The sequence below is a fragment of the Amycolatopsis sp. NPDC049253 genome, assembly GCF_040678995.1.
In the GTDB taxonomy this organism is placed as follows: domain Bacteria; phylum Actinomycetota; class Actinomycetes; order Mycobacteriales; family Pseudonocardiaceae; genus Amycolatopsis.
In genome coordinates this window covers 1-57,671 of the sequence record NZ_JBFAQX010000027.1, presented here as the reverse complement: position 1 = coordinate 57,671, position 57,671 = coordinate 1, and the positions used below count along the sequence as shown (strand labels likewise).

Annotated in this window: 43 protein-coding genes (1 of these 43 running past the window's edge); 31 read left to right on the top strand and 12 right to left on the bottom strand. The window is 73.8% G+C overall.

Annotation, left to right across the window (positions count from 1 at the left end; translation table 11 throughout):
• The 3 genes in view from AB0K15_RS38000 to AB0K15_RS37990 are tightly spaced (each overlapping or abutting the next) and all read left to right on the top strand, a layout consistent with a single transcriptional unit that may run on beyond the window.
• On the top strand, nt 1-31 hold the 3' end of the coding sequence (locus tag AB0K15_RS38000; protein ID WP_364062156.1) for an alpha/beta fold hydrolase. The gene continues 2,108 nt to the left of window position 1, outside the view; 31 of the gene's 2,139 nt are visible here — the last part of the coding sequence; its start codon lies off the left edge, out of view; the stop codon is at nt 29-31.
• On the top strand, nt 28-264 hold the full coding sequence (locus AB0K15_RS37995; protein WP_364062153.1) for a DUF417 family protein: 237 nt from the start codon (nt 28-30) through the stop codon (nt 262-264). The genes AB0K15_RS38000 and AB0K15_RS37995 overlap by 4 nt, the downstream gene beginning before the upstream one ends.
• Nucleotides 261-452, top strand: a complete 192-nt coding sequence (locus AB0K15_RS37990) for a DUF417 family protein (RefSeq protein WP_364062150.1) — start codon at nt 261-263, stop codon at nt 450-452. The genes AB0K15_RS37995 and AB0K15_RS37990 overlap by 4 nt, the downstream gene beginning before the upstream one ends.
• Before the next feature lie 2 nt (nt 453-454).
• Here the strand turns inward: AB0K15_RS37990 and AB0K15_RS37985 are convergent, their stop codons facing one another.
• The 3 genes from AB0K15_RS37985 to AB0K15_RS37975 all read right to left on the bottom strand — a co-directional run bounded on the left by AB0K15_RS37985 (nt 455) and on the right by AB0K15_RS37975 (nt 3,029).
• Entirely contained in the window at nt 455-1,288 is an 834-nt protein-coding gene (locus tag AB0K15_RS37985; RefSeq protein ID WP_364062147.1) for an alpha/beta hydrolase, read from the bottom strand.
• 152 nt (nt 1,289-1,440) lie between these two features.
• Nucleotides 1,441-1,974, bottom strand: coding sequence for a GNAT family N-acetyltransferase (locus tag AB0K15_RS37980; RefSeq protein ID WP_364062144.1), 534 nt, complete (start codon nt 1,972-1,974; stop codon nt 1,441-1,443).
• The gene (locus AB0K15_RS37975; protein ID WP_364062141.1) at nt 1,971-3,029 is read right to left on the bottom strand and encodes a nucleotide kinase domain-containing protein; all 1,059 of its coding nucleotides are present in this window, start codon (nt 3,027-3,029) and stop codon (nt 1,971-1,973) included. Before AB0K15_RS37975 ends, AB0K15_RS37980 begins: the two co-directional genes overlap by 4 nt.
• A gap of 105 nt (nt 3,030-3,134) precedes the next feature.
• Between AB0K15_RS37975 and AB0K15_RS37970 the strand changes: the two genes are divergently transcribed.
• On the top strand, nt 3,135-8,273 hold the full coding sequence (locus AB0K15_RS37970; protein WP_364062138.1) for a MupA/Atu3671 family FMN-dependent luciferase-like monooxygenase: 5,139 nt from the start codon (nt 3,135-3,137) through the stop codon (nt 8,271-8,273).
• 228 nt (nt 8,274-8,501) lie between these two features.
• Here AB0K15_RS37970 and AB0K15_RS37965 read toward each other — a convergent pair whose 3' ends face one another.
• The 5 genes from AB0K15_RS37965 to AB0K15_RS37945 form a co-directional block, all read right to left on the bottom strand.
• Nucleotides 8,502-11,006, bottom strand: a complete 2,505-nt coding sequence (locus tag AB0K15_RS37965) for a LuxR C-terminal-related transcriptional regulator (protein WP_364062135.1) — start codon at nt 11,004-11,006, stop codon at nt 8,502-8,504.
• Nucleotides 11,007-11,070: 64 nt separating this feature from the next.
• Nucleotides 11,071-11,289 (bottom strand): MbtH family protein, encoded by a 219-nt coding sequence (locus tag AB0K15_RS37960; protein WP_364062132.1) that lies wholly within the window; start codon nt 11,287-11,289, stop codon nt 11,071-11,073.
• 70 nt (nt 11,290-11,359) lie between these two features.
• Nucleotides 11,360-12,583: a hypothetical protein gene (locus AB0K15_RS37955; protein WP_364062129.1), complete on the bottom strand. Its 1,224-nt coding sequence runs from the start codon at nt 12,581-12,583 to the stop codon at nt 11,360-11,362.
• Nucleotides 12,584-12,664: 81 nt separating this feature from the next.
• Entirely contained in the window at nt 12,665-12,853 is a 189-nt protein-coding gene (locus AB0K15_RS37950; protein WP_364062126.1) for a hypothetical protein, read from the bottom strand.
• 156 nt (nt 12,854-13,009) lie between these two features.
• Nucleotides 13,010-14,035, bottom strand: coding sequence for a hypothetical protein (locus tag AB0K15_RS37945; RefSeq protein WP_364062123.1), 1,026 nt, complete (start codon nt 14,033-14,035; stop codon nt 13,010-13,012).
• Nucleotides 14,036-14,333: 298 nt separating this feature from the next.
• On the opposite strand from AB0K15_RS37945, the gene AB0K15_RS37940 reads away from it, so the two are divergent.
• From AB0K15_RS37940 to AB0K15_RS37915, 6 genes are read left to right on the top strand one after another with little or no spacing between them, the layout of a single operon-like run.
• Nucleotides 14,334-15,428: a [LysW]-lysine hydrolase gene (locus tag AB0K15_RS37940; RefSeq protein WP_364062120.1), complete on the top strand. Its 1,095-nt coding sequence runs from the start codon at nt 14,334-14,336 to the stop codon at nt 15,426-15,428.
• Nucleotides 15,425-16,294: a RimK family alpha-L-glutamate ligase gene (locus AB0K15_RS37935; RefSeq protein ID WP_364062117.1), complete on the top strand. Its 870-nt coding sequence runs from the start codon at nt 15,425-15,427 to the stop codon at nt 16,292-16,294. Before AB0K15_RS37940 ends, AB0K15_RS37935 begins: the two co-directional genes overlap by 4 nt.
• Complete coding sequence (locus AB0K15_RS37930) at nt 16,294-16,683, top strand: hypothetical protein (RefSeq protein WP_364062114.1); 390 nt, start codon at nt 16,294-16,296, stop codon at nt 16,681-16,683. Before AB0K15_RS37935 ends, AB0K15_RS37930 begins: the two co-directional genes overlap by 1 nt.
• A complete protein-coding gene (locus AB0K15_RS37925) occupies nt 16,680-18,029 on the top strand; it encodes a DegT/DnrJ/EryC1/StrS family aminotransferase (RefSeq protein ID WP_364062111.1) in 1,350 nt (449 codons plus the stop codon). Before AB0K15_RS37930 ends, AB0K15_RS37925 begins: the two co-directional genes overlap by 4 nt.
• Nucleotides 18,026-18,850, top strand: a complete 825-nt coding sequence (locus AB0K15_RS37920) for a transketolase (protein WP_364062108.1) — start codon at nt 18,026-18,028, stop codon at nt 18,848-18,850. The genes AB0K15_RS37925 and AB0K15_RS37920 overlap by 4 nt, the downstream gene beginning before the upstream one ends.
• On the top strand, nt 18,847-19,812 hold the full coding sequence (locus AB0K15_RS37915; RefSeq protein ID WP_364062105.1) for a transketolase C-terminal domain-containing protein: 966 nt from the start codon (nt 18,847-18,849) through the stop codon (nt 19,810-19,812). Before AB0K15_RS37920 ends, AB0K15_RS37915 begins: the two co-directional genes overlap by 4 nt.
• Here the strand turns inward: AB0K15_RS37915 and AB0K15_RS37910 are convergent.
• Nucleotides 19,799-20,659: a GNAT family N-acetyltransferase gene (locus tag AB0K15_RS37910; RefSeq protein WP_364062102.1), complete on the bottom strand. Its 861-nt coding sequence runs from the start codon at nt 20,657-20,659 to the stop codon at nt 19,799-19,801. The two genes, AB0K15_RS37915 and AB0K15_RS37910, sit on opposite strands and share 14 nt — an antisense overlap.
• A gap of 39 nt (nt 20,660-20,698) precedes the next feature.
• Here AB0K15_RS37910 and AB0K15_RS37905 point away from each other — a divergent pair, with 39 nt between their 5' ends.
• The 12 genes from AB0K15_RS37905 to AB0K15_RS37850 all read left to right on the top strand — a co-directional run bounded on the left by AB0K15_RS37905 (nt 20,699) and on the right by AB0K15_RS37850 (nt 37,101).
• Nucleotides 20,699-21,262: a hypothetical protein gene (locus AB0K15_RS37905; RefSeq protein WP_364062099.1), complete on the top strand. Its 564-nt coding sequence runs from the start codon at nt 20,699-20,701 to the stop codon at nt 21,260-21,262.
• Complete coding sequence (locus AB0K15_RS37900) at nt 21,252-22,289, top strand: BtrH N-terminal domain-containing protein (RefSeq protein WP_364062096.1); 1,038 nt, start codon at nt 21,252-21,254, stop codon at nt 22,287-22,289. The genes AB0K15_RS37905 and AB0K15_RS37900 overlap by 11 nt, the downstream gene beginning before the upstream one ends.
• A gap of 93 nt (nt 22,290-22,382) precedes the next feature.
• Nucleotides 22,383-22,553, top strand: coding sequence for a lysine biosynthesis protein LysW (lysW, locus tag AB0K15_RS37895; protein ID WP_364062279.1), 171 nt, complete (start codon nt 22,383-22,385; stop codon nt 22,551-22,553).
• Nucleotides 22,554-22,583: 30 nt separating this feature from the next.
• Nucleotides 22,584-23,609 carry an N-acetyl-gamma-glutamyl-phosphate reductase gene (argC, locus tag AB0K15_RS37890; protein WP_364062093.1) on the top strand — a complete coding sequence of 342 codons (1,026 nt, stop codon included), beginning with the start codon at nt 22,584-22,586 and terminating at the stop codon, nt 23,607-23,609.
• A gap of 10 nt (nt 23,610-23,619) precedes the next feature.
• Complete coding sequence (locus AB0K15_RS37885; protein WP_364062090.1) at nt 23,620-24,492, top strand: [LysW]-aminoadipate kinase; 873 nt, start codon at nt 23,620-23,622, stop codon at nt 24,490-24,492.
• 2 nt (nt 24,493-24,494) lie between these two features.
• Entirely contained in the window at nt 24,495-27,794 is a 3,300-nt protein-coding gene (locus AB0K15_RS37880) for an amino acid adenylation domain-containing protein (RefSeq protein WP_364062087.1), read from the top strand.
• On the top strand, nt 27,791-28,927 hold the full coding sequence (locus tag AB0K15_RS37875) for an acyl-CoA dehydrogenase family protein (RefSeq protein ID WP_364062084.1): 1,137 nt from the start codon (nt 27,791-27,793) through the stop codon (nt 28,925-28,927). The genes AB0K15_RS37880 and AB0K15_RS37875 overlap by 4 nt, the downstream gene beginning before the upstream one ends.
• A complete protein-coding gene (locus tag AB0K15_RS37870) occupies nt 28,924-29,997 on the top strand; it encodes an acyl-CoA dehydrogenase family protein (RefSeq protein WP_364062081.1) in 1,074 nt (357 codons plus the stop codon). Before AB0K15_RS37875 ends, AB0K15_RS37870 begins: the two co-directional genes overlap by 4 nt.
• Before the next feature lie 20 nt (nt 29,998-30,017).
• Nucleotides 30,018-31,343 carry a M20/M25/M40 family metallo-hydrolase gene (locus AB0K15_RS37865; protein WP_364062078.1) on the top strand — a complete coding sequence of 442 codons (1,326 nt, stop codon included), beginning with the start codon at nt 30,018-30,020 and terminating at the stop codon, nt 31,341-31,343.
• A gap of 11 nt (nt 31,344-31,354) precedes the next feature.
• Complete coding sequence (locus tag AB0K15_RS37860) at nt 31,355-34,696, top strand: amino acid adenylation domain-containing protein (protein WP_364062075.1); 3,342 nt, start codon at nt 31,355-31,357, stop codon at nt 34,694-34,696.
• Complete coding sequence (locus AB0K15_RS37855) at nt 34,693-36,294, top strand: condensation domain-containing protein (protein ID WP_364062072.1); 1,602 nt, start codon at nt 34,693-34,695, stop codon at nt 36,292-36,294. Before AB0K15_RS37860 ends, AB0K15_RS37855 begins: the two co-directional genes overlap by 4 nt.
• Nucleotides 36,295-36,303: 9 nt before the next feature.
• On the top strand, nt 36,304-37,101 hold the full coding sequence (locus AB0K15_RS37850; protein WP_364062069.1) for an alpha/beta fold hydrolase: 798 nt from the start codon (nt 36,304-36,306) through the stop codon (nt 37,099-37,101).
• A 355-nt stretch (nt 37,102-37,456) separates the two neighbouring features.
• Here AB0K15_RS37850 and AB0K15_RS37845 read toward each other — a convergent pair whose 3' ends face one another.
• Together AB0K15_RS37845 and AB0K15_RS37840 are read right to left on the bottom strand one after the other, a co-directional pair.
• The gene (locus AB0K15_RS37845; RefSeq protein ID WP_364062066.1) at nt 37,457-38,662 is read right to left on the bottom strand and encodes a cytochrome P450; all 1,206 of its coding nucleotides are present in this window, start codon (nt 38,660-38,662) and stop codon (nt 37,457-37,459) included.
• Nucleotides 38,659-39,885, bottom strand: a complete 1,227-nt coding sequence (locus AB0K15_RS37840; protein WP_364062063.1) for an MFS transporter — start codon at nt 39,883-39,885, stop codon at nt 38,659-38,661. The genes AB0K15_RS37845 and AB0K15_RS37840 overlap by 4 nt, the downstream gene beginning before the upstream one ends.
• 181 nt (nt 39,886-40,066) lie before the next feature.
• Here AB0K15_RS37840 and AB0K15_RS37835 point away from each other — a divergent pair, with 181 nt between their 5' ends.
• From AB0K15_RS37835 to AB0K15_RS37820, 4 genes are read left to right on the top strand one after another with little or no spacing between them, the layout of a single operon-like run.
• A complete protein-coding gene (locus tag AB0K15_RS37835; RefSeq protein WP_364062060.1) occupies nt 40,067-45,298 on the top strand; it encodes an amino acid adenylation domain-containing protein in 5,232 nt (1,743 codons plus the stop codon).
• On the top strand, nt 45,295-48,579 hold the full coding sequence (locus tag AB0K15_RS37830) for an amino acid adenylation domain-containing protein (protein WP_364062057.1): 3,285 nt from the start codon (nt 45,295-45,297) through the stop codon (nt 48,577-48,579). Before AB0K15_RS37835 ends, AB0K15_RS37830 begins: the two co-directional genes overlap by 4 nt.
• Nucleotides 48,561-49,937: a serine hydroxymethyltransferase gene (gene glyA / locus AB0K15_RS37825; RefSeq protein ID WP_364062054.1), complete on the top strand. Its 1,377-nt coding sequence runs from the start codon at nt 48,561-48,563 to the stop codon at nt 49,935-49,937. Before AB0K15_RS37830 ends, glyA begins: the two co-directional genes overlap by 19 nt.
• 10 nt (nt 49,938-49,947) lie before the next feature.
• On the top strand, nt 49,948-51,474 hold the full coding sequence (locus AB0K15_RS37820; RefSeq protein WP_364062051.1) for an amino acid adenylation domain-containing protein: 1,527 nt from the start codon (nt 49,948-49,950) through the stop codon (nt 51,472-51,474).
• Nucleotides 51,475-51,553: 79 nt separating this feature from the next.
• On the opposite strand, the gene AB0K15_RS37815 is transcribed toward AB0K15_RS37820, so the two are convergent.
• On the bottom strand, nt 51,554-52,285 hold the full coding sequence (locus AB0K15_RS37815) for a sulfotransferase family protein (RefSeq protein WP_364062048.1): 732 nt from the start codon (nt 52,283-52,285) through the stop codon (nt 51,554-51,556).
• A gap of 155 nt (nt 52,286-52,440) precedes the next feature.
• Here AB0K15_RS37815 and AB0K15_RS37810 point away from each other — a divergent pair, with 155 nt between their 5' ends.
• The 5 genes from AB0K15_RS37810 to AB0K15_RS37790 form a co-directional block, all read left to right on the top strand.
• Nucleotides 52,441-54,993: a penicillin acylase family protein gene (locus tag AB0K15_RS37810; RefSeq protein WP_364062045.1), complete on the top strand. Its 2,553-nt coding sequence runs from the start codon at nt 52,441-52,443 to the stop codon at nt 54,991-54,993.
• Nucleotides 54,990-55,379: a hypothetical protein gene (locus AB0K15_RS37805; protein WP_364062042.1), complete on the top strand. Its 390-nt coding sequence runs from the start codon at nt 54,990-54,992 to the stop codon at nt 55,377-55,379. The genes AB0K15_RS37810 and AB0K15_RS37805 overlap by 4 nt, the downstream gene beginning before the upstream one ends.
• Nucleotides 55,376-56,686, top strand: a complete 1,311-nt coding sequence (locus tag AB0K15_RS37800; protein WP_364062039.1) for an FAD/NAD(P)-binding protein — start codon at nt 55,376-55,378, stop codon at nt 56,684-56,686. The genes AB0K15_RS37805 and AB0K15_RS37800 overlap by 4 nt, the downstream gene beginning before the upstream one ends.
• Nucleotides 56,683-57,228, top strand: coding sequence for an adenylyl-sulfate kinase (gene cysC, locus AB0K15_RS37795; protein ID WP_364062036.1), 546 nt, complete (start codon nt 56,683-56,685; stop codon nt 57,226-57,228). Before AB0K15_RS37800 ends, cysC begins: the two co-directional genes overlap by 4 nt.
• A partial coding sequence (locus tag AB0K15_RS37790) for a phosphoadenosine phosphosulfate reductase family protein (RefSeq protein WP_364062033.1) occupies nt 57,225-57,671 on the top strand: 447 nt, incomplete at its 3' end. The genes cysC and AB0K15_RS37790, both read left to right, overlap by 4 nt.

Sequence of the window (57,671 nt, the reverse complement as noted above, 5' to 3'; positions counted from 1 at the left end):
CATCGCGAGCGCGGTGCAGGCCGTGCGGTGACGAGCGTCCCGGGCGCCCTGGCCGCCGCCGCGCTGCCGGTGATGCGGTACGGGCTGACGACGTGCTTCGTGTGGGTGGGGGTGCTGAAGTTCCAGGACTACGAGGTCGAGAACGCGGAGCCCCTGGTCACCGCCAGCCCGCTCACCTCGTGGCCGCGCAGGAAATGGGGCGCCCGCACCCTCGGCCGCGTCATCGGGACCACGCAGATCCTGCTGGCTCCCTCATCGCGGTGAAGCCGCTCGCGCCCCGGGCGTCGGCCGCCGGCCCCCTCGGCGCCGCGGCGATGATGGTCGGCACGCTCAGCTTTCTCGTCACCACACCGGAAGCGTGGCGCGAGGGACACCGGATGTCCCAGCTGTCGGTGCTCGGCGCGTCCCTCCTGACCGCCGCCGACTCGCTGAGCGCCGCCGACCGTTCGTAGGGTCAGGCCCGGTACACCGCCTCGAGGATGACGCGGGTGACCGTGTCGGGATGCGTGATGAAGGACAGGTGGCCCGAATCGATCACCGTCGTGCGCGCCTTCATCCGCGCCGCCACGAAACGCTGCAGCTCGGGTGCCGTCGTGCGGTCGGCGGTGGTGATCACGTAGCTGCTCGGCTTGGTTTCCCAGGCGGCGACGGTGGTTTTGGTCGAGAAGAGATCCTGCGCGACGCGGCCCTGGGCGGCGTAGAGCGCCCGCGCCCTGGCCGTGGGGACGCCGTTGGCGAAGTCGTTGAGGAAGGCGTCTTCGGTGAGGTGGCCGAAACCGTTCTGGTACACCAGGCCCGCGCCGGCCGGGGCGGCCGGGAACCGCGCGGTGAGCGCGGGATAGTCCTCGCCGGCCATCGGCGCCCGCGCGGACAGGTAGACGAGCGAGTCGACGGCGGGGTGGTCACCGGCCTGGCTGATCACCGAACCGCCGTAGGAGTGGCCCACCAGGACGGTCCGCCCACTCTGCAGGTCGAGCTCGCGCCGGGTCGCCGCGACGTCGTCGGCCAGTGAGGTCAACGGGTTCTGCACCGACGTGACGGTGATGCCGGCGGCTTGCAGCCGTGGGATCACCTCGGCCCAGCACGACCCGTCGGCGTAGGCGCCGTGGACGAGCACGACGGATCGCCGCGGCGCGGGCCGTGTCGCGGCGCTCGCGGAACCCGGTGCGGCGAGCGCGAGCCCGGTGGCGCTCAGCGCGGCGATGCCCGCGAAGGACCGGCGGGTCAGCCGGGCCGGGGATTTCGTGGTGTCCGGATTCTCGCGATGGTGCGGATCTGTTCGCTTCATGACTGAGAGCTCCCCTTGTCGGCAGTCGACACCGTCTGTCCACAGTGGCCGCGCGCGGCGCCCGGCCATGATCACGTTACGCCGCTGCCCGGACCCGAAAGGGCAGCCTTCGGGTACGAACGGTCACGTGGCCGGCCGGCCCGACCAGCGGCTCAACCGGACTCGGCGGTCGAAGGCCACACGCCGAACCACTGCTCGGCGCCGAACTCCTCGAACTTCTCCACCTCGGTGAACCCCAGCTTCGCCGCGAGCCGCATCGAGCGCTGGTTGGCGGTCTGCGTGCACAGCGCCACTGGTTCGCCGGGCCGCGCCCCGGCGAACCAGCCGAGCACCGCCGCGCACGCCTCGGCGGCGTAGCCGAAACCCCATGCCCGCGGCAGGAACAGATAGCCGATCTCGGTCGTCTCGGCGCCCGGCCGGAGCCGGCTCGGACGCGCCGCGGCGCGCCGGTCGAGCGTGATCATGCCGATCATCGCCGCGTCGAGTTCGACGACGAAAAAACCGAAGCGCCGCCCGGGCACCTCGGGCGCGGTGCGCTCCAGCTCGTCGCGCGGTTGCGGGCCCCCGAGGTAGGTCCCGACCTGCGGAGAGGCCAGCAACTCGATGATCACCGCGCGGTCCCGCGCCTCGGACTGGCGCAGTACCAGCCGTTCGGTCCTGATCGGGGCGGGCGGCCAGACGGTCATGCCGGGGACCCCATCGCCGGCACGACCACGGCCGCGGCCTGCGCCCGCACGGCCTCGGTGATGCCCCACTTCGGCGGAAACCACGGCGCCGGCATCGGTTCACCGCTTCGGTGGTACCGCTGCTTGATCCGGGTCCGCCCGGAGACGCCGGCGACGTCCGGGTGCGCGACGCGGGCATACTTGTCGACTTCGCAGAACAGGTTCTGGCAGTCGACCAGGTGCAGGGGCCGGCCGCCCAGGGTGTCGAAGCGCAGTCCGAGCCGGGCGAAGTGGGCTTCCTGGGTGTCGGTCGTGTACGCGATCACCGCGTCCTCGATGCCGCGGGCGGCGGGGCCGAAGCACTTGCGGATGCCGTCCCGCGCGCCCGGGCCGGCGACGACGAAGTCGTTCTCCGAGAAGTCCAGCACGGACGTGTACCCGAGATCGGTGGCGAACTGGAAGGCCAGGAAGTCCCCGAGGCCCGGATAGGCCCGCAGCAGCGCGAACACGTGCGCCAGGCCGCGGGCGTCCTGGACCTTCTCGGCCAGGCCGTCGCGGATCATGGTCTCGGCGAGCAGCAGGTGGTCGTGGTGCTTGCGGGCGCCGCCCAGCCGGGGCGGTGGGATGACGTAGGCGGGGGAGTAGAGCCTGCGCCCGGCGCGCCACGCCGTGTCGAGGACCGCCCGCGCCGCCGCAGGCCGCCACGAGGCCCAGGTGACGGGTCCCAGCTCGGCCTCCAGCAGGCGCCACGTGTCGATCTTGTTGAAGAACTTGAACAGCACCATCCGGAAGACCACGTCGCGCGGCTCCTGCGGGCCGCCGTAACCCACGTCGTGGATGGCGAACTGGCTCACCCGGTCCGCCGCGCGGTAGCAGTTCGTGAACCGGTGGGCGGCGAGGATCGGATCGCCCGACGGAGCCGCACCATCGCGCAACCGCGCGAAGTAGGCCTCCTGACGAACGACGGCGAAACGCCAGTATGTGTCGAACACCGGGCCGGGCCGCAGCCGCCGGCCCGCGACGGTGATGTCCGGCACGGCTTCGCTCACCGTCACGGCGGGAGCGTCCTTCTGCATGGGCAGAACGTACCGCGGCCGGGTAGGGCAAACGCCCGACTGCCGCCGGCCCGGCGGGTGCCACAAGCTGCTCGGTGCCCGTGTGCCGAGTTAAGGAGCTTGAAGGTGCAGCCACATGTCGAAGACCGGTTGGCCGGTCTGTCCGGACGGGAGAGGGCGCAGCTGCTCGCCGAGCTTCGTGCGGTGCGGCGGCGCCGGGCGGAGGAGGAGCGGATCGCGCCGGTGCCGCGGGACGAGCCGTTGCCGCTGTCCTACGCGCAGCAGCGGCTGTGGTTCCTCGAGGAGTGGGGGGAGGGGCAGGCGGGGTACAACAGCCCGCTGGCCCTGCGGCTGCGCGGCCCGCTCGACGCGGAGCTGCTGAGGTCCGCGCTGGCCGCCGTGGTCGCGCGACACGAGACGTTGCGCACGCGCTACGTGGCGACCGCCGACGGCCCGCGGCAGGTCGTCGAGCCGGCGCGGGAGCCGAAGCTGCGGCACGTGGACCTCACGGCCGTGCCGGAGGCCCGGCGGGACGAGGAGATCCAGGCGCTGGCCGACGCCGAGGCGCGACGGCCGTTCGACCTGGCCGCGGGCACGATGCTGCGGGCGACGCTCGCGCGCGTGGCGGTGGACGACCACGCGCTCGTGCTCGCCATGCACCACATCGCGACCGACGGCTGGTCGACGGAGCGCCTCATCGAGGAGCTGGCCGAGTGCTACCTCGCCGGCGCCGCCGGGCGTGAGCCGGTGCTGCGGGAGCTGCCGGTGCAGTACGCGGACTACGCCGTGTGGCAGCGCGGCCGGGTCGAGAACGACGCGGCCGGCCTGCTGGCCTACTGGCGGGAGCGGCTCGCCGGCCTCCCCACGCTCGAGTTCCCGACGGACCGTCCCCGCCCGGCCAACCCGACGTGGGCCGGCGACGTCGTGATGGGCGTGCTGCCCGCGCCCCTGCACCGCGACCTCGAAGCGTTCGCCGAAGCCGAGCGCACCCGCCTGCTGCCGGTCCTGGTCGCGGGCCTGAGCGCGTTGATGACCCGCTACACCGGGCAGGAGGACGTGCCGCTCGGGTCGGTGTTCTCCGGCCGCAGCCGCACCGAGGTCGACCCGTTGATCGGGTACTTCGCCAACACGGTCGTCCTGCGGACCTCGACCGCGGGCGAGCCCACGTTCCGCGAGCTCGTCGCCCGCGCCAGCGAAGCCGTGTTCGACGCCCACCGCCACCAGGATCTCCCGTTCGAGCAGGTGGTCTCGGCGCTGAGCCCGGACCGCGACCCGAGCCGCAACCCGCTGTTCCAGTTCGCGATCTACCCGATCGGCAAGAAGCTCGACACGATGCGCATGGGCGACATCGAGCTCACCGGCGTGCCGCTGCATATGGGGGCGTCCAAGTTCGACTGCACGGTCGGCATCTCCGAACGCCCGGACGGCGGTGGCATCGAGCTGATGACCGAGTACGCGACGGAACTGTTCGACCGCGCCACGATCGAACGACTGCTGGGGCACCTGCGCCGGCTGCTCGAAGCGGCGCTCGCCCGCCCGGACGCGCCCGTCGGCGAGCTCGACGTGCTGACCGCCGAGGAACGGCACGAGCTGGTGGTGCGCGCCAACGACACGGCGGTCGACCTCCCGCCGAGTGCCGGGGTGCACGCGGAGTTCGCGGAGTGGGCGCGCCGGACCCCCGACGCGATCGCCCTGGTGCACAACGGCGTCGAGATCGGCTACGCCGACCTGGACCGCCGCGCCAACGGGGTCGCGCAGCGGCTGCGCGCACTGGGTGTCGGCCCGGGTTCGCTCGTGGGCGTGTGCCTGAGCCGGTCGCCGCGGCTCGTCGCCGGGCTGCTCGGCGTGCTCAAGGCCGGCGCCGCGTACGTGCCGCTGGATCCGGCCTACCCGGCCGCGCGGCTCGGGCACGTGCTCGCCGACGCGGACCTCTCGGTCGTGCTCGTCGACGAGGCCGGCCGTGAGGTGATCGACCGGGCCGGGGTGAGCCTGGCGACCGCGCCGCGGCTGCTGGAACTGGGCGGCTCCGACGAACCGGCCGACGAACCGCCGCCCGCCGGCACCGACGAGCACAGCCTCGCCTACCTGATCTACACCTCGGGCTCCACCGGGCGGCCGAAGGGCGTGATGGTCGAGCACGGACAGCTGCTCAACCTGTTCACCGGCCTCGACGAACGCCTCGGCGCCGACCGCGGCACCTGGCTGGCCACCAGCAGCGTGTCGTTCGACATGTCCGGCGTGGAGCTGTTCTGGACGCTCACCCGCGGGTTCACCGTGGTGCTCGCCGACGGCCGGCCGCACGAGCTGCTGGGCACTGACCGCCGCGCCGGGCGCAAGCCCGTGGACTTCGGCTTGTTCTACTTCGCGAGCGACGACGGCCCGTCCGACGACCACTACCGGCTCCTCATCGAGGGCGCGAAGTTCGCCGACCGCAACGGGTTCTCCGCCGTGTGGACACCCGAGCGGCACTTCCAGGAGTTCGGCGGGCTGTTCCCCAGCCCCTCGGTGACCGCCGCCGCGGTCGCGATGGTGACCGAGCGCGTCTCCGTGCGCGCGGGCAGCGTCGTGCTCCCGCTGCACCACCCGGTGCGCGTCGCCGAGGAGTGGTCGGTCGTCGACAACCTCTCGCACGGGCGCGCCGGCGTCGCCTTCGCGTCGGGCTGGATGCCGGACGACTTCGTGTTCGCCCCGGACGACTACGCCGACCGCAAGCAGGTGATGATCGACGCGATCGCCACCGTGCGGAAGCTGTGGGCCGGGGAGAAGGCGACGTTCCGCGGCGGCCACGGCAAGGACGTCGAGGTCGGTATCCGGCCGCGGCCGGTGCAGGACGAGATCCCGGTGTGGCTGTCCTCGGGCGGTTCCGACAGCACGTTCCGCGCCGCGGGCGAGCTGGGTGTCAACATCCTGACGCACCTGCTCGGGCAGGACCTCGACGAGCTCGAGCGGCTGATCGACGTGTACCGCGCGGCCTACCGCGAGCACCACGGAGAGGGCGGCCGCGTCACGCTGATGCTGCACGCATTCGTGGACCCGGATCGGGAGAAGGTGCTGCGGACGGTGCGCGAGCCGTTCAAGAACTACCTGCGCACCTCGCTGGGCCTGGCGAAGATTCTCGGCCAGCGGATGGGCATGGACTTCGACCCGCGCACCATCACCAAGGACGACCTCGACGCGTTGCTGGACCACGCTTTCGACCGCTACGTCGGCTCCAGTGGCCTGTTCGGCACGCCCGAGGAATGCCTCGCGCTCGTGGACGAGCTGGGCGCCATCGGCGTCGACGAGGTCGCCTGCCTCGTCGACTTCGGCGTGGGCACCGACGACGTGCTCGCGAGCCTGGCGCACCTCAACACCGTGCGCGAGCGCAATCAGCGCCCGCAGGCACCCGGTGACGAGCGCCCGACGTGGGCCGAGCTCGTGCGCCGCCACGGCGTCACGCACTTCCAGTGCACCCCCGCGATGGCGCAGCTGCTCGCCGACGACGAGGACGCGGCCGACGCGATGACGGGGCTGCGCCGGCTGCTGGTCGGCGGCGAGGCGCTGCCGACGGGGCTCGCGCGCCGCCTGCGTGAGCTGACCGGGGACGCCCTGCACAACATGTACGGCCCCACGGAAACCACCGTCTGGTCCACCACGACCCCCGCCGACGGCACGGACGACGACCTCGTCACGGCGTCGCTCGGGCGGCCGATCGCCAACACCGAGGTGTACGTCCTCGACGCGCACCGCCGGCTGGTGCCCGCCGGGGTCCCCGGTGAGCTCTACATCGGCGGGCTCGGCGTGACGCGGGGCTACTACCGGCGCGCCGAGCTCACGGCCGAACGGTTCGTGCCCAACCCCTTCGGACCCAGCCCGCGCCTCTACCGCACCGGCGACGTCGTGCGCCGCCTCGCGGACGGCCGCCTGGAGTTCCTCGGCCGGGCCGACCACCAGGTGAAGGTCCGCGGCTTCCGGGTGGAGCTCGGCGAGGTGGAGAACGTGCTGCGCGAGCACCCGGACGTCGCCGGCGCCGTGGTCGTGGCCAAGGGGGAGATCGGGGCGCAGCACCTCGTGGCCTACGTGGTCGGCGCATCGGCGCCGGACGCCGAAGGGCTGCGCGCGTTCACGGCGGGCCGGCTGCCGGAGTACATGGTGCCGGCCCGGTGGGTCCGGCTCGACGAATTCCCGTTGAACCCCAACGGAAAGGTGGACCGGTCGAAGCTGCCCGACCCGGCTGCGGAGGCGGGTCCGGTCTCGCAACCGCCGCGCACGCCGTTCGAACGCGAGCTGGCGAAGGTGTGGGCGGAGGTCCTCGGCGTGGCCGAGATCGGGATCCACGACAACTTCTTCCACCTCGGCGGCCACTCGATCGCCGTGATCAGGGTGGTCGACCTCGCGACCAGGCGCGGGCTCGCGATCACGGCCCGGCAGCTGTTCGCGCACCAGACCATCGCCCAGCTCGCCGCGTCCGTGGGCACCGACGAACCCGGCTCGGGCACTCTCGTCCGCCTGACCGCGGACGGCAGCGAGCCGCCGCTGTTCCTCGTGCACTCCAGTACGGGCAACACGGTGCCCTACGTGCCGCTGGCCCGGCTGCTCGGCGCGGACCGGGCGTGTTTCGGCGTCGACGCCGACGAGATGGTGCCGGGGGCGCAGGTCGAGAGCATCGACGTGCTGGCGGAGCGGTACGTCGCCGCGGTCCGCGAGGTGCAGCCCTCCGGGCCGTACCACCTCGTGGGCTGGTCGCTCGGCGGTGGGCTCGCGTGGGCGATGGCCGCCCGGCTGCGCGCGGCCGGCGAGGCGGTGGAGCTGCTGGCCCTTCTCGACACGCAGCCCCCGACGGGCCTCGACGAGCCGCTGGGGCACGCCGAAGCGGTGTGCGCGTTCGCGGAGAGCTTCTCGTTGTCGGTCGGGGCCGGGCGGGTCGTCCCGGACGTCACGCGGCTGCGTGGCCTCGGGCACGAAGAGCAGTACTCGGCCGTGCTGGGCGAGCTCGCCGGTGCCGGGCTGATCCGCGCCGAGGAGCGGGACCACGTGCTCGGACGCGCCCGGATGTTCGTCGCGCTGACGATCGCCGCGTCCGTCTGGTCCGCGCCGGAGTACGACGGCGACGTCGACCTCCTCGTCGCCGAGTCCGGCGACGAACACTGGCTGCGCGACGGCTGGCAGCCCTACGCCGGCACCCTGCGCGTGCAGCGGGTTCCGGGTGACCACTTCGGACTGCTGCGGCCCGGGAACGTCGAGGTGCTGGCGGGCAAGCTGCGTGAGGTGCTCACGAAGAGCTGACGCCACCGACGACGAAGCCGCCCCTGGGAAATCCCCGGGGGCGGCTTCGTCGTCGTGTGTGGACAGTGATACGGGGTTGTCGGTGAACCTCGCCGGGGTCGGCCCTCGGGCGGGCTTTGACGTCTTGGCTTCGTCCTCGTGGAGACGGTGGCCCGGCCGTGCCGAACGCGGGCAGGGGAAAGCCGGGCAACCCCGTGGGGTGCCCGGCTTCCTGTTCTTTCCCGGTGCTCAGGCCGGGATGTTTTCCAGCTGCTTCTTCACCGGCCTCGGCCGGGCCTTGACGGCCGAGCCGCCCACGAGGCTGGCGATCTCGCTTCGCGACGAGACCTCCAGCTTCCCGAAAATCCGGCTCAGGTGCGTCTCGACCGTCTTGTGGCTCACCCCGAGCGTGCGGGCGATCTGGCGGTTCGTTCGCCCCTCGCTCACGAGCTTCGCGATCTGGAACTCCCGCTGGCTCAACGTGAACGAGGTCCCGGCCGCCGGGGTCGCGGTCTCGCCGCGGGCGGCGGCCACCGAGGCGGCGAGCGCCGCCGAGGAGCACTGCTCGGCGAGCACCTGGGCGCTGTCCAGGTACGCGGCGGCGCGGTCGGGATCGCCGAGCTCGGCCGACGCCAGGGCGGCCGCGATCTGCGCCCGGCACGTGACGGGGTGGTGGCCGGCCGCCGTGGCCAGGCGGAGTGCTTCGAGGGACCGGACGAGCTTCTCCACGGCGGTGGGCGCGAACCGGGCGGCGAGCAGTTCGGCCCGGGCCAGCTGCCCGGGCAGGCCGAGACCGGTCGCCGCGTCGAGGGCGCGTCGTGCCCCGTCGGCGTCCTGCGGCGCGGCCGCCTCGGCGAGGTCGAGCACGGCCCACGCCGGCAGTTCGTCCGATGAGGACGGTCCGGGGCCGCCCGCCGCGGCGGCGACCGAGCGCAGGTGCGGCGCGAGCGGCGTGTCGGTGCGCAGCGACTCCTGGCACAGCGAAAGCGCTTCCTGCGGATCCGCGGCGGCCAGGGCGACGCGTGCCGCGAGCCAGCACACCAAGGCCCGCGACCCGGCCCGCTCGGCCGGCGCCAGGCGCAGAGCGGTCGCCGCGTGCTCGCGAGCCGTGGCCTGCCGGCCCCGCCGCAGGTAGACGGTCCCCGCCCCGACCAGCAGCGGGACGAGCGCGGGCCATCGGCCCGCCGAGCGCGCGAGCTCGATTCCCCGGTCGAAGTGCCGCAATGCCGCGGAATCGTCCTCGAGGTGGGTTTCGGCCCACCCCACCGCCGCCACCAGGCCCAGCTCGGTGAGCAGCTCGTCGTCGCTGTGGCGGTCCGTGAGCTCCGCGGCCGCGGACGCCGAGCGGCGGGCCGAAGCGGGATCACCGGCGGCGAGGCGGGCGAGCGCGTGCAACGCCAGGGCGTGAGCACGCACGAGTTCGGGCGCCCGGCTCGCCGCGAGCACGGCTTCGGCGGCCCAGTCGTCCGGCACCGAGCCGAACATCGCGGTCTCCGCCAGCGCCACCGCGTGGGAGCTGCGGTCGTCTCCCGGTCCCATCCGGGCGAGCGCGTCCTGCAGCCCACGGCGGGCCTCGGCTTCCCGGCCGGTCACCATGGCGAGCCCGGCCGCGATCAGGGCCGCGTCCGGGTCGCCGGCCGGCAGGGCCGCCAGCGCCCAGGCGGTCTCGGCGGTCCGCCCCGCGGCGAGGCTCGTGCGCGCCAGCGCGGTCAGCAGGCCGCGCCGCCGGGTGTCCTGCGCGGGTGGTTCCGGCAGCAGCCGCAGGGCGGCGGCGTACCAGCCGGCCGCGGTCGCCGGGTCGTGCACCTCGGTGGCCGCGGCCGCTTCGGCGAGCGCCCCGGCGCCGAGGCCGTCACCGGCCCGGCCCGCCCGTTCCACGTGCTCGGCGAACCGCACGGCAGGCTGCCCGTCCTCCCGCAGCGCGTCCGCGGCCCGGCGGTGGGCGCCGATCCGCCAGCCCGCCGGGGCACTGCGGTAGGTGACCTCGCGCAGCGCGGGGCTGCGGAACACGAACGACGCCGGGCCGGGGCCGGGGCGGACGACGTCGGCCGCCAGCAGCTCGTCGAGAGCCGGCAGCACGGTGCTCGCCTCGACATCGGCGACGCGCGCCACCAGTTCCGGCTCGAAGGGATCACCCGCGACGGCGGCCGCCTGGGCGACAAGCCGGATCGCCTCCCGAAGCCGCGCCGTCTCCGCGAGCAGTGCGCTTGCCGCCGGGCCGTCCGGTCCTTCCAGCAGCAGGGCCAGCCGGCCGGGGTTTCCCGCGCACAGGCGGTGGGCGCGCTCGCGTTCCTCACCGTCGAGCCGTCCTTCGCACAGCGGCTCGAAATCCTGTGCTGCCAACGGTTCCAGCGCCAGCTCGACCCGGGCGTACGACGTGAGCGCCGCGGTCAGGGCCGGGCCGGTCTGGCGCGGCCGCCGGGCGAGCACCAGCACGATGCCCCGGCGCGGCCGGCGGGCCAGCGCGGTCACCGCGTCCGCCCACTCGGCGTCGTCGAGGTGCGCGTCGTCGGCGAGCACGACCAGCGGCCCGACCACGTCGGGCACGCCGGCCTCGATCGCGGTCACGACGTGCGCGCCCGCTTCGCGGGCCAGCCGGCCGAACTCGGCCAGCAGCCGGCTCTTGCCGAGCCCGGGATCGCCTCGCACGTCGGCGATCACGGTGCGCCCCACCGCCGATTCGGACAGCAGCCTGGTGAGCACGGCGAGCTCACGAGTGCGGCCGGCGAACCGGCCGTCGGATTGGTGAAGCATCTGCACTCCCGTATCCATCCCCAGTCTGGTGCGGGCGAGCCCGGAACGGACTCGCCCGCGCGGCTCACTGGGCGCGGTCGCCCGCCATCGCGCGGCGCAGGCTCAGCGGCCGCATGTCGGTCCACACCTCGTCGATGTGCGCCAGGCACTCGTCTTTCGTGCCGGTCACGCCGGCCTCGCGCCAGCCGGCGGGGATCTCGCGCGCGGCGGACCAGATGGAGTACTGCTCCTCGTCGTTCACGACCACGCGGTAGGTGGTGGTGTCGTCGTCGTTTTCGAACATGGCGGTGCCCTTCCTGGAATTGCGGGAATCAGGGGAAAAGGAGTTCAGTGCGGGAAGAAATGTTCCGAGGTCAGAACTGCGGTGCGTAACGCAACGCGAGTGCGGTGGCGCGCCGGCGGATCGGGTTCAGGACCGGCTCGTCCGCGAGGCAGCCGCCGCGTCCGTCGGGGCGCAGAGCGGTGAGTGCGTCGTCCAGCAGCCGGGCGCAGGCGTCGAACCCGGTGGCGTCACAGCCGTGCTGGGTGAGTGAAGCGGTGGAGACGAGCAGCCCGCCGGCTGCCTCTTCGACGGCCGGGTCCGCCGGAACCCGGTGCGGTGTCACGGAAATCCCGGCCGTGGCGAGCACCCGCGCCGCGGCGGTGCCGGTGAAACCGCGCGAGGTGAGATCGAGGAGCACGAGGTGGGTGTCGGTGCCGCCCGAGACGAGGTCGTGCCCCTCGGCGCGCAGGCGCGTGGCCACCGTCCGGGCGTGGCGGATCATGTGCTTGGCGATGCGGTGGAACCGGTCCGAGCCGGCCATGGCGAGCGCGCCCGCTTTCGCGGTCAGCTCGTCGAGATCGGCGCTGTCCGGGGGCGAGGTGTACACGAGCTTGCCCAGGCGTTGTGAGAGCGTCCGCCCGTTCCCTCCGAACGGGACGCTCGCATCGCGGCCCGAGAGGATCATCGCGCCGTCCCCGCCGCCGAGGTGCTCGTCGGTGGCGGCCACCGTCACGTGCGCGATGTCGACCGGGTTGGTGTGGACCTGGGCCGCGACCAGTGCCGTCATCGCGGAGATGTCGGCCACCAGAAGGGCTTCGTGCTCGTCGGCGATGCGCCGCAGCCGGGCGAAGTCGAACCGGCGCGGGTGTGCCGACGATCCACACAGGATGACCGAGGGCCGGAACTCCCGGGCCAGGTCCTCGGCCGCGGCGAGGTCGACGTGACCGTCCGGCCCGACGCCGTAGGCGATGTGCCGGAGCCCGTTCGAAGACGGGGGAGCGACGTGGTTTCCGTTGCCCAGCCAGAAGTCGAGGACGGTGTCCCCGTGCTCCGCCAGCCGGGACAGCACGTGGCCGAGCGCGAGGGAGGCGGTGCGCGGGGTGGGGTCCACGTGCCAGGCCCCGAAAACCCTGCGGCCCAGTGCTGCCGCGGTGCGCTGCGCTTCGGCGAGCTTCGCCCGATCGGCGGTGGTGCGCGGGACCCACGGGGCACGGGCGGGCGGTGCCGCGCCGTGCGCGGCGAGGATGAGGGGCGCCGGCCGGCCGGGCGGATCAGCCCGGTGCCGCACCACCTCGGTGGCGTTTGCGAGTGTCATGGGAGTGGACGCTCCTGGTTCCTGCTCGGGGCAACGAATCGGCGTCGCGGCGGTCCGTGGATCACCGCAGCGGCAGGGGAATCACCACTCGATGCCGCCGGCGTCGGAGCCGTTGCCGCCGTCGTTCGGCTTGTCCGAGGAAGCGGACACGACGTGCTGAGCGGCGGGCCGCGGCGCGGCGGTGGCGAGATCGGCGGCGACGGCCTGCATCGTCACGGCGGCGGCGGCGAAAGCGACGAGGGCGACAGCGCGACGGGCGACGTTCGACATGAGAGGCTCCTTGGTTCGGTGTCCGAGGATTCGTTCCCGGTGGTCCCCGGGTTCCTCCGGTGCAACCGAGTTTTCCCGAACCAGGGAGGGGAAAACAGGGGTTACCAACCTCAAGAAGCTGCGTGGCAACAAGTTACGCGGGCGGCGACGACCCGGTCAGTCGAGCAGTCCTCGCTGGTGGGCCAATACTCCGGCCTGGAACCGGCTCTGCGCGCCCAGGGAGTTGGTCAGGTCGGCGATGTACCGCCTACAGGTACGCACCGAGATGCCGAGGCGGCGCGCGATCACTTCGTCCTTCGCGCCGGCGGCCATCTGGACCAGGATCGACTGCGTCACTTCGTCCAGCGTCTCGCCCGCGTCGTCGGCCTCCAGCACGGGGAACGGCCGGGCCGCGTGCCACAGCAGTTCGAACGCGTCGAGCATGTGGCTCACGACCGCCGGTTCGCGCACGATCACCGCGCCACCCTTGGGATCCCCGTCCACGGGCGGCAGCAAAGCCACCTCGCGGTCGAAGACGATGAGTCTTCGGGGCACGATCGGCGTCGTCCGCACGTGGGCGCCGCGCTTCGTCACGGCGGCGACATACCGCTGGGTGGGAACGTGCTGGCGCGCCGAGTGCTGCAGCATCGACCGCATGACGACGCCGCGCTCCAGCACCATGAGGTCGCGGCCCAGGCTCCGGCTGAGCTGGTCTTCCGCCATGCCACTGCCCGGGTGCGCGATGTGCACCTCGCGGCTGCAGCGCCGCGCGAGATCGGCGAGCAGATGCCGGACCATCGCGACGTCCTCCACGACGTCGATCGCCTCGGCCTGGCGCCGGACCTGGCGCGCCTCGAAGTACGTCGGCAGGAGCGCGAGCAGCTCCCGCCGCACCGCCTCCTGCGCGGCTTCGCGCCGGCGCAGCTCGGCTTCCTCCGACGTGAGCAACGCGGAAACGGCCGAGTCGGGCCCGATCGCGTCGTACTGGCGGTTGGGGTCGAGCGACGGCCGCAGCAGCATGAGGTCCTTGAGCGAGCCGATGAGCTCCCGGAGGTAGCTCTCGTCGAATCCGAGCTGCGTGCTCGCTTCCGCGATGGTCCAGGCCGGATGGCCGACCGCGAGCTTGTACAGAAGCACGGCGTCCGGGGTCAGCTGGGCCACCAAATCGGCGAGATCGCCGGCCGCATGCACTTCTCGCGTCACGATCCGCAGTATTCCGGCTGCGCAAGGGTTCGGTCGAACACTGTCCGGCGTTGTGGCTGGTGGCGTCTGACGGTCTTCCCTATCCTGTCCGTATTCTGCAGAAGATCGGGCACATTCTCTGCCCTGGAGTGCGCTGCGGTCGCAGTCGTGCTCCTTCACTGTCTTCGCTCCCGCGGCCCAGGGAAAGTCGGGGCAATGCCCGACGTGTCCCGGCCATCAGCGGTTGACACGCTCGGTGCCGGGTCCCGCCGAGCGAGACCCTCCGATTCCGTTCGAACCCGGGAATTGCGAGGCTGTCATGATCACCGACCCACCGGGCGCGGTGTCCCTTCTGCGTGAAATGGTCGGTTTACGCTCTCTTTCCGGTTCCGAGCGTGAGCTGGCCACGTGGCTCGTGCGCCGGCTCACCGGTGCCGGGTTGACCTCCTGGCTCGACGGGGCCGGCAACGTGCACGCGGTCGCCGGCTCGGCCGACGGCCCGGAGCTGATGCTGCTGGGTCATCTCGACACGGTCCCCGGCGAGGTGCCCGTCCGCGTCGAGGGCGACGTGCTGCACGGCCGCGGCGCCGTCGACGCGAAGGGACCGCTGGCCGCGTTCCTCTGCGCCGCGATCCGGCTCGACGGCCGGATCCCGGCCCGGGTGCACGTGGTCGGCGCGGTCGACGAGGAGCGGACCTCGATCGGCGCCCGCCACCTCGTGCGTTCGGTACCTGCGCCGGACGCCGTGGTGATCGGAGAACCGAGCGGGGCCGACGCGGTCGGGGTCGGCTACAAGGGCATGCTCCGCTACCGCCTCGACGTGAGCCGGCCCTCGGCTCACACGAGCTCGCCGGACGCGACGGCGGCGGAGGTCGCCGCGGCGCACTGGGCGCGCGCGTGCGACTGGCTTGCTCGCGCCCACCCCGGTACGAGCACGCGGTTCGACCAGGCCTCACCCGCGCTCGTGCGGATCGAGGGCGATCTGGAGACGGCCGTGCTGGAGGTTTCGTGCCGCGTGCCGCCCGCGTTCGACGTCGCGGAGTTCACCGCGCTCCTGCGCGAGTGGGCGCCGGGTGACCGCGTGACGGTGCCGGAGAGCGTGCCCGCCGTGCGATCGAGCCGGACCGACCCGGTGGTGCGCGCGCTGAGTGCGGCGATCCGGAGCGGCGGGTCCCGGCCCGGGACGAAGCTCAAGCTCGGTACCTCGGACTGGAACGTCGTCGGCCCGGTGTGGGACGTGCCCGTGGCGGCGTACGGACCGGGTGACTCGAAGCTCTGCCACACACCCGAGGAGCACCTGTCGCTGACCGAATACCTGCGGGCCATCGACGTGCTCACCGAAGCGCTGCCTCGGCTGGCCGGTGCCCTCCGGCCCGTGGTGACCGCCGGGGCGGGGAGAAGGGCGACACCGTGACCAACGATCGACGACCACTCGCGGTCCTGACCTCCCGCATCAGGCTGGAGGAACGGCTGATCCTGCAGGAGCTGCGCCGCCGCAACGTCGAATTCGAGCAGGTGGACACGCGCCGCCTGGTCTTCCGGCTCGACGGCCCGCTCGAGGTCCGATACCGGGGAGCCGTGACCCGGGAGATCTCGCACACCCGCAGTGCCTACGGCGCCCGGCTGCTCGAACACGCCGGGGTGCCGGTGGTGAACGGCTCGCGGCTGATCACCCTGTGCGGGGACAAGCTCCTGACCACGCTCGCGCTGCGCGAAGGCGGGGTCCGCACGCCGCGCACCATGGCCGCGCTCGTGCCCGAGGCCGCGCTCGACGAGCTGGACCGGTTCGGCTACCCGGCCGTCGTCAAGCCGCTCACGGGTTCGTGGGGCCGGCTCGCGGCGCGGCTGGCCGACCACGAGAGCGCCGAGGCGATCCTGGAGCACCGCGCGGCGTTCCCCGGGCCGGTCAACCAGATCACCTACGTGCAGGAGTACGTGGACAAGCCGGGCCGCGACATCCGCGCCTACGTGTTCGGCACGGAGGTCGTCGGCGCCACCTACCGCATGTCCGAGCACTGGCGCACCAACGTCGCACGGGGCGGGCGCTCCGAGGTGTGCGTGCCGAGCGACGAGCTGACCAAGCTGCTCTCCGCGACGGCCGAGGCGATGGGCGAGGGCGTGCTCGGCGTGGACGTGTTCGAAGACCGGGAAGGCAGGCTGTATGTGAACGAGGTCAACCACACTCCCGAGTTCCACGGCGCGGTCGAGGCGCTGGGCGAGGACCTCGTGACGCGGTACGTGGACTACGTGCTCGGCCAGCTCGACCTGTGGGCGGCGTGATGGACCTGGTGCTGACCCCCGTGCCCGAGTCCCGCACCGTGCCGGGGCGCTGCCCCGAGCTCGCGGCGGGACCGCTGACCTGCGCCGGGCAGACGCTGACCGTGCCGCCCGGCCGCTACGACTGGCTGTGGCTCACGGTGAGCAGCCCGGTCGCGCTCACCGCCACCGCCTGGCTCACCTACGCCGGTGGTCTGGACCCCGAACCGCTGGCGGTGCCCGGGGGTTCCGGCCGCACCGTGCGGCTGCCCGTGACGCGGCGCGACGACCTGCGGGCCGTGCGCCTGCCCGACGAACCCCGGCTGCGGCTGCACGAGGTGACCTTCGTGCGCCCGGGCCGTCCCTACCCCGAGCCGTACCCGGGTTCGGAGAAAGTGGTGTCACCCTCATGACGAAGCTCGCGATGTTCGGCGGCACGCGGACCGTCGGCCCGCCGAAGACGCTGAAGGCCGGGATCGGCTGGCCGGTCGTCACGGCCGAGGACGAGGCCGCGGTCGCAGGAGTGCTCTCGGCCGGCCTGTTCACCTCGAACGACGCCGGCCGCGGCGAGGTCTCGTGGCTGCAGCGTGATTGGGCCGAATACGTCGGCACCCGGCACTGCGCGGCGGTGGTCAACGGCACGGCCGCGCTGGAGCTCGCGCTGGCCGCGCTCGACCTGGAGCCCGGTTCGGAGGTGCTGGTGCCGTCGCTGACGTTCATCGGCAGCGCCGTGCCCGTGGTCCAGCGGTTGCTGGTCCCGGTCTTCGTGGACGTCGACCCCGTGACCTTCACCATGAACCCGGACGCCGCGGCCGCGGCGATCACGCCGCGCACGCGGGCGATCATGGCCGTGCACCTGCACGGGGTGCCGTGCGATCTCACGCGCCTGAGCGACCTCGCAGAGCGGCACGACCTGCACCTCATCGAGGACGCCGCGCAAGCCCACGGCGCCACGCACCTCGGCCGGCGCGTGGGGTCGATCGGTGACATCAACGCCTCCAGCCTCAACGTCACGAAGAACCTGCCGACCTGCGGCGAAGGCGGCCTGGTCACCACCGACAGCGACGAGCTGCACGAGCAGGTGGTGCTGCGCCGCCAGTTCGGCGAGTCACTGGAGGCGGGCCGCGAGCGCGACTACCTCTCGCGCGTGCTCGCCGGGAACCTGAAGCTGAGCGCCGTGCAGGCCGCGTTCGCGCGCAGCCAGCTCGAGCGCCTGCCGGAGTACGACGCGGCCCGCGCCCGGAACGTCGAGGCGTTCCTCGCGCGGCTCGCCGAGCTGCCCGGAGTGGTCGTGCCGACGTGCCCGCCCGACCGCACCCACGCGTGGCACATCCTGCGGATGCGGCTGGACCCGGAGGCGGCGGGGATCGGCGACGTCCCGGCGGGACCGTTCCGCGCGGTGGTGCAGCGGGCGTTGCGCGCGGAAGGCGTGCCCGTGCAGCCGTACCAGATCGTGCCGCTGCCGGGGCAGCGCGCGTTCCGCGACTTGATCGGGCTCGGCGGCGGGTACCCGTGGCGCCTGCCGGGTGCGCGCCACGTCGACTACCGCGCCGAAGACCATCCCACGGCGCTGGCCGTGATCGAGGACTCCGTGACCATCCAGCGCTGGCACCTCAACCCCGCGGCGGGGCCGGTGCTCGACGCCTGCGCCGACGCGTTCGCCAAGGTGTGGCGGAACCTGGACACGCTCGCCGGGCTCGCCCGTTCGCTCGACTACCGCGCGCCGTGGCACGCGGCCGAAGCGGAGCTCGCCGCATGAGCGCGCCCGCGGTGGCACCGACGATCGCCGAGCGCGCGTTGCGCGTGCGCGAGGAGATCCTGCAGATGGCGGCGGGGGAGCACGGCGCCCACGTCGGCGGCGGGCTTTCGGCCACCGACGTGCTGTGCGTGCTGTACCTCGAGGTCCTGCGGCTGCGCCCGGACGAGCCCGGCTGGCCCGGCCGCGACCGGTTCGTGCTGAGCAAGGGCCACGCCAGCGCGGCGCTCTACGCCGTGCTCGCCGAGGCGGGTTTCCTCGAACGCGAGGAGCTGGAGACCTACTGCAAGGCGGGGAGCCGGCTGGCCGGGCACCCGCTGCGGCGGCTGCCCGGCGTCGAGTTCCCGACGGGTTCACTGGGACACGGCCTGTCGCTGGCCACCGGGATCGCGCTCGGCCTGCGCCGTGCGCACAGTGAAAGCCGCGCGTTCGCGCTGCTCGGCGACGGCGAGCTGCAGGAAGGGTCGGTGTGGGAGGCCGTGATGCTCGCCGGGCACCTGCGCCTGGGCAACCTCACGGCGATCGTCGACCGCAACCGCCTGCAGATCACCGGGTCCACCGAGGACTGTGTCGCGCTCGAGCCGCTCGCCGACCGCTGGCGAGCCTTCGGCTGGGACGTGGTGGAGGTCGACGGCCACGACCATGCCGCGCTGCGCACGGCCCTCACGACGACGGGCGCGCGCCCGACGATGGTGCTCGCCCACACGGTCAAGGGCGCCGGGGTGCCGATGTTCGAAGGTGACCGGCGTTCGCACGCCGTGAAACTCTCCCCTCGCAACCACCGCCGCGCCCTGGCCGGCCTGCGCGCGGGAGCGGCGTCGTGACGGCCGCGCCGGTGCGGACGTGGGCCGAGCGGTACGCGCCCAGCACCCGCGAGGTCTACCGGCGCACCCTGCTGGAACTCGCGGCGGACGACCCGCGGATCCTGTGCCTCGACTCCGACATGGGCGGGCTCGACGACCTGTTCGGGCCGGTGCTGCCGGAGCAGTACGTGAACGTCGGCATCGCCGAAGCGAACCTGGTTTCGGTGGCCGCCGGGCTCGCCGCGACGGGATTCCTGCCGTACGCCAACACGATGTCGGGCTTCGCGTCGGCGCGCGCGTGCGAGCAGGTGAAGATCGACGTGGCGCACAACAACCTGCCCGTGCGGATCGTCGGCACCCACGGTGGGTTCTCGGCGGGCCACTACGGGCCGACGCACCACGCGCTCGAGGACCTCGCGATCCTTCGGACGCTGCCGAACCTCACCGTGGTCGTGCCCGCGGACTCGGCGGAGACCGAGTACGCCGTGCGTGCCACGGCGGGGCTGCCGGGCCCGCTTTACCTGCGGCTGGGCCGAAACCCGGCGCCGCCGGTGTACGACGGGCCCTACCAGTTCCGCGTCGGCGAAGCCGTGCGGCTGCGTCAGGGCGAGGACGTGACGATCGTGGCGACCGGTCCGCACCCCGTCACGATGGCGCTCGAGGCGGCGCGGGCGCTGGCGGTGCGCGGGATCTCCGCGCGTGTGCTTAATGTGCACACCGTCAAGCCGTTCGACACCGCGGCGATCGCCGCCGCGGCGCGGGAGACCGGCGCGCTCGTGACCGTGGAGGACCACGTGCTCGCCGGCGGCCTCGGCTCGGCGGTGTGCGAGGTCGTCGCGGGGATCTGCCCGGTGCCCGTGCGCCGGATCGGCGTCGCGGACCGCTTCCACGACAGCGTCGGCACCGAGACCGACCTCCTCGACGGCGCCGGCGTGAGCGCCCGCGCCGTCGAGGAGGCGGTGCTGTCCCTCAGGAGTGCCTGACCGCCGGCGCGCGCCACCACGCCAGCAGTCCCTTGTGGACACTCCGGGGCAGCGCGTAGGCCGGGACCAGCGCGGCGGGGCGATCGTGACCGGCGATCGCCCCGCCGTGCGTTTCCCGGACCGCCTCGAGGTCTTCGGCGGTCGCGCCCGGCCAGTGGTCGGCGCCGAGGAACCGGGCGCCGGCGGCGGGGGAGTGGGCCGCCGCGCCCGCCACGGTGCCGTGGGAGACCCGGCAGGTCGTGGTGCCGCCGAAGGACCACCAGGTGACCACGACACCCGCGGTCACCTCCGACGCGTCGCCCGCGAGGGGGTCGGTCCACGGCCGCGGCGCCAGGGCGGGGTCGCGGCGCATCCGGACCTCCGACAGCGGCTTGTCGGCCGCGCCGAAGTGGTACAGCGTGCGGTAACCCGTCTTGCCGTAGAACGCCGGAGTGCCGCGCTCCACCACGGCGTTGAGCTCGACGGCGGCCCCGGCGCGCGCCGCGCCGGACTCCAGGGCGGCCACGAGGGCGCGAGCCAGGCCGGTGCCGCGTGTCCATGGCGCGACGGCCAGCCGCCGGACCTCCCACACGTCCGGCGCGGTGGCCGCGCGGACCGAGCCGGCGCACCGGCCGTCCACTGTGGCCACCCAAAGTCGGGTGCCGGCCGCGAGGTCGGCGAGCACCGCGGCGCCCGTCTCGCGCGCGCCGTCGGCGACGGGCAGCCCGGGCACGGCGTCGCCGGCCGCGTAGGCCACGCGAGTGGTCGCGGCTATTTCTTCGGCAAAAGCCGGGGAAATGCCGGACAACGGCGCGGCGGTGATCGTCGGGGACAATTCCGGGGAACGAGATCTGTCGACAACGGACATGACTCGAAAATAGAGGATGTGAGGCCGGTGGAAAAGACCGTGATCGAGCTCGGTCGGCATTTCGACGGAACGGGGGTGCAACCCGAGGGCACGTCGGGGGACTACGGGTTCAACGTCTGGCGCAACACCTTCCCGGCGGAGGAGTTGCCGCCCGCCGGCTCGGTGCGGGAGGTGGCGGGTGTGACGTTCGCGTTCCCCGCTCCGAACGCCGACGGCGCCGACAACGTCCGCTGCCGAGGGCAGCTCGTCGCGGTGCCCGAGGGCCGCTACGACTGGCTGTACCTGCTCGGCGCGGCCGAGCGGCGCACAGAGGACGAGGTGGAACTGCACCACGCCGGCGGCACCGTCCGGCGCTCCTGGCTGCGGATGTCGGACTTCTGGCCCGAGACCCCGGCCCGCTTCGGCGAGCCGCTCGCCTTCTGCACCACCGGCCTGCGCTACCCGCGCCACACGCAGGCGGGGCACTCGCCCTCGATCTGGCAGCAGCGCGTCGCGATCGCCGAGCCCGACCCGCTGGTCGCGGTCCGGCTGCCGGACAACCCCGCCATGCACGTGTTCGCCCTGACCGCTGTCGCCGACGAGGAGTCCCGCTGTGCGCGTTGACCTGGGTCCCGCCGGCCGCTGGCGCCACGACCTGTCCCACTGCCTGCACACCACGGCCGGGGTGCTGCTCACCTTCCACGGCCTCGACCCCGTGCGTGTGCTCGGCGCCGGCTGGGGCTTCTCGCACCGGCCCGGCGACGTGCGCCGCGAGGAGTACTTCTTCCCCGGTGAAGGCCCGTTGTTCGCCGACCTGGCCCCGCACCACGCCGTGTCCTCGGTGTGGCACGAGCCCGCTGACGCCGACTCCGGCTGGCGCGAGGTCCGCGCGAAGCTCGCCGCCGGCACGCCGGTGGCCGTGGCGGCCGACAACTTCCACCTGCCCTTCCGGCCCGCCTACCGCGACGTGCACACCAACCACCTGCTGACGGTGTTCGGCTTCGACGACGAAGCGGGCGAGGTTCTCGTGGCCGACCCGGTGCCGCCCGCGTTCCAGGGCGCCATCTCGCTCGAGACCTTCACCGCGGCGCGCGACTCGGGCAACCCGATCCGCCACGACCGCGACATGTTCTTCACCGCCAACCCGATCGGGAACCGCTGGCTGGAGCTCGTCGTCGGGCCCGAGCAGCCCGCGTTCGACCTCGGGTTCGTCCGCCACGTGCTCGCGGCCAACGCGGCGGCGCTGGGCGAGGGCCGGGTGACGCCGGGCCTCGTGACGGGCCTGGCCGGCCTGCGGCACACGCTCACCGGCCTGCTGGAGCGCTACGAGGGAGACGAGGTCGCGGTCGACGACCTGTTCATCCTCGGGGGTGCCGTGCTCGCCGTGACCGGTCTGCACGCCGAGTTCCTGGCGTTGGCCGGGCGCCGGTTCGGGATGTCCGGGCTGGGCGAGCTCGCCCGCTCGGTCGACCGGATCGCCCACCACTGGGCCGCGTTCCGGATCGCCGTCGCCACGGGCCGCGCCGACCGGGCCGCGGCGGTGCCGGGGCTGCTGGCGCGGGCGGAGCGGCTGCTCGCCGCGTACGAGGTCGTCGCCGGCGAGATGGCCTGTCTCGGCACGGTCGCGGCCCGCGTGCGGGTGCCGGCGTAGGGGAGATCACCGACTCCTCGACGGCGCCGCCGCGCGCCATTCTTGACCCAGCGCCGCCGGATCGGCGGATCGACGGAAGGAATTCCCGTGACGATGACCCTGCAGGAATGCCCCGAATGCGCGGGGAAGGTGTCGGTTCCCGAGGCACCGGAATTGAGCGAAATCGTCGAATGCGCGGAATGCGCGGGCGAGCTCGAGGTCGTTTCCGTGAGCCCCGTGATGCTGGCGCTCGCGCCGGAACCGGACGAGGACTGGGGCGAATAGTCACCGGCCGAGCGCGAGAAGGGAAATCAGGTGATCGACGTCGGGATCGTCGGCGGCGCCGGCTACATCGGCGGTGAGCTGCTGCGGCTGCTGCTCGGCCACCCCGAGGTCCGGGTGGTCGCGGCCACCTCCGCCAGCGCGCCCGGGCGCCGCGTCGACGGCGGCCACCCGAACCTGCGCGGGCTCACGGACCTCACGTACGTGCCGCCGGCCGAGCTGCCCGAGTGCGACGTGCTGTTCTTCAGCTCGTCGGGCCTGGGCGACCTCGAGAAGCGGGCCGAACTCCAGGACCGCGGCAAGATCGTCTACGACCTCAGCCCCGACCTGCGCTTCGCCGACCCGGCCGACTACGCCCGGTTCTTCGGCGCCGAGCACCCCGCCCCCGAGCTGCTCGGCACGGCGGTGTTCGGCTCGCCCGAGCTCAACCGCGAGGCGCTGCGCACGGCGGACCTCGTCACGGTGCCCGGCTGCATGGCGACGGCGGGCATGCTGGCCCTGCACCCGCTGGCCGCCGAGGGGCTCGTGACCGGGCAGGTCTCGGTCGACGGCCGCATCGGCTCCAGCGGTTCGGGCGCCACGGCGGGCGAGCACAACCTGCACGCCGAGCGCGCGAACATGCTGCGGGTCTTCGCCCCGGCCGACCACCGCCACCAGGTGGAGATCGCGCAGGCGACCGGGCTCGACGTCGTCATGAGCGCCACCGGGATCGACGCCGTGCGCGGAGTCCAGGTGGTGTGCCGGGCCGAGGCGGCGCCCGGGGTCACCGAACGGGCGCTGCGGGCGGCCTACCGGAAGCACTACGCGGACGAGCCGTTCGTGCGCGTGGTCGCCTACAAACGCGGCAACTACCGCTACCCCGAGCCGAAGATCCTGCTCGGGTCCAACCACTGCGACGTCGGGTTCGCGCTGTCCGGCGACGGGAACCGGGTCGTGGCCGTGGCCGCGATCGACAACCTCGTCAAGGGCGGAGCGGGCAACGCCGTGCAGTGCCTCAACATCCGCATGGGCTGGCCCGAGCGCACCGGGCTCGGCTTCACCGGGCTCCACCCGAACTAGGGAACGGGTCATGACCGACAACGCCGACGGGATCACCGTCGTGAAGTGCGGCGGGCGCGCCGGCCTCGACCGCGAGGCCGTCTGCGCCGACGTTGCCGCCCTCGTGGGGACGGGCCACCGGATCGTGCTCGCGCACGGCGGTTCGGCCGACGTCGACGCGCTGGCCGAACGCCTCGGGGTTCCCCAGCGCCGGCTGACGACGCCGAGCGGTTCGTCCAGCCGCTACACCGATCCGCGCACGCTCGAGGTGCTGCTGCTCGCGCTGGCGGGCAAGGTCAAGCCCGCGCTCGTCGGCGGGCTCGTCTCGGCCGGCGTCGACGCGGTCGGGCTCACCGGCCTCGACGGCGGGCTGCTGTCCGCGCGCCGGACGGCCGTGCACCGCGCGGTCCTCGACGGGCGCCCGATCCTCGTCCGGGACGACCACAACGGACGGATCACGGCCGTCGACACCACGGTCCTGCGAGTGCTGCTCTCGGCCGGCCTGACCCCGGTGGTGTCGCCGCCCGCACGGGGCGGAGACGGCTTGCCCGTGAACGTCGACGCCGACCGCGCGGCGGGAGCGATCGCCGCCGCGCTGCCGGCCACTCGTCTCGTGCTGCTCACGGGTGCGCCGGGCGTGCTCGCCGATCACACGGACGAGACCTCGCTCGTGCGCGACCTCGCGCTGCCACCCGACGGGCCGGTGTCCGCGGCCGCCGTCGGCGGCATGACGGCGAAGCTGCAGGCCGCGCGCGACGCGCTGCGCGCCGGGGTGGGCGAGGTGCTGATCGCCGACGGCCGGGTCGCTTCGCCGGTCACCGCCGCGCTCGCCGGAGCCGGCACCAGGGTGCGACTGGCCGCACCGTCCACGCACGTCGAGCCGCCGCTGGCGGTCGGGAGCTGATGATGCCGAACACCACCAAGACCACCGGCGGCCTCGCCGACATCCGCCGCACCCTGCTGGCCGTGCGCGAGAAGCAGCGCGAGGCCGCGTCCGGCGCCGGCGACGGTATCCGCCCGGCCGACCGCGACCGTCCGCTTCCGCTGTCGTTCACCCAGCAGCGGCTGTGGTTCCTGGACCGCTGGACGCCCGGTCAGCCCGTGTACAACGCGCCCATCGCGCTGCGGCTGCACTGCGTGCTGGACCGCGAGGCGTTCGCCCGCGCGCTCGGCCGGCTCGTCACGCGCCACGAGGTGCTGCGCACGAGCTACCCGGCGGAGAACGGCGTGCCCACGCAGGTGGTGGCGCCCGCGCCCGACACGATCCCGTTGCCGGTCGTCGACTTCTCGGGTCTGCCCCGCGCGGAAGCCGAAGAGCGCGCCCGCGAGTTCGTCGGCGGCGAGGCCCGCCGGCTGTTCGACCTCGAACGCGGGCCGATGCTGCGCCCGGCGCTGGCCCGGCTCGCCGCCGAGGAGTACGTGCTGGTGCTGGGGATGCACCACATCGTGACCGACGGCTGGTCCACCGGAATCCTTGTGCGCGAGCTGATCGAGCTGTACCAGGCCGAAACGGCCGGCCGCGAGCCCGTGCTGCCGCCGCTGCCGATCCAGTACGCGGACTACTCGGTGTGGCAGCGCGGCCGGCTCACCGGCGAGGCCGTGGAGCGCCAGCTCGCCTACTGGCGCGAGCGCCTCACCGATCTGCCCACGGTGGACTTTCCCGCCGACCGGCCCCGGCCCGCCGTGCCGACCCGCGCCGGCGCGACGCTCGAGGCGATGCTGCCGCAGGCGCTGGCCGACGCGGCCAACCGGCTCGCGCTCGAGCACAAGGTGACGCTGCTGACCGTGCTGCTCTCGGTGTTCACCGCGGTGGTGGCCCGCTACACCGGCCAGGACGACATCGTGCTCGGCTCGGTGTTCTCGGGCCGGACCCGGCCCGAGGTCGAGCACCTCCTGGGCTTCTTCTCCAACACCCTCGTGCTGCGCACCTCGACCGCGGGCGACCCGGAGTTCCGCGAGCTGCTCGCCCGCACCCACGAAACCGTGATGGGCGCGCACTTCAACCAGGAGCTGCCCTTCGGCCACCTCGTCGACGAGCTCGCGCCCGAGCGCGACCCGTCGCGCAACCCGTTGTTCCAGACCAGTTTCACGCTGCAGCACTCGGCGGTCGAGTCGGCCGAGGTGGGTGACGTGCGGGCCGAGGCGTTCCCGCTGGAGCTCGGCACGGCGCGGTTCGACCTGGCGGTGCAGGCGACCGAGGTCCCCGGCGAGGGCCTGCGGCTGTGGGCCGAGTACTCCACCGAGCTCTTCGACACCGCTCGCATCGAGCGGCTCTTCGGTCACTTCGCCCGCGTGCTGGAGGCGGCCACCGCCGACCCCGGCGTGCGTCTGGCCGGGCTTCCGCTGCTGACGGACGCCGAGCACCGGCGGCTGACCGGCGCGTGGAGCGCGGCCCCGGCCCCGGCCGGCGCGCCGGAGACCTGCCTGCACGAGCTCGTGGAGTCCGTTGTGGACACCCGGCCGGACGCGGTCGCCGCCACGTTCGGCGGCACGAGCCTCACCTACCGCGAGCTCGACGAGCGGGCCGACCGGCTCGCCGCCGCCCTGCGTGAGCGCGGCGCCGGCCCCGAGACGGTCGTCGCCGTGCTCGCCGAGCGCGGGCTCGAGCTGCCGGTGGCGTTCCTGGGCGTGCACAAGGCCGGCGCGTCCTACGTGCCGCTCGACCCGGACCACCCGCCCGCACGGCTGGCCGCGGTGCTCGCCGAAGCGGGCGCGACGCTGGCGGTCACCACGCCCGGCCTCGCCGCGGCGTTGCCCGGGACGGTGGAGCCGCTGTTCGTGACGGAGGAGGCGCTGGCGAAGTACCCGGCCGTCCGGCAGGCTTCCGGCGCGCGCGCCGGGAACCTCGCGTACACGATCTTCACGTCCGGTTCCACCGGCCGGCCCAAGGGCGTGCAGGTGACGCACGGCGCGATCGTGTCGTTCGTGCGCGGCATCGTCGACGTCTTCCGCCTCGGCCCGGGCGACCGGGTTCTGCAGTTCGCCAACCCGGCGTTCGACGTGAGCCTCTTCGACTTCTTTGCCGCCCTCGGCTCCGGCGCCACCGTGGTGCAGGCACCGCGCCGGGTGCTGCTCGACCCGGCCGAGCTGACCACGCTGATGCGCACCGAAGGCGTCACGGTCACGGATCTGCCGCCGGCGGTCCTGGGCCGGCTCGACCCGGCGCAGCTGCCGGAGCTACGGGCGCTTTTCGTGGGCCTGGAGGCGTTCCCGGCCGAGCTGGTGAACCGCTGGAACACCGAGGGCCGCGAATTCCACAACGGGTACGGGCCCACCGAGGCCACCGTCGCGTGCATCGACCACCGGTGCCCGCACGAGCACCACGACGCCATGCCGCCGATCGGGCTCCCGCTGCCCGGCTACCGCGCGTACGTCGTGGACCCGGCCGGGAACCTGGTGCCGGTCGGGGTCGCGGGCGAGCTGCTCGTCGGCGGCGCGGGGCTCGCGCGCGGCTATGCCGGGCAGCCGGCGCTCACGGCCGAGAAGTTCGTGCCGGACCCGTTCGGCTCGGGGGAGCGGCTCTACCGCACGGGTGACCTCGTGCGGCGGCGGGCCGACGGCGCGCTGGAGTTCCTCGGCCGCGCCGACAAGCAGGTGAAGATCCGCGGCCTGCGGATCGAGCCCGGCGAGATCGAGCAGGCGCTCACCGCGCTGCCGGAGGTGGGCGAGGCGCACGTGACCGCCCAGGGCCAGGGCGCGGACGCACGGCTCGTCGCCTACCTGACCCCCGCGGGGGCGGCCGCCGTGGAAGTGGACGCGGTGCGGCGTGGGCTCGTGGAGCGGCTGCCGTCCTACCTCGTGCCCGCCGTGTTCGTGGTGCTGCCCGAGTTTCCCCGCGGGGCCAGCGGAAAGCTCGACGCGGCGCGCCTGCCCGCGCCGGGCGAGGCCGCCGTGCCGGCCGCCACCGTGGCGCCGCGGACGCCGACGCAGCAGACACTCGCCCGGATCTGGGCCGAGGTGCTCGGCGAGTCCGGATTCGGCATCCACGACAGCTTCTTCGCCATCGGCGGCAATTCGATGAAGGTGACGCAGCTGGTCTCGCGGATCCAGGACGAGTTCGGCGTGACGCTGGAGCTGCGTGATCTGTTCGTCAACTCGACCGTCGCGGAGCTGGCCGAGGTCGTGGAGGCCGCGGAGCTCGCGGAGGTTTCCGACGAAGAGCTGCTCGCGTTGCTGGCGAAGGCCGGCGAGGGAGGTGCCCGATGACCGTCGCGGAGTTCCGCCGCCGGGTGCGGGAGGTCCTCGGGAACGCCGACGTACGAGCCGAGGTCGCCGAGATCGCCGCGTACGGGCCGGACCGCGAGAGCGGCAACCCGCGTGCGTACCGGGCCTTGGGAGAGCACGGCCTGCTCGCGCCCGCTTGGCCCGCCGAGTACGGCGGCCTGGGCCTCGGCGCGGCCGAGGCCGCCGTGATCACCGAGGAGCTGGTCTACGCCGGAGTACCCGACGACGCCCACGTGCTGAGCGTCGACATCGTCGGCGCGTTCCTGCTGGCGGCCGGGACCGAGCGGCAGAAGGCCGAACACCTGCCACCGCTCGCGCGTGGCGAGCGGATCGCCACCGTGCTGTTCACCGAACCCGGGTGCGGGTCGGACCTCACCGCGCTCACCACCCGCGCCCGGCGCGAAGGTGAGGGCTGGCGGCTGCACGGCACCAAGATCTACACGCAGAAGTCGCAGTTCGGCGACGTCGCCCTCTGCGCGGCGCGGACCACCGCCGGCCCGGTGGCGATGCACGGCATCACGCTGTTCCTGCTGCCGCTGCGCTCGGCCGGTGTGCACGTGGAGCCGTTGCCGGGCCTGGCGAACGACCGGTTCTCCACGGTCCTGATCGACGGCGTCCTGCTCGGGCCCGAGGCCGTGGTGGGTGCCGTGGACGACGGCTGGCGCCTGATGACGGACATGCTGCAGCTGGAGCGCACCGGCATCGACTTCCACGCGAAAGCACGCCGGCTGCTCGACACGGTGGTGGACCGGGCCGCCGCGACCGGCCAGCTGGACGACGCGGAGCTGGCCGGACGGCTCGCCGAGCTCGACGGCGCCGTGCGCGCGGGCGGCACCCTGGCGTGGGAGATGGTCGCGAACCTCGACCGCGGCACGCCGGACCCGGTGGCCTCGGCGATGACGAAGTGGTTCGTCACCGAGCAGTTCCGACCGCTGCTCGCCGCGGGCGCGGACGTCTTCGGCCTCGACGGCGCGCTGTCCGTGCACGACGAAGAAGCGCCGGCGCTCGGGCAGCTCGACGCGGCCTACCGCGTCGGTCCGGCGCACCGGCTGGCCTCGGGCACGTCCGAGGTCATGCTGTCGGTGGTCGCCACCGCAGGATGGGGGTTGTTGTGACGACCGTGGTGGAAACTTCGCCGGCGACGCTGCGCGAACGGTGCGCCGAGCTGTTCGACGACGAGCTCTCCCCGGTGCTGCGCCGCATCGGCCAGCACCGGACCGGAGCCGGTCCCGATGAAGAAGACCGCGCACTGCGCGCGGGAGTCTGGGCGGCGCTGGCGGAGCTGGGTGCGCTGGCACCCGCCGCCGGCCGGACCGCCGACGATCGCGTCGCGCTCGCCGACGTGGCCGAGCTGATGGGCGCCGCCCTCTACCCGAGCCCGTACGCCGGCACCGTGACCGCGGCCGCGGTGGCCGGTCCCGGGGTCCTGGCCGGAATCACGGCGGGGGAGCGGACGTTCGCCGTCGCGTGGCACACGGAGGGCACGGCGGACCCGGCCACACCCGGTCCGGAGTGGACGCACGGGCCGCTGTCGGGCGAACGCCGGTTCGTGGCGTTCGCGTCCGAAGTGGACGAACTGGTGGTGCCGGTCGCCGCCGGGGTCGCGTTCGTGCCGGTGGACCAGCCGGGCGTGCGGTTCCGGCGCCACGACGAGCTCGGCCGCGGTGACCTCCACGCCGTGACCCTCGGGTCCGCCCACGCGCGCTTCGTGCCCGCCGACCCCGCGGTCCTGCTGGCCGGTGCCCGCGTCCGGCACGCGGCGTACCTGGCCGGGCTCGCCCGCGGCGCGCTGGAGCTCGCCGTGGCCCGGCTGAAGGACCGTACGGCCTTCGGCGGGCCGCTCGCGAAACAGCAGGTGCTGGCCCACCGCGTGGCCGCGCTCGCGTCGCGCGCCGCGGCTGTGCTCGCGTTCGCGCGGGCCACGGCCCGGCGCCCGGCCGACGACCCGGGGCTGCCACTGGCCGCCGCGCAAGCGCTGCTGCTGGCCGCGGAGCTCGCCCGCGAGAGCGCGGCCGAATCGGTGCACCTGCACGGCGCCGCGGGCATGACCGAACGCCACGACGTCTCGCTCTACTACCGCCGCGCCGCCGTCGACGTCCCCGCGCTGGGCACGCCGCGGCAGCTGCGCCGCCACGCCGGCGCCCTCCTGGCCGCCGCCCACCGCCGGAACCCGTCGCACCGCTGAGGAAAAGGACCGTCCCCGCCATGCCTGCCCACGCCGTCCCGCTGCTGCAGGACCTGATCCGCATCAACACCGTCAACCCGCCGGGAGACGAAGGGCAGTGCGTCGCCTACGTCGAGCGGTTGCTGTCGGCCGCGGGGATCTCGACCAAGATCTTCGGGCTCGACGACCGGCGCACCAACCTGATCGCCCGGATCCCCGGCCGGGGCGAGGCCCCGCCGCTGCTGCTGCACGCACACTCCGACGTCGTCGGTGTCACGGGCCAGAACTGGCTCTACCCGCCGTTCGACGGCCTGCTCGTCGACGGCGAGGTGTGGGGCCGCGGCGCGATCGACATGAAGGGCGGCCTGGCGATGATGCTCGCCGCGCTGCTGAACCTGCGCGAACGCGGCGAGTCGCCCGCGGGTGACGTGGTGCTCGCCGTGGTCGCCGACGAGGAAGCCGGCAGCGAAAGCGGCGCCGGTTTCCTCGTCCGCGAGCACCCCGAGCTGTTCGACGACGTGCGGTACGCCATCGGCGAGGAGGGCGGCGCCGGCGTCGAGCTCGGCGGGGTGCGGTTCCACCCGATCGTCGTCGCGGAGAAGCGCGCGGCCTGGCTGCGCCTGCGGCTGCGCGGCGCCGGGGGCCACGGCTCGCGGCTCGCGCCGCCGGACGCGACGATCGCTCGCCTCGGCGGGGTGCTCACCGCGCTGAGCGGCGTCCGGCTGCCGCGGCACCCGACGGCCGCGGCCGATCGGATGCTCGCCGCTCTCTCGGACGCCCTGCCGGAGCCATTGGCGGCCGAGGTCGCCCGCCTGCGCCACGACAACGTGCGCGACGCGGTGCCGTCCGGCCTGCCACTGGAGGAGGCGCTGCTGCTCGACTCGGTACTGCGGCACACGGTCAACCCGACCGTGGTGCGGGCCTCGGACAAGATCAACGTGCTGCCCAGCGAAATCACCGTCGACCTCGACGGGCGCATCCTCCCGGGCGAGTTCACCATGGCCGGTTTCCTCCGGGAAGTGCAGGACCTCGTCGGCCACGACGGCGAGCTCGAGGTCCTGCTGGAGGGCGAAAAGGTGCCCGCGGACATCGCGGAACCGGAGTTCGGCCCGTTCTACGAGTGCCTCACCGGGGTACTGCGCAAGCTCGACCCGATGGGCGTCCCCCTGCCGATGGTCACGCCGGCCTCGACCGACGCGCGGTTGTTCGCCCGGCTCGGGATCCGGTGCTACGGCTGGCTCCCGCTCCGCCTGCCGCCGGGCAGCGGCCACCGCCGCCTGCTGCACGTGGCCAACGAACGCGTTCCCGTCGATGCCCTCGAGTTCGGCACCGACTGCCTGACCGAGCTGCTGCTCGGCTACCGCTGAAGGAGATCACCATGGCACCGCACAGGTCTTCCGCCGACCGGCAGGCGCTCTTGCGGCGCCTGCGTGCCCAGCAGGGGCTGGGCGTCGCGGCCGGCGTCGCTCCCCGGCCGGATCCGCACGCGCCGGCCGCGCTCTCGCCGGGGCAGCGGCGGCTGTGGTTCTTCGACCGGCTCCGGCCGGGAAGCGCCGCGTACACCATCGGCTGCGGCCTGTGGCTCGACGGGCCGCTCGACGTCGCGGCGCTGACCGCCTCCCTGTCCGCCGTCGTCGCACGGCACGAAGTCCTCCGCACCACCTACTCCGATGTGGACGGTTCGCCGGTCCAGCTGGTCCGGCCCGCCACCGCCATCTCGCTGCCGGTCCAGGACGTGGCCGGCGACGACGACGCGCGGGCCGAAGCCGCGGCGTCCGTCCGCCGCCCGTTCGATCTCGAAAACGGGCCCGTTCTGCGGGCGGAGCTGCTGCGCGTGACCGCCGAACGGCACCTGCTCGTCCTGGCCGTGCACCACATCGCCGCCGACGGCTGGTCGCTGCAGCTCCTCGTCGGGGAGCTCGCGGAGGGCTACCTGGCCCGGGTCGAGGGCCGCGAGCCCGCCGCGACCCCGCCGCCGGTCCAGTACGCCGACTTCGCCCGCTGGCAGAACGAGTGGCGCACCGGCGCCGCCGCGTCGGCACAGCTCGACTTCTGGGCCGGCGCGCTGGCCGGTGCCCCGTTGGCCGACCTGCCCGCGGACCGGCCGCGCGTGCCGGAAACCGGCTTCGCGGGCGACGTCGTCGTGACCTCGCTGCCCGCCGAGGTCGCGGCCGCCGTCGCCGCGCTCGCCGAGCGCGAGCGGACCACCCCGTTCGTGGTGCAGCTGGCGGCGTTCGCCACGGTGCTCGCCCGCTGGTCGCGCCAGGCGGACGTGGTGGTGGGCGTGCCGGCCGCGGGCCGCAGCCGCGCGGAAGTCGCCTCGCTCGTCGGGTTCTTCGTCAACACGCTGCCGGTCCGCCTCGACCTGGGCGACGATCCGGAGTTCGGGGAGCTGGTCCGCCGCACCAGCGCCGCGGTGCTCGACGCCCAGACCAACGGCGAGGTCCCGTTCGACGACATCGTCGAACGGCTGCGCCCGGAGCGGGACACCGGGGGACGCACCCCGCTCGTGCGGCACCTGTTCCAGGCCGACGAGACCCCGCTGCCGGCGCTGCGCATCGGCCCCCTCGGTCTCACCCCGGAGCCCGTCGACACCGGGGTGGCGAAGTTCGACCTCGGCGCCGACGTGCTCCGCCGCGCCGACGGCGGTCTCGACCTGCGTGTCGAGTACAGCACGGAGCTCTACGACCGCGCGACGGCCGAGCGGTTCGCCGGCAGCCTGCGGCTGGTGCTGGCGCACGCGGACCCCGCCGCGCGGGTTTCCGCGCTGCCGCTGCTCGACTCCGCCACCCAAGCCCACATCACCGGCACGCAGAGCGGGGCGAAGGTGCCGCCGCTGCCGGCGCCGTTCCGCGCGGTGCACGAGTACTTCGAGGACCAGGTGGACCGCACGCCCGACGCGGTGGCCGTCGTGTCCGAAGCGGGCACGATGACCTACGCCGAGCTGGAGGCCCGTGCCAACCGGCTGGCCCGGCAGCTGCGCGCGTCCGGGGTCGGCCGCGGCTCAGTGGTCGGCATCGCCCTGCCGCGCGGACCGGAGCTGATGGTCTCCCTGCTGGCCGTGCTCAAGGCCGGTGGCGCCTACCTGCCGCTCGACACCGGCTACCCGCCGGCCCGGATCGAGTTCATGGTCGCCGACTCGCGCGCCGAGGTCGTCATCACCGACACCGCGCGGATCGATCCGGAGCTGCGGGGCGCGCTCGCCACGGCGCCCCGGCTGCTGTGCGTGCGCCGCGACGCCGCGGACGTGGCCGGGCGCCGGGACAGCCGCCTGCGGATCCCGGCCCGCCGCAACGATCTCGCCTACGTGATCTACACGTCCGGCTCCACGGGCCGCCCGAAGGGCGTGATGAACGAGCACCGCGGCGTCGTCAACCGGCTGCTGTGGATGCAGGACGCCTACCGGCTCGCGGTGGGGGAGGGCGTGCTGCAGAAGACGCCGACGAGCTTCGACGTGTCGGTGTGGGAGCTGTTCTGGCCGCTGATGACCGGAGCGCGCTGCGTGCTGGCGAAACCCGGCGGCCAGGGCGACCCCGAGTACCTGGCCCGGCTGATCGCCGCCGAAGCCGTCACCACCGTCCACTTCGTACCGTCCATGTTGGACGCCTTCCTCGCGGCCGACGACCTCACCGGCTGCGCCGGAGCGCTGTCCCGGATCGTGTGCAGCGGCGAGGAGCTGCCCGGCCGGCTGGTGGACCTCGCGGCCCGCCGCCTGCCGGGGGTGCCGGTGTTCAACCTGTACGGCCCGACCGAGGCCGCCGTCGACGTCACCTGGCACGAGTGTGTTCCCGGATCCGGGCCGGCGGTGCCGATCGGCACCCCGATCGGCGGCGCGCGCACCTACGTGCTCGACCCCACCGGCGCTCCGGTGCCGCACGGGGTGGCGGGCGAGCTGCTGCTGGGCGGCGTGCAGGTCGCCCGCGGCTACCACGATCGGCCGGCGCTCACGGCCGAGCGGTTCGTCCCGGACCCGTTCGGCGAGCCGGGCGGTCGGCTCTACCGCACCGGCGACCTCGCCCGGCTCCGGGCGGACGGCGCGATCGAGTACCTGGGCCGGATCGACAACCAGGTCAAGCTGCGCGGCATGCGGCTCGAGCCGGGGGAGATCGAGGCGGCGCTCACCGCCCACCCGGCGGTCGACTCCGCCGTCGTGGACCTGCGCACCGGCCGCGGCGGCACCCCGGCGCTCGTCGGCTACGTCCGCCCGGTCGACGGCGGGGAGCTGGCGGGCGCCGAGCCGGGAGAGCTGGGCGCCCGCCTCAAGGCGCACCTGCGCGACCGGCTGCCCGCGCACTTCGTGCCCTCGGCGTTCGTCCCGGTGCCGCGGTGGCCGCTCTCGCCCAACGGCAAACTCGACCGGCGCCGCCTGCCCGACCCGGCCCCCGAGACGGCGGCCGAGCACGTCCCGCCGTCGTCGGAGCTCGAACGCCGGGTCGCCGAGGTCTGGCAGGAGGTGCTGGGGCTGGAGCGCGTCGGCGTCACCGACAACTTCTTCGACCTCGGCGGTCAGTCCCTGCTGGCCACCCAGGTGATCTCCCGGGTCACCGCGCAGTTCGGCGTCAAGCTTCCGCTCGGGCGGCTCTTCGACAGCCCGACGGTCGCCGGCGTCGCCGAAGCCATCGCGGAGAACGCGCGGCCGGCGGCCGCGGGTCCCGCGCTGCGCCAGGTCGACCGTTCCGCCTACCGCGTCCCCACCCGACGACCAGGAGTTGCCCGATGACCGAAGAGCTCTACGTGCTGCCCGCCTCGTTCGGGCAGCGGCGCCTGTGGCTGGCCGAGCAGACCCGGCCCGACACCTCGCTCTACACCATGGGCACGGCCCTGAGACTGCGCGGCGCGCTCGACGTTCCGGCACTGGAGCGAGCCCTCACCGAGGTCGTCGCGCGGCACGAGGTGCTGCGCAGCGTCCTGCGGCTCACCGGTGCCGAGGTGAGCCAGGTCGTGCGGGCGCCGGAGCCGGTGAAGATCACCACGGTCGAGGTCGGCGGTGGTCTCGACGCGGTGGTCGCCGAGGCCGGGCGGCTCGCCGCCGTGCCGTTCGACCTCGGCGCGGGCCCGTTGCTGCGCTGTCACCTGCTGTGGGTCGGCGACGACGATCACCTGCTCCAGCTGGTCGTGCACCACAGTGTGCTCGACGGCGAGTCGACGCAGGTCCTGCTGGGCGAGCTCACCACGCTGTACCGGGCCTTCGTCGAGGGCACCGAACCCGAGCTGCCCGAGCTGCCGCTGCAGTACGCGGACTACGCGCTCTGGCAGCAGGGCCGGCTCGATTCGGGCGCGCTGGAGGACCAGCTCGCGTACTGGCGCGGGCGGCTGGCCGGTGCCGAAGAGCTGCGCCTGCCCGCCGACCACCCGCGCCCGGCCGTGCCCACGTTCGCTTCGGCGACGGCGCCGGTGAGGATCCCGGCCGCGGCGATCCGGCGGCTGCGCGAGACCGTGGCGGCCGGGGTGACGACACCGATGATCGCGCTGGCCGCGTACGCCGTCGTGCTCGCGCGGTGGAGCGGGCAGGACGACGTGGTGGTGGCGGTCCCGGTCGGCGGCCGCACCGAGGTGGAGCTCGAACCGCTCATCGGGTTCTTCGTCAACACGGTGGCGGTGCGGGTGGACCTCGCCGGCGACCCGTCGTTCGAAGCCGTGCTGCGCCAGGTCCGGGACGCGAGCCTCGCCGCCTACGCCCACGCCGAGCTGCCGTTCGAGCACCTGGTGGACCAGGTCCGGCCCGACCGCCGCGCCGGTGTGCTCCCGATCGCCCAGACGATGCTCACCGTCCAGCCCACCGCGGTGTCCGGCGGCTTCGCCGTCCCCGGCGTCCGGGCGGAGCCCGTGCCACTGCCGCAGGACCGGCTCGTCTTCGACGTCAAGCTCGACGTCGCCGAACAGGACGACGCGCTCACCGGGGTGCTGATCGGTCGCACCGAGCTGTTCGACCCCGAGACGATCGCGCTCGCCGCACGGTCGTTCACCAACGTCCTGCGCTCGGCGGCGACCGCGCCGGGCACCGCGGTCTCGGCGCTGCCGTGCCCGATCGCCGGCCGGGCCGGGGTGACCACGGTGGCGGAACCGGCCGCGCCGGCCGCGGCGGGCGACGGTGACGGCACCCCGTCCACGCCGGCCGAGCACCTGCTCGCCGGGCTCTGGCGCGAAGTGCTCGAGCTCGCCGAGGTCGGCGTCGACGACGAGTTCTACGCCAGCGGCGGGAACTCCCTGCGCGCCGTGCGGATCGTGATGCAGGCGCGGGAGGCCGGTGTCGAGCTCCCGATGAACGTGCTGCTCGGCGAGCACACGATCCGCGGGCTCGCCGCCGCCATCCGGTAACCCACTCCCGTGAACGAGGTCACCATGGAAACCCCGATCGCCGGCTCCCGGCGGGCGGCGGCCGCCGGGACGGGGCAGCGCTGGCTGCGCCGTTTCTCGGCCCCGCCCGCGCCGCGGCTGCGGCTGGTCTGCTTCGCCCACGCCGGTGGGTCCGCGAGCTCCTTCCGCACCTGGCCGAGCTCGCTGCCGCCCGACGTCGAGGTCCTGGCGATCCGTTACCCGGGCCGCCAGGACCGGCTCGCCGAGCCGTGCGCGGAGACGCTCGACGGTCTCGTCGGCGATGTCGTGGGCGCGCTCGCCGAGCCGCTGTCGGACGGTGTGCCGTTCGCCTTCTTCGGGCACAGCATGGGATCCGCGATCGCGTTCGAGGTCGCGGCACGCCTCGACCGGCGATGCGGGCTGCGGGCCGCGGCGCTGTTCGTCAGCGCCGCGGCGCCACCGCACCTGTACCAGCCCGGCACCCTGCACCTGGCCGACGACGACGCGTTCGTGGCCGCCCTGCGCCGCCTGGGCGCGGCCGACGGCGAGTTCTTCGCCCACGAGGAGCTGCGCGCGATGGTGCTGCCCTCGATCCGTGCGGACTTCCGCCTGATCGAGACCCACCGCCCAGGCCCACCGGTCCCGCTCGCGGTGCCGATCCGCGCGTACTCGGGCACCGGCGACTCCAGCGTCGACGTCCCGGCTTTGCTGCGCTGGGCCGAGCTGACCACGGCCGATTTCACCCACCACGCCTTTCCCGGCGACCACTTCTACCTCGTCCCGTCGGAAGCCGAGCTGCTCGCCGACCTGGCCCGGCACCTGCCCTGAGCCACCACGGAAAAGGCGGCCACCGGTGATCTTGGGTGCATGACCGGGAAGCGTTGGCGTAACGGACGCCAAGCGTCGGGCAAGCATCGGGCGGTACCACCGATTCGCTCGGTGGTACCGCCCGATGCTGTCTCCCGGTATCTGCGCGAGGACGAGCGCAGCCACGGCACCGACCGGCTGCGCGAGAATGCGTCGGTCGCGGTCGGACTCGACGGCCGCCCACGCAAAACGCTCGCCTGGGACACCCCAGCCGAGCGTCTCGCTGAACTGATGGCCGAAACCGGCTGGTCACCCGCGGTGCGACGACCCCCCGGATCCGCGGATCCGGGGGGTCGTCTTTTCCGTGTCGCCGGGCTCAGGAGCGGGGGACGAACCGCACCGGCAGGCTGCGGTACCCGGCCAGGAAGTTCGAGTAGATCGGCAGTGCCGGGCCGGCGGGCTCGATCGTGTCGACGAGGTCCCGCAGGCCTTCGACGACGGCGGTGATCTCGGCGCGGGCCAGGAACGCCCCGAGGCAGAAGTGCGGGCCGAAGCCGAAAGTGAGGTGCTTGTTGGGCGTGCGGGCCAGGTCGAACACGTCCGCGTCGGGGAACACGCTTTCGTCGCGGTTGGCGGAGACGTTCCACAGCGTGACCGCGTCGCCGGCGGCGATCAGGAGGTCGTCGAGCACGACGTCCTCGACCGCACGGCGGCCGAAGTGCAGCGACGGGGTGGTCCAGCGGAGGATCTCCTCCACGGCCGAGGCGACCGGCACGGACCCGTCGCGCAGGCTTGCCCACTGCTCCGGGTTCCGGCTCAGCTCGCGCACCCCGCCGATCATCGCGAGCCGGCTCGTCTCTTCGCCGCCGAGGATCAGGCTGTAGCAGTTGAGGACGATCTCCTCTTCGGTCAAGGGTTCGCCGCGCACCGTGCACGTGGCCAGTACGCTGATCATGTCCGATTCCGGCGCCGCGCGGCGGATCGAGGCCAGCCGCGAGAAGTACATCAGCACCTCGTTGCGGACCCGCCACACCTCCCTCTCGTCGGCGTCGGCCTCGTCGGCGCTGAACGCCGTTTTGGACAGCGACAGCAGGTACGGCCGGTCCTGCTCGGGCACGCCGAGCAGATCGCAGATCGTGGCGAGCGGGATCCGCTCGGCCACCTCGGTCGCGAAGTCGGTCTCGCCACGGGCCACGGCGTAGGCCAGCAGCCCGCGGGCGCGGGCGCGGACCTTCTCGACCACCGGTCCCAGCGCGCGCGGGGAGAACGACTTCAGCAGGGTGTTGCGGACGTCGCGGTGACGTTCGCCGTCGGTGACGGCGAGCATTTTGCCCGCGGCGCTGTCGTGCCCGCGCAGCAGCGTGTCGAGCACGTTGCCGCGTTCGGAGGTGAACCGCCGGTCGTCGCGGTACACGGCTTGGACGTCTTCGTACCGCGAGATGACCCAGAACCCGCGCCCGGGCCCGGAAACCGGGTGCCACAGCACGGGATCTTCGGTGCGCAGCCGGCGCCACATCTCGAATCGGCCGGGGTCGGTGTGGGTGCGGGGATCGGCCAGGTCGGCGGTGGTGCTGGCGGTCATGGGACCTTCCTCGTCCGGGGCAGGGAACTGGTGAGCACGGGCAGGGTTGAGCAGACGAGCGCCACGGGAGCCGCCCAGAGCGCGGTCCGCGCGCCGAACGCGTCGACGATGAGCCCCGCGGCTCCGGCCCCGAAGGGCAGCGTGCCGGAGCCGAGCAGCCGGTAGGTCGCGTTGACGCGCGCGTAGAGCTCCGGCGGCGTGAGCCGCTGGCGCAGGGTGACCGCGACGACGCTGGTGCTGACCGCGCCGGCCGTCGCGAGGAAGAAGGTGATCCCGCACAGCACCGGGACGCCGGTGGGGAGCAGGACGTAACCGGTGGTGGAGAACGCCAAGCCGGTCACCGCGGCCGGGCCGTAGCCGACCCGGCCGAGCAGCCTCGGCCCGAGGAGCGCGCCCGTCACGGCGCCGGCACCGGCGATCGCCATCAGCACGCCGTAGGCGGCGCCGGAGTGGCCGAGGTCGCGGACGAAGTACACGAGGAAGCCGACGGTCACGAGCTCGATCGACGCGTTGTACAGCGCCGCGTGCAGTACGAGGGCCCGCAACCGCGGTTCGCCCCAGACCGCGGTGAAGCCGTCCCGCAGCTCGCGCCGCAGGTCGCGGCGCGCGGGCCGGGCCGGGATCGGCTCGCGGTGCCGGACCCCGGCCAGCGCGACGGCCGAGAAGACGTAGGTGAGCGCGTCGAACAGCAACGCGACCGGCCCAAACGCGCCGGCGAGCCAGCCCGCGACGGCCGGGCCGATCGCCGCGCCGGTCGCCTGGTTCGCCGACAGCGCGCCGTTGGCCGAGGCGAGCTGCTCGCCGGGTACGAGGTGCGGCACGTACGAGGTGGCGGCGATGTCGCACAGCACGCTCATCGACCCGCCGGCGAAGGCGACGACGTAGACGAGCGTCAGCGATGCCGTCCCGGTCAGCCAGAGCAGCGGGATCGACGTCACGAGGACGGCGCGGACCAGGTCCAGCGTGATCATCACCGGCCGTTTCGCGCGCCGCTCGAGCCACAGCCCGCCGACGAGGGGCACGAGGACGACGGGGGCGAGGTAGAGCGCCTGCAGCAGGCCGACCTGGCCGCCGTCGGCGTGCAGGGCGGTGACGGCCAGGAGCGGCAGCACGAAGAGCGTGATCTGGGATCCCAGCTGGGACACCAGGTCCCCGGTCCACAACGCCGCGAAACCGGTGCGGCGCAGGGGGAGCGCGGCGGGCGTGGCCACGGTGTCGGTCATCGGTTCCTCCGGCGGGCGCAGGACGGCAGCGTGCGCCACTTTCGCGCTCGCGGCGCGGACGCGGGAGTCGGGGAAAGCCCCGATCGCGGTGGCCGCCCGGGCGGGACACGCTGGAAGTCCATCTGCGAGGCAGCCGGCCCGGGCCGGCGCGATCCACGATCCGATCCGGTGAGGGCTCTCTATGAACTGGCGTGATGTGCTCGAAGGCGCCGCGACGCGGCACCCGGACAAGACCGCATTCTCGTTCCGCGGGGAGGACGGTGGTCGCGCCGGGCTCCTGACCTACGCCGGGCTCGACGCCCGCGCGCGGGCGATCGGCGCCCGGCTCGCCGAGCTGGGCCTGGCCGGGCGGCCGGTGCTGCTGCTGTTCCCGGCCGGGCTCGACTACGTCAGTGCCTTCTTCGGCTGCCTCTACGCCGGAGTGATCGCGGTGCCCGCCTACCCGCCGACCCGGCACCCCCGGTCGGTCGAGCGGGTCGCCGCGATCCTCGCCGACAGCGGCGCCGGCACCGCGCTCACCACGACGGCGCTGGCCGCCCGCCTCACGCCCCGCCTGACCACCACGCCCGCCCTCGCCGGCCTGCGCTTGGTCACCACCGACGACGTCGAAGCCGCACGGTTCACGCCGCCGGACCTGGCCGACGACGCGATCGCGTTCCTCCAGTACACCTCGGGTTCCACCGCAACCCCGCGCGGTGTCGTGCTGGACCACGGGAACCTGCTCGCCAACACCGCGCTCATCGGCCGGTTGTTCGGCCTCGGCGAAGACTTCCGCGGGGTGTCGTGGCTGCCGATGTACCACGACATGGGCCTGATCGGCTCCGTGCTCGGCACCGTGCGCAGCGGGGGGTCGATGACCCTGACCGCGCCGGCGACGTTCGCCCGGGACCCTTTCCGCTGGCTGGAACTGATCAGCGACGAACGCGCGACGGCGAGCGGTGGCCCGAACTTCGCCTACGACCTGTGCAGCGACCGGATCACCGAGGAGCAGCGGGCACGGCTGGACCTGTCCTCGTGGACCGTCGCCTACAACGGCGCGGAACCGCTGCGCCCGGCCACGCTGACGCGGTTCGCCGAGACGTTCGCCGGCAGCGGGTTCCGCCGCTCGGCGTTCATGCCGTGCTACGGCCTCGCCGAGGCGTCCCTGATCGTCACCGCCGAGCCGATCGGCGCGGGCTTCCGCACCACGGCCGGGCCGGCGGGTGGCGGTGAGCTCGTCGCCAGCGGGGAGCTGCCCGCCGAGCAGCGGGTCGAGATCGTCGACCCGGAGACCGGCGTGGTCCGCGAAGAGGGCGAGGTCGGTGAAGTCTGGATCTCCGGCGCGAGCGTGGCGCGGGGCTACTGGAACCGGCCCGACGACCGGACGTTCGGCGCCCGCCTGGCCGGCTCGGACGGGCCGGAGTTCCTGCGCACCGGAGACCTCGGCCTGCTGCGCGACGGCGCGCTCTACCTGACCGGCCGCAGCAAGGACCTGATCATCGTCCGCGGCCGCAACCACTACCCGCAGGACCTCGAACAGTCCGCGGAGGAGATCCACCCGGTGCTTCGCCCGCACGGCGGCGCGGCCTTCGCCGTCCGGACCGCGGCGGGCGAGGAGAACCTGGTGCTGGTGCACGAGGTCCGCGGCCACGACGGCACCGACCTCGAAGCGGTCGCCGCCCGCGTGCGCGCCGGGATCGCCGAGCGGCACGAGGTGCGCCCGCACGCCGTGGTGCTGATCCGGCAGGCGTCGCTGCCCCGCACGTCCAGCGGCAAGGTCGCCCGCCACGCCTGCCGCGAGGCCTATCTCGCCGGCACGCTGCTCGAACTGGCTCGCGTGTCCGAAGTGGACGCTCCGGTCGCGGTCGCCGAGGCAGCGCCGGGCGACCTCGTGGCGGTGCTGCGCGCGGAGATCGCCGCCGAGCTCGGGGTCGCCGCCGAGGCCGTGCCGACCGACCGCCCGCTCGTCGGGCTGGGCCTCGACTCGCTCGGCGCCGTGACCGTGCAGCACCGCGTGCAGACGCGCCTCGGCGCCGTCGTGACCGACGCCCTGTACTCCTCGATCGAGGAGCTGGCCGCGACCGCGCACGAGGCGGCCGGGACGGGCGCCGGCGTCGAGGAGGCCGGCGACCACCCGCTGTCCGACGCGCAGCGCGCGATGTGGTTCCTGCACCAGCTCGCGCCGGCCGAGGCCGCTTACCTGATCGCGGGCGCGGCCGAGGTGCGCGGCGCGCTCGATCCCGCCGCGCTGGGCCGGGCCGCGGACCGGCTCGCCCAGCGGCACGCCGCGCTGCGCACCACCTTTCCCACGGTCGGCGACGAGCCGGTGCAACGCGTGCACGAGCGGCTGGCGCCGGTGTTCGAGGTGCTCGACGACGGCGATCCCGCAGAGCTGGCCCACCGTCCGCTCGACGTCGAGAACGGGCCGCTGCTGCGCCTGTCGGTCGTCCGGAGGGCGCCGGAGCGGCACCACCTCGTGCTGACGGTCCACCACCTGGTGGCCGACCTGTGGTCGGTCGAGGTGCTGCTGCGGGAGCTCGGCGCGCTGTACCGCGCCGAAACCGGCGGTCCCGCCGCCGCCCTGCCTCCGGTCGAGGGGTTCCCGGCCGCGCTCGCCCGCCGGAGGGCGGCACCGGCGCCCGCGACGGACGGGCAGTGGGAGTTCTGGCGCGAGCGGCTCGCCGGCGTGCCCCTCGCCCTCGACCTGCCGACGGACCGGCCGCGCCCGCCCGAGCAGGGCTTCCGCGGCGGGGCGGTGCGGTTCACCGTGCCGGCCGACGTTTCGGCGGCGCTCACCGAACTGGCGCGGGCGGCCGGGACCACCGTGTACGTCGTGCTGCTCACCGCGTACCAGATCCTGCTCGCCCGCTACACCCGCCGCCGCGACCTGGTCGTCGGGTCACCGGTGCACGGCCGGTCCGACGCGCGGCTCGGCGCCGTGGTCGGGTCGTTCGTGAACACCGTCCCGCTGCGGGCCGCGATCGACCCCGCCGCGTCGTTCGACACGCTGCTCGCCACCGCCGCGCGGGACGTGCCGCGCGCGCTCGCCCACGCCGACCTGCCGTTCGTCGAGCTCGTCCGCCGGCTGCAGGTGCCGCGCGACCTCAGCCGCTCTCCGCTCGTGCAGGCGCTGTTCACCCTGCAGGGCAGTCTGGGCTCGTTCGCGGTCGGCGCGCCGGACGGCCGGTTCGAGCTCGCGGACCTCGAACTCCGGCCGGTACCGCTGCCCGCGGCCGGGGCACAGATGGACCTGCAGCTCAGCTTCGCCGAGACCGGCGCCGGCTTCGCCGGTCTGCTCCAGTACGACAGCGGGCTGTTCGACGAGGCCACCGCCGAACGTCTGAGCCGTCACCTGCGGCTGCTGCTCGCCGGGATCGCCGCGGCGCCCGGCACTCCGGTCGGCTTGCTGCCGCTGCTGGGCGACGACGAGCGGGCGCGAGTGCTGGCCGCGGGGACCCGCCCGGCGACCCCGTACGGACCGGAGCTGCCGGTGCACGAGCGCGTTGCGGCCCAGGCCCGGCGCACCCCGGACGCCCCGGCCGTCACCTTCGATGACCGGGTGCTGCCCGCCGGGGCCGCGGACGTGCCGGAGCTGCTGCTGGACACGGAGACGCTGACGTACGCGGAGCTCGACACGGCGGCCAACCGGCTCGCCCACCACCTGCGCCGGCTGGGGGCGGGCCCCGAGCGGATCGTCGCGGTGCACCTGCCGCGCGGTCTCGACCTGGCCGTCACGCTGCTGGCCGTGCTGAAGGCCGGTGGTGCCTACCTGCCCGTCGACCCCGACCTTCCGGCCGGGCGCAAGCAGCTCATGCTCGGCGACTCCGGCGCCGCGCTGGTGGTGACCCACGCCGGCCTCGCCGACGCGGTGCGGGCACCGGGGGTCGAGGTGCTGGCCTGCGACACCGTGCGCGCCGAGGTCGCCGCCGAACCCGGCACCGCCCCGGACGTCGTCGTGCTGCCCGGCAACGCGGCCTACCTGCTCTACACCTCGGGTTCCACGGGCCGTCCGAAGGGCGTGCTCGTCCCGCACGCGGCGTTCGTCAACTTCCTCACCGGGATGGCGGAGCTGTTCGGCACCGCCGCGCGGGGCCGGGTCCTGGCCCACACCCGGTTCTCCTTCGACATCTCCGGTCTCGAGTTCTACCTGCCGCTGATCCTCGGCGGCACGGCGCACATCGTCCCCCCATCGGTCGGCGGCGACGGCGACCAGCTGTGCGCCCGGGTGGGCTCGGGGCTGTTCACCCTCGTGCAGGCCACCCCCGCGAGCTGGCAGCTGCTGTGCGACGCCGGCTGGGACGGCACCCCCGGACTGACGATGCTGTGCGGCGGCGAACCCCTGCCGCCCGCGCTGGGCGAGCGGTTGCGGACCACCGGCAGTCCACTGTGGAACGTCTACGGCCCGACCGAGACCACGGTGTGGTCGGCCGCGCTCGAAGTGTCCGAAGTGGACACCCGGATCGCGCCCATCGGACCCGCCGTGGTCAACACGAGCCTCGCGGTGCTCGACGACGCCTTCGAGCCCGTGCCGCCGGGCGTCGCGGGCGAGCTGTGCATCGGCGGGGCCGGGCTGGCGCGCGGCTACCTCGGCCGGCCGGGCCTGACCGCCGACCGGTTCGTGCCCGACCCGCACTCGCCCGAACCGGGCGCCCGGATGTACCGCACCGGTGACCTCGCGAGGCGGACGGCGGACGGCGGGCTGGAGTTCCTGGGGCGCACGGACAACCAGGTCAAGGTGAACGGCCACCGCATCGAGCTCGGCGAGGTCGAGGCGGAGCTCGGCCGCCACCCGGCGGTCCGCCGAGCCGTGGTCACCGTGCACCAGGGCATGGCCTCGGCCACGCTGGTCGCCTACGTCCAGCCGCGCAACCGGCTCGACACTGCGGCGTTCGACCGCCAGGTGTTCAATCGCGCTCTGCGAGACGCGCTGCGCGAGAGCCTGCCGCCGTACATGGTGCCCGCGCACTTCGTGTGGCTGACGGAGTTCCCGCTCACCAGCAGCGGCAAGATCGATCGCGCGGCGCTGCCCCGGCCCGAGACCGCGCCGGCCGCGCGGCCCGAACCGCCGGCCACCGAGACCGAGCGGAAGGTCGCCGGCATCGTGCTCGAACTGCTCGACGCGGCGGCCGTCCAGCGCACGGACAACCTGTTCGACCTCGGCGCGAACTCCCTCATGGTGTCGCGGCTGTCGGTGCGCATACGTGAGACCTTCGGGGTGCAGCTGTCGCTGCAGCGGCTCTTCGAGGAACTCACGATCGAACGCGTCGCCGAGCACGTCGACGCCGGGGACGGCACCACGGTGGCGGCGCCCGTCGCGAAGGTCGACCGCGCCCGCTACACGGTCACCGCCGAGCGGGCGGCGAGCCTTCGCGGCCGGCGGCGCCGGCCTTCCGCCCCTGCCCCCACCTCGCCCCGAAACCTGGAGAACCGATGACCCAGCCGGACGCTCTCACTCCCTTCCCCACGGCGTTCGCCCAGCAGCGGCTCATGATCATCGAGCAGCTCTTCCCCGGCAGCGCCGCCTACCACGTGCCCTTCGCCGTGCGCCTGCGCGGCGAACTGGACATCGACGCCCTGGTCGGCGCCGTGCACGAGGTGGTGCGCCGCCACGAGTCCCTGCGCACGGTGTTCACCCTCGTCGACGGCGCCGCCGCGCAGGTCGTCGAGACCGAGCACCGGGTGCCGGTCGAGGTCCGCGACCTGCGCTGCACTCCCGAGGCCGCCGACGAGCGCCGGCTCGTCGAGCTGCTCAACACCGACGCGGCACGGCCGTTCGACATCACCGGCCGCCTGCTGCGGGTCGCGCTGCTGCGGCTCGCGGACGACGAGCACGTGCTCGCCGTGACGATGCACCACCTGGTGTCGGACACCTGGTCGTGCGGCATCTTCGTCCGCGAGCTCTCGGCGGCCTACCCCGCGCTCGCGGCCGGGCGCCGGCCGGCGCTCCCCGACTTGCCGGTGCAGTACGTCGACTACGCGATCTGGCAGCGCGAGCACCTCACCGGCGAAGTCCTCGACGAGCTGCTGGGCTTCTGGCGGGACAAGCTCGGTGACGCCCCGCCGGTGCTGGAGCTGCCCGCCGACCGGCCGCGGCCGGCGGTCCAGTCCTTCACCGGCGCGATGGAGCAGATCCGGCTCACGCCCGGGACGTCGGCGAAGCTCACCGCGCTCAGCCGTGAGCTCGGGGTGACCCCGTTCATGACCGCGCTGGCCGCCTTCCAGACCGTGCTGGGCCGGTGGAGCGGGACCGACGACATCGTGGTGAGCACCGGAGCCGCGACGCGTGCCCCGGAGGTCGAGGCGCTCATCGGCTGCTTCATCAACATCGTCCTGTTCCGCACCTCGCTCGCCGGTGACCCGACCTTCGCCGAGCTCGTGGGCCGCGTCCGGCGCACCGTGCTCGACGCGTTCGACCACAAGGACCTGCCGTTCGAACGGCTCGTGGAGGAGATCGCGCCGCAGCGCGACCTGAGCCACCAGCCGCTGACCCAGGTGATGTTCGTGATGCAGAACGCGCCGATGCCGGTGCCCGCGATCGGCGAGCTCGAGGTGTCGTCGGTGCATGTGGACCGCGCCGCGAACCAGATCGACTTCGACCTGCAGCTGTGGGACGCGGGGGACCATTTCGAAGGCTTCATCGAGTACTGCGGCGACCTGTTCGACGCCGAGACGGTGCGCCGGATGTGGGCCCAGTTCGAGCGGCTGATCGACGCCGCGGTGAGCGAGCCGGAGACCCGGCTGTCCCAGCTGCCGCTGCTGGACGAGTCCGAAGTGGAGCGGGCGGTGTCCGGCTGGAACACCACGACCGCGCCCGAACCCGGCGGGACGCTGTACGACCTGTTCGCCCGCCAGGTGGCCGAAGACCCGGACCGCACGGCCGTGCACTTCGCCGGCGGCACGCTGACCTACGGCGAGCTTGCCGCGCGCGTGGCGGACGTCGCCGGCCGGCTGCGCGCGCTGGGGGTGGGCCCGGAGGTCACGGTCGGCGCGTGCTTCGGGCCGACTCCCGATCGCGTGGTGGCGTTCCTCGCGATCCAGCGCGCCGGTGGTGCGTACCTCCCGCTCGACCCGGCCTACCCCGACGAGCGGCTCGAGTTCATGATCTCCGACGCGGCCCCGGCGCTCGTGCTCGCCGACGACGGGCAGACCGACCGCCTCGCCCGGCTGGGCGGCGTCCGCGCGGCCGGCCTCGCGGGCCTGCCGGAGCCCGTGCCGCTCGACGGGCGGACGGACCCGGCCAACCTCGCGTACGTCATCTACACCTCCGGTTCGACGGGACGCCCGAAAGGCATCGCCGTGGTTCACCGCGGGGTGGTGAACAACATCGCCGACCTCAACCGGCGCGCGGGCGCGGGCCCGGAGGACCGCCTGCTCGTCACCGCGTCCGCGAGCTTCGACATGTCGATCTACGACATGGTGGGCCTGCTCGCCGCCGGGGGCGCGATCGTGTTCGGTGACCCGGCGCGCGGGCGGGACCCGATCCACTGGGCCGACCTCGTGGCCGAGCACCGCGTGACGATCTGGAACTCCGCGCCGGCCCTGCTGGAGGCGCTCGTGGAGACGGCCGTCGCCCGCGGCGTCGACCTGAGCTCCCTGCGGCTTGCGTTCCTCGGCGGTGACTGGGTTTCGGTCACGCTGCCCGAGCGGGTGCGGCGGCTCGCACCGGCCCTGCGCCCGGTGGTGATGGGCGGTGCCACTGAGGCGTCGATCCACTCGACCCTGCACGAAGTGACCACTGTGGACCCCGAGTGGACGAGCATTCCCTACGGCCGCCCGATGGACAACCAGCAGGCGCTGGTGCTCGACCGCGCGGGCCGGCCCGCTCCGGTGGGTGTGCCCGGCGAGCTGTACCTGGGCGGAGTGGGATTGACCCGCGGGTACCTGCGCCGCCCGGCGCTGACCGCTGAGCGGTTCGTGCCCCACCCCTACGCCGGCCGGTACCCGAACGTGCCCGAGGGCGCCCGCCTCTACCGCACCGGGGACCTCGCCCGCTACGGCCACGACGGCGAGCTGGAGCTGCTCGGGCGCATCGACCAGCAGGCGAAGATCCGCGGCTATCGGGTCGAACTCGGGGAGATCGCCGCGGCGCTGCTCACCCACGAGGGCGTGGGCGACGCCGTGGTGGTCGTCGACCGCGACGGCGCCGAGTCCCGGCTCGTGGCCTACCACACGCCGGTGTCCGGCAGCGTCGGCACGAGCGACCTGCGGGAGCACCTGCGGCGCACGCTGCCCGATTACATGCTGCCGGCGGTGTTCGTCGAGCTGGAGCGGATCCCGTTGTCCCCCAACGGAAAGGTCGACCGGCGGGCGCTTCCGGCCGTGGGGACCGAACGTCCCGAGCTCGCCACCGGCTACGTGGCGCCCGGGACCCCGGTCGAGATCGTGATCGCCGAACTGTGGGCCGAGGTTCTCGGCGTCGACCGGGTCGGCCTGCACGACGACTTCTTCGACCTCGGCGGCTACTCGCTCGCGGCGATGCAGATCGCCGCGCTGGTCCGGGAGCTGCTCGACGTCGAAGTGGCGATGCGCGCGGTGTTCGAGGCACCGACCGTCGCCCAGCAGGTGCGGGTGGTGGAGGCGGCCGCCGCCGAGGCGGGCGTCGACGTCGCCGCACTGGCCGCGCTCGTGCTCGAGGTCGACGACCTCGACGACGAGGCCGTGGCGGAACTGCTCACCGAGCCGAACGGAGGACAGCCGTGGGTCGCGACCAGCTGAGGGCGGACGCCGCGAGCGGCGTCGACCAGCTCCAGGAAACGGACCCCGCGCTGCACTGGCTCCTGGAGCGGGAGCAGCGCCGTCAGCACGACGTGCTCGCCATGATCGCGTCGGCCAGCATCGCCGACGCGTCGGTGCTGGCGTGCGAGGGATCCGCGAGCAGCAACGTGACCACCGAGGGCTACCCCGGCCAGCGATTCCACGCCGGCTGCGAGCTCGTCGACCAGGTGGAGCGGCTGGCCGTGGAACGGGCGAAGGCGGCGTTCTCCGCGTCGTACGCCAACGTGCAGCCGCATTCGGGCAGCACGGCCAACCAACTGGTGATGGCGAGCCTGCTCGAACCCGGCGACGTGGTGCTCGCGCTCGGCCTCGACGCCGGGGGACACCTCACGCACGGCGCGGCGGCGAACTGGTCCGGGCGGTTCTTCTCGGCCGTCCACTACGGACTCGACGAGCACGGCCTGCTGGACTACGAGCAGGTTGCCCGGCTCGCGCGGGAGCACCGGCCGAAGCTCATCGTGTGCGGGGCGAGCGCGTACCCGCGGACGATCGACTTCGCGCGGTTCCGTGCCATCGCCGACGAGGTGGGCGCGTTCCTGCTCGCCGACATCTCGCACATCGCGGGCCTGGTCGTGGCCGGGCTCCACCCGAGCCCGATCGACGTAGCGCACTTCACCACGACGAGCACCTACAAACAGCTGTGCGGTCCGCGCGGCGGGCTGGTGCTCATGGGCCGCGACGCCGACGCACCGGCGCCGCGGGGCGGGCGCACGCTGTCGGCGATGGTGCAGCACGCGGTGTTCCCGTACTTCCAGGGCACGCCGCGGATGAACGGCGTCGCCGCGAAGGCGCGGGCGCTGGCACAGGTGAACACCCCCGGGTTCCGCGCGCTGGCGCGGCGGATCCTCGACACGGCGGGGTTCCTCGCCGACGGCCTCGCCGAACGCGGCTGGCGCGTGCTCACCGGCGGCACGAACAACCACATGGTGCTCGTCGACGTCGGCGTGCGCGGGCTGACCGGCCTCGTCGCGGAGCGGGCGCTCGAATCGTGCGGCATCATCGTCAACCGCAACAAGATCCAGGGCGACCCGATGCCGCCCACGGTCGGTTCCGGCGTGCGCTTCGGCACGAACGTGCTGGCGCAGCGGGGAATGGACGCCGAGGCGATCCGCCGCTGCGTGGAGCTCGTCGATTTGGTTTGGACCTCACTGCGGGTGGTGGGGCAACGCGACTTCGTGCTGGAGGAGTCCGTGCGCACCCGGGTTCGGGCCGAGGTGGCCGCGCTGTGCGCCCGCCACCCCCTGCCCGGTCGGATGGACGCGCCCGCGGTGGCGCTCGAACCGGCGCCGGCCGGGTGAGGAGTCCCCGATGACCGCTGTACTCGAGAAGAACGCGACGGCTGTGGACTACGGCACCGCGGATCGCTGCCTGCACGAGCTGTTCGAGGAACGCGTGCGCCTCGACCCCACCGCGCCCGCCGTGCGTTTCGGTGCCGCGGAGCTGAGCTACGGCGAGCTCGACGACGAGGCCAACCGGCTCGCCGCGCACCTGCGGATGCTCGGAGCCGGGCCGGAGACCGTCGTCGGTGTGCTGCTGGAGCGTGGCGACCGGCTGCCCGTGACGCTGCTCGCCGTGCTGAAGGCCGGCGCCGCGTACTTGCCGCTCGACCCGGGGCACCCGCCGGAACGCCTGGCGTACCTCGTGGAAGACGCCGCGGTGGAGCTCGTGGTGACGGTGTCCGACCTCGCCGGCGGGCTGCCCGCCGACGCGTTCGCCGTGTGCCTCGACGACCCCGGCGTGCGCGAATGCCTGGCCGAGCCGGTGGCGCCCGTCGCTTCCGGCGCGCGGCCGGACAACCTCGCGTATGTGATCTACACGTCCGGCTCCACCGGCAAGCCGAAAGGCACCCTCGTGCCCCACCGCACGGTGGTGAACCTCGTGGCGTATTCGGCGCGGGAATACGGCATCGGGCCCGGTGACCGCGTGCTGCAGTTCGCGAGCCCCGCGTTCGACGTGAGCGTGTCCGACTTCTTCACCACGCTCACCAGCGGCGCCACGCTCGTGCAGGCCCCGCGGCTCACGCTCGTCGACCCGCGGGCACTCACCGCCGTGCTGCGCGGCGAACGCGTCACCGTGGGCGACATCCCGCCCGCCGTGCTGCGCCTGCTGGACCCGGCCGTGCTGCCGGACCTGAGGCTGCTGCACGTCGGCGGCGAGGCCCTGACCGAGGACGAGGCGCACCGGTGGATGGCGCCCGGCCGGAGCGTCTACCACCGCTACGGCCCCACGGAGACGACCGTGTGCTGCACCGACCACCGGTGTGTCCCGGGCGAGGGCGCTCCGCCGATCGGCGGCCCGCTGGGCAACCAGCGCGTGCACGTGCTCGGTCCGGCGGGAGGCGAGCTCTCGCCGGGGGAGGAAGGGGAGCTGTACGTCGGCGGCGCCGGCGTGAGCCGCGGGTACCTGGCGCGGCCGGGGCTCACCGCGGAGCGGTTCCTGCCCGACCCGTTCGGCCCGCCCGGCGCGCGGCTCTACCGCACCGGCGACCTGGCCCGGCGGCGGACGGACGGCGAGGTCGAGTTCCTCGGCCGCGCCGACGCGCAGCTGAAGCTCAACGGTCACCGCGTGGAACCGGGCGAGGTCGAGGCGGCGGTGCTGGAACACCCCGGCGTGGTCGGCGCGGTGGTCGGGCTGCACACCGGCGCCGGCGGTGACCGCGTGCTCGCCGCCCACGTGGTGGTCGCGCCGGGCGCCGCGGTGCCGACCGTCGGCGAGCTGCGCGCGCACCTGCGCGACCGGCTGCCCGCCGCGCTCGTGCCGGGCCGCGTGGTCGCTCTCGACGCCGTGCCGCTCACGCCGAACGGGAAGATCGACCGGCGCGCGGTGGTGTTCTGACGGTTCCCCGCATCGCAACGAACAGCGGCCGTCCCGAGGGATTCCCCGGGGCGGCCGCTTTCGTCGTGCGACAGGCGCCTCAGCCGACGGCGAGCCGTTCACCGTGCAGCTCGCGGTAGAACGGTTCGTGGTGCGCGCTGAACCCCGCCAGGGCGGGGTTCGTGCTCGCCGTGTCCGCGTACACCGTGCCAGTCGTGGAGAAGCCCGTACTGCCGCTGACGGCTCCGTGCCAGCGGGCGGTGTGCGACCACTCCTGCCGCTCACCCGCGCTCCAGCTGAGCGCCTCCCGGCGGAACGGCAGCCCCATCTCGGCGCAGTACGCGCGCAGGATCCCGGCCGGGTCGTCCACGAGGTCCTGGGAGTCCACGACGACCGGCCGAGGCCCACCGAGGGCGAGCGCCCGCCGGTGCAGCGCGTGCAGGTGCTCGAGGCCGACCTCGGTGACGTCCATGTCGGGCTTGAGCGCGTAGTAGGAGGCCGCGACCTCGTCGGGGCGCCGGATGAGGAACGTGTGCCGGACCTCGCGGAAGAACTCCTCGTCGGCGAGCACGCCGGGGTGCGGCTGGTCGGTGGTGTCCTTGAAGAACACCGGCTTCGTGGCCGAGAGCTCGCGGATCGCGGCGATCAGCGCGGGCGCCGAGCGCACCACCCGGCCGTCCACAGTGGTCTCCCCGTGGTCGAGGAGATTGCAGAACGGCTCGTGCAGGGCCACCAGGTCGGGCCGTTCGAGCATGGAGCGGAAGAACACGGTCGAGCGCGAGCGCGGGGCGCTCCACAGCGCCAGGATGCGCGGCGGCCGGGTTTCGGGCATGGGCTCTCCTCGGGACGGCACGGGACGCGGACGCTCGCACCGTCGCACCACCCCGGGGGCGGGTGGCAGTCAGGGGAAGCCCGGACCTGTGCGCGGGGTCCTCGCCGTCGTCTCATGGTCGGGCCCGGATCACGCGCACAGTGAGGACCCGCCCGATGACCGTTCCCCGTCCCCGCCGCCAGCGAATCCGGCGCGCGGTCGACCTCGGCGCCGGCCTCCTGGCCACGGCGCTCGTGGTCCTGCTCGTCCTGACCGGCGCCGGTGGCCTGCCACCGCTGGGCGCCGCGTTCAACCCCGGCACCGGCGTGTGGCACCTCGCGAACGACGCCGACGCGGCCTCCGCCGATCTGGCCTTGTCCGGTCTGCACGGGGCCGCGAGCGTCGGCTTCGAAACCGACGGCATCGCCCACGTGAAGACGGCCGACGACGGCGACCTGTGGCGCGTGATCGGCTACACGCACGCGCGGTTCCGCCTGTTCCAGATGGACCTGATGCGCCGCCAGGGCGAAGGCACCTTGGCGGAGGTGCTCGGCCCGGACATGGTCGAGTCGGACGAGTTCGAGCTCGACCTCGGGCTGCGCCGCGCCGCCGAACGCGACTGGGCGCAGATGCCCGCCGGCGAGACCCGCGACACGCTGATCGCCTACTCCGACGGCGTCAACGCCGCCCTCGACCAGCTCGTGGCCGACGACGCCCTGCCCACCCCGATCAAGCTCGCCGGCTACGTGCCCGCGCACTGGACGCCGGTCGACACGCTGGTGCTGCAGCGGCAGCTCGCGCAGAACCTCAGCTTCTCCGAAGACGCGCTCACCTTCGCCCACGCGAAGGACGCCCTCGGCGCGAGCACGTTCGCCGCCCTGTTCCCGGCCGTCCCGGCGAACCGGCAGTACCCCTACGACCCCGGTCCCTACCAGGCGCTGCCCTTGGCGGCCGCCCCCGTCCGGGCCGACGCCGCACCGCTGCGCACGGCCGGCGACGCGGCGCCGGGCGGCGTGGCGCCCGCGTCGTTCCAGGGCGGCGACGCGGGGGTGACCCCGCTGCTGAACCGGATCGCGAAGCTGCCCGAGGGCGAGGTCCACGACTTCGGCGCCAGCAACGCGTGGGTCGTGTCCGGCGCGCGCACCGCGAGCGGCGGGCCGCTGCTGGCCGCCGACCCGCACCTGGACTTCAGCCTGCCGTCGATCTGGTACCAGCTCGAAGGCGACAGCCCCGGGTTCCACTTCGCCGGCCCGACGATCCCCGGTGTCCCCGTGCCGCTGATGGGCCGCACCGACTCGGTGAGCTGGGGCATCACCAACGCGCAGCACCCGACCACGCTGTACTACCTCGAGCAGACCGACCCGGCGCGGCCCGGCCAGTACTACTGGCGCGGCGCCTGGCACCGCACCGACACCGTCGACTACACGATCGCCGTGAAGGACGCGCCCGCGGTCCACCACACCGTCTCCCTGACCGCGCACGGGCCGATCATGCAGATCGAGGACCGCACGGTGTCGGTCTGGTGGGCGGGCACCTTGCCGAGCGACAACATCACCGACGTGCTGAACCTGTTGCGCGCCAAGGATTTCATGAGTTTCCGCGCGAGCCTGCGCACGTGGGCCACGCCGGCGGTGAACTTCGTGTTCGCCGACGCCAAGGGCGACATCGGCGCGTTCGACGTGGGCGTCGCCCCGCAGGTGAAGGGCCACGAAATCAGCCTTCCCCTGCCCGGCGACGGTTCGGCGGACGTCTCCGGCGCCATCCCGTTCGACGCCCTGCCGCACGCGGCCAACCCGCCGTCGGGACTGCTCGCCTCGGCCAACCAGCGCGAGGTCGGCGCCGATTATCCCTACCAGTACTCGACTTCCTACAACTTCGTCGACCAGGGCTGGCGGGCGACCGAGATCAACCGGACGCTCGGCGCTGCCACGAAGCTCACCGCCGACGACTTCCGCCGCCTGCAAGCGAGCCGGCACGATCCGCTCGCCGTGCAGCTGACCGCCGCGGTGCTCTCCGCCGTGAAGGGCACTTCGTTGTCCCCGCAAGAGCGCCAGGTCACCGACCTGCTGGCTCGGTGGGACGGCACGATGGCCGAGGGCTCGGCCGCCGCGACCGTGTTCGAGAACCTCGAGGACCACCTCGCGTACCTGGCGCTGAAGCCGAATTGGCACGGCCCGGCGGCTGCCGACGACGAAGTGTTGCCGCCACCGTTCGACACCACCCCGGCGACGCCGATCGTCACCGGCACCGTGCTCGGCTGGTTCGCGCAGAACCCGTCGGCGAGCCCGATCGGCGACCCGACGGCGCTGCTGCGCCGGACGTTCACGGAAACCGTGGCGCACCTGGGCCAGACCTACGGCGCCGACCTCGCCGGCTGGGCCTACGGCAAGCACCACTCGGTCGTCTTCCAGTCGCTGCTCGGCGCGTCACCGCTCAACGACGGCCCTTACCCCTCCGGCGGCGACGCCCAGACGGTGAACGCCGCGGTGGGGGCGTTGCACGACGGCGACAAGGTGCTCAACGACGTGACCACCGGCGGTGCGAGCTGGCGGTTCGTCGTGGACTGGGGCACCGGGCAGGCGGCCTCGACCTACCCCGGCGGGCAGAGCGAAGACCCGCTTTCGCCCTGGTACGACAACCTGCTCGCCGAGTGGCGGGCGGGCCGGCTGTCCCCGATGAGTTACGGCCGCGCCGACGCCGCGGCCACGACCTGGAGGTTCACCCGATGAACGGGTTCCGTCCGACCCGCCCGCTCGCCTGGCCGGCCGTGGTGGTGGCCGTCGGTGTGCTCGACTTCGCGACGCTGCTGCCGGGCTGGTGGTGGGCCACGGCCGTGGTCGCGCTGGCCGGGGGACTGCTGCTGCGCGGCGGCCCCGCCTACCTCGCCGCGGTGCTCGGCTCCGTCGCGGGCTGGGCGGGCGCCCTGGTCGTCTCCGCCGGCTCCGAGACGGGGCGGCTGGCCGATCTCGTCGGCGTGGTCGCGACGGGCGAGTCCGGCCAGGGCTGGCTCGCCGTCACCGCGACGGCCGTGACGGCGCTGGCGCTCGCCACCACCGCGGCGTGGCTCGGCGGCGCGCTCCGCCGGCTGCGCCGACCGGAGCCGGTGGCGTCGTGAAGCGCCGGGTGGTGGTCGTCGGCGGCGGTGCCGCCGGAACCGTGGTCGCGGCCCGGTTGCTCGGCTGCCGGGTCGACGTGGTGCTCGTCGAGTCCGCGGACCGGCCGGGCGGCGCCGCGTACTCCACTTCGGACGAACGGCACCTGCTCAACGTCCCGGCCGGCCGGATGGGCGCCGACGAGGAGGACCCGGACGGCTTCGTGCGCTGGCTGCGCCACCGACGGCCCGTCGAGCCCGGGGACTTCGTGCCGCGCGGCCTGTTCGGCCGGTACCTCGAGGACTACCTGCGCGCGTGCGGCGACGCCGCGCCCGGGCGGCTCGAGCGGGTGCGCGGCCGCGCCGTCTCGGTGGACGCGGACCGCACCGTGCGCCTGGCCGGCGGGCGGGCGCTCACCGCGGACGCCGTGGTGCTGGCGATCGGGACTCAGCCACCAGGCACCTCCTGGGTTCCGCCGGATCTGGCGGGGCTCGTTCCCGACCCTTGGGCACCGGGTGCGCTGGCGGCCGTGCCGGGCGACGAGGACGTGCTCCTCGTCGGCACGGGGCTGACCATGGTCGACGTCGCGATCACGCTCGCCCGGCCGGGCCGGGTCGTGCACGCGGTGTCGCGGCGTGGCCTGCTGCCGCGCGTGCACCGGCCGGGGACGCCCGTCGTGCCCTGGGAGCCGAGTGCCACCACGGAACTCTCGTCGTTGCGCGCCGAGCTCGCCGCCCACCTGCGCGACGCCGTCTTGCGGCAGGGCGACTGGCGAGGGGCGTTCGACGGGCTGCGGCCGCACACCGCGCACCTGTGGGCTCGGCTGTCCGAAGAGGACAAAGATGCCTTCCTTGCCGACGACGTGCGCGCGTGGGACGTGCGCCGGCACCGGCTGCCACCGGCCACGGCGGCGGAGTTGACGCGATTGCGGCGCGCCGGGCTGGTGCGCGTCCGCCGCGGCTCCGTGGGCTCGTTCTCCGGCGGTGTCACGCTGACCGACGGCACCCGGCTGCCGGTCGGCGCGGTCGTCAACTGCACCGGCGCCGAAGCCGATCTCAGGCGCGTCGCCGATCCGCTCGTGCGCAGCCTGCTCGACCGCGGCTTGGCCCGGCCCGGACCGGCGGGCCTCGGCTTCGACACCGCGGCCGACGGCGCGGTCCGCGGCGCGGTGGGCGGACTGTGGACGTTGGGCGCCCCGCGTCGCGGAAACCTTTGGGAGACCACGGCCTTTCCCGAGATCCGGGCGCAAGCGCGGGGACTCGCGGGCGTGGTGACCCGGTACCTCACCGAACAAAACCACCCTCATCCGATCAGGGAGCTGGCGTCATGAACGTGGAGCACGGGAGCACGGTCTGGCTGACCGGCCTGCCGAGCGCGGGCAAGTCGACGATCGCCCGCGGTGTCGCCGAGCGGCTGCGCGCCGAGGGCCGCCGCGTCGAGGTGCTCGACGGCGACGAGATCCGCCGCAACCTCACGGCGGACCTCGGCTTCAGCCGGGCCGACCGGGAGCGCAACGTCGCCCGGATCGGGTTCGTGGCGCAGCTGCTGGCCCGCCACGGCGTGACGGTGCTGGTGCCCGTGATCGCGCCCTACGCCGACAGCCGTGCCCACGTGCGCGCGTTGCACGACGAAGCCGGCGTGCGCTTCGTCGAGGTCCACGTCGCCACGCCGGTCGCGGTCTGCGCCGAACGCGACGTGAAGGGCCTCTATGCCCGCCAGCGCGCGGGCGAGCTCAGCGGCCTGACCGGCGTCGACGACCCCTACGAGGAGCCCGTGACCCCCGACCTGCGCCTGGCCACGCACACGCAGACGACCGCCCAGTCCGTCGACGTCGTGTACCGGCACCTCGCCGTTTCGGCGGTGTACGCGTGACCGCCGTCGCCGAGCCGCGCACCCTGGACAGCCTGACGGCCCTGGAGTCCGAGGCCATTCACATCTTTCGTGAGGTGGCGGGTGAGTTCGACCGTCCGGTGATTCTGTTCTCGGGTGGTAAGGATTCGACGTTGCTGCTGCATTTGGCGATCAAGGCGTTCTGGCCGGCGCCGGTGCCGTTTCCGTTGCTGCATGTGGATACCGGGCACAACTTCGCCGAGGTGCTCGCTTTCCGCGATCAGGTGGTGGAGAAGTACGGGTTGCGGTTGGTGGTGGCGAGGGTGCAGGACTGGATCGATGACGGCCGTCTGGAAGAGCGGGCGGACGGGATGCGTAACCCGTTGCAGGCCACGCCGTTGCTGGACACGATCGCGGAGCACAGGTTCGACGCGGTGTTCGGCGGCGGCCGCCGGGACGAGGAACGCGCGCGGGCGAAGGAACGG

Coding starts and splice junctions, on each gene's coding strand:
- AB0K15_RS37925 (WP_364062111.1), top strand. CDS start 16,680: ATGACGAAGCTCGCGATGTTCGGCGGCACGCGGACCGTCGGCCCGCCG.
- AB0K15_RS37885 (WP_364062090.1), top strand. CDS start 23,620: ATGACCGACAACGCCGACGGGATCACCGTCGTGAAGTGCGGCGGGCGC.
- cysC (WP_364062036.1), top strand. CDS start 56,683: ATGAACGTGGAGCACGGGAGCACGGTCTGGCTGACCGGCCTGCCGAGC.
- AB0K15_RS37845 (WP_364062066.1), bottom strand. CDS start 38,662: ATGACCGCCAGCACCACCGCCGACCTGGCCGATCCCCGCACCCACACC.
- AB0K15_RS37865 (WP_364062078.1), top strand. CDS start 30,018: ATGCCTGCCCACGCCGTCCCGCTGCTGCAGGACCTGATCCGCATCAAC.
- AB0K15_RS37985 (WP_364062147.1), bottom strand. CDS start 1,288: ATGAAGCGAACAGATCCGCACCATCGCGAGAATCCGGACACCACGAAA.
- AB0K15_RS37810 (WP_364062045.1), top strand. CDS start 52,441: ATGACCGTTCCCCGTCCCCGCCGCCAGCGAATCCGGCGCGCGGTCGAC.
- AB0K15_RS37835 (WP_364062060.1), top strand. CDS start 40,067: ATGAACTGGCGTGATGTGCTCGAAGGCGCCGCGACGCGGCACCCGGAC.
- AB0K15_RS37920 (WP_364062108.1), top strand. CDS start 18,026: ATGAGCGCGCCCGCGGTGGCACCGACGATCGCCGAGCGCGCGTTGCGC.
- AB0K15_RS37940 (WP_364062120.1), top strand. CDS start 14,334: ATGATCACCGACCCACCGGGCGCGGTGTCCCTTCTGCGTGAAATGGTC.
- AB0K15_RS37910 (WP_364062102.1), bottom strand. CDS start 20,659: ATGTCCGTTGTCGACAGATCTCGTTCCCCGGAATTGTCCCCGACGATC.
- AB0K15_RS37955 (WP_364062129.1), bottom strand. CDS start 12,583: ATGACACTCGCAAACGCCACCGAGGTGGTGCGGCACCGGGCTGATCCG.
- AB0K15_RS37960 (WP_364062132.1), bottom strand. CDS start 11,289: ATGTTCGAAAACGACGACGACACCACCACCTACCGCGTGGTCGTGAAC.
- AB0K15_RS37830 (WP_364062057.1), top strand. CDS start 45,295: ATGACCCAGCCGGACGCTCTCACTCCCTTCCCCACGGCGTTCGCCCAG.
- AB0K15_RS37975 (WP_364062141.1), bottom strand. CDS start 3,029: ATGCAGAAGGACGCTCCCGCCGTGACGGTGAGCGAAGCCGTGCCGGAC.
- AB0K15_RS37815 (WP_364062048.1), bottom strand. CDS start 52,285: ATGCCCGAAACCCGGCCGCCGCGCATCCTGGCGCTGTGGAGCGCCCCG.
- AB0K15_RS37880 (WP_364062087.1), top strand. CDS start 24,495: ATGCCGAACACCACCAAGACCACCGGCGGCCTCGCCGACATCCGCCGC.
- AB0K15_RS37840 (WP_364062063.1), bottom strand. CDS start 39,885: ATGACCGACACCGTGGCCACGCCCGCCGCGCTCCCCCTGCGCCGCACC.
- AB0K15_RS37965 (WP_364062135.1), bottom strand. CDS start 11,006: ATGCTTCACCAATCCGACGGCCGGTTCGCCGGCCGCACTCGTGAGCTC.
- AB0K15_RS37875 (WP_364062084.1), top strand. CDS start 27,791: ATGACCGTCGCGGAGTTCCGCCGCCGGGTGCGGGAGGTCCTCGGGAAC.
- AB0K15_RS37805 (WP_364062042.1), top strand. CDS start 54,990: ATGAACGGGTTCCGTCCGACCCGCCCGCTCGCCTGGCCGGCCGTGGTG.
- lysW (WP_364062279.1), top strand. CDS start 22,383: ATGACCCTGCAGGAATGCCCCGAATGCGCGGGGAAGGTGTCGGTTCCC.
- AB0K15_RS37820 (WP_364062051.1), top strand. CDS start 49,948: ATGACCGCTGTACTCGAGAAGAACGCGACGGCTGTGGACTACGGCACC.
- AB0K15_RS37855 (WP_364062072.1), top strand. CDS start 34,693: ATGACCGAAGAGCTCTACGTGCTGCCCGCCTCGTTCGGGCAGCGGCGC.
- AB0K15_RS37930 (WP_364062114.1), top strand. CDS start 16,294: ATGGACCTGGTGCTGACCCCCGTGCCCGAGTCCCGCACCGTGCCGGGG.
- AB0K15_RS37860 (WP_364062075.1), top strand. CDS start 31,355: ATGGCACCGCACAGGTCTTCCGCCGACCGGCAGGCGCTCTTGCGGCGC.
- AB0K15_RS37980 (WP_364062144.1), bottom strand. CDS start 1,974: ATGACCGTCTGGCCGCCCGCCCCGATCAGGACCGAACGGCTGGTACTG.
- AB0K15_RS37950 (WP_364062126.1), bottom strand. CDS start 12,853: ATGTCGAACGTCGCCCGTCGCGCTGTCGCCCTCGTCGCTTTCGCCGCC.